Annotated in this window: 54 protein-coding genes and 2 tRNA genes (1 of these 56 running past the window's edge); 19 read left to right on the top strand and 37 right to left on the bottom strand. The window is 49.2% G+C overall.

The window, feature by feature from the left end; all coding sequences use genetic code 11:
• Positions 1–71 carry the 3' portion of a DUF4410 domain-containing protein gene (locus QZZ54_RS13425; protein ID WP_290703204.1) on the top strand. The gene continues 403 nt to the left of window position 1, outside the view, so 71 of the gene's 474 nt are visible here — the last part of the coding sequence; its start codon lies off the left edge, out of view; its stop codon occupies positions 69–71.
• A 107-nt stretch (positions 72–178) separates the two neighbouring features.
• Here the strand turns inward: QZZ54_RS13425 and QZZ54_RS13420 are convergent, their stop codons facing one another.
• The 8 genes from QZZ54_RS13420 to QZZ54_RS13385 form a co-directional block, all read right to left on the bottom strand.
• Positions 179–862 carry a Crp/Fnr family transcriptional regulator gene (locus QZZ54_RS13420; protein WP_290703203.1) on the bottom strand — a complete coding sequence of 228 codons (684 nt, stop codon included), beginning with the start codon at positions 860–862 and terminating at the stop codon, positions 179–181.
• 78 nt (positions 863–940) lie between these two features.
• On the bottom strand, positions 941–2,806 hold the full coding sequence (locus QZZ54_RS13415; RefSeq protein ID WP_290703202.1) for a VWA domain-containing protein: 1,866 nt from the start codon (positions 2,804–2,806) through the stop codon (positions 941–943).
• Positions 2,807–2,887: 81 nt separating this feature from the next.
• On the bottom strand, positions 2,888–3,706 hold the full coding sequence (locus QZZ54_RS13410; protein ID WP_290703201.1) for a CbbQ/NirQ/NorQ/GpvN family protein: 819 nt from the start codon (positions 3,704–3,706) through the stop codon (positions 2,888–2,890).
• 20 nt (positions 3,707–3,726) lie between these two features.
• Positions 3,727–4,005: a cytochrome C oxidase subunit IV family protein gene (locus tag QZZ54_RS13405; RefSeq protein WP_290703200.1), complete on the bottom strand. Its 279-nt coding sequence runs from the start codon at positions 4,003–4,005 to the stop codon at positions 3,727–3,729.
• Positions 4,006–4,011: 6 nt separating this feature from the next.
• Complete coding sequence (locus QZZ54_RS13400; RefSeq protein WP_290703199.1) at positions 4,012–4,608, bottom strand: cytochrome c oxidase subunit 3; 597 nt, start codon at positions 4,606–4,608, stop codon at positions 4,012–4,014.
• On the bottom strand, positions 4,592–5,530 hold the full coding sequence (locus QZZ54_RS13395) for a 4Fe-4S binding protein (RefSeq protein ID WP_290703198.1): 939 nt from the start codon (positions 5,528–5,530) through the stop codon (positions 4,592–4,594). Before QZZ54_RS13395 ends, QZZ54_RS13400 begins: the two co-directional genes overlap by 17 nt.
• Positions 5,531–5,581: 51 nt before the next feature.
• Entirely contained in the window at positions 5,582–6,985 is a 1,404-nt protein-coding gene (locus QZZ54_RS13390; protein ID WP_290703197.1) for a cbb3-type cytochrome c oxidase subunit I, read from the bottom strand.
• Between the two features lie 9 nt (positions 6,986–6,994).
• On the bottom strand, positions 6,995–7,429 hold the full coding sequence (locus tag QZZ54_RS13385; RefSeq protein ID WP_290703196.1) for a cytochrome c: 435 nt from the start codon (positions 7,427–7,429) through the stop codon (positions 6,995–6,997).
• 161 nt (positions 7,430–7,590) lie between these two features.
• Here QZZ54_RS13385 and QZZ54_RS13380 point away from each other — a divergent pair, with 161 nt between their 5' ends.
• A complete protein-coding gene (locus tag QZZ54_RS13380) occupies positions 7,591–7,980 on the top strand; it encodes a hypothetical protein (RefSeq protein WP_290703195.1) in 390 nt (129 codons plus the stop codon).
• 50 nt (positions 7,981–8,030) lie between these two features.
• Here QZZ54_RS13380 and QZZ54_RS13375 read toward each other — a convergent pair whose 3' ends face one another.
• Together QZZ54_RS13375 and mrcB are read right to left on the bottom strand one after the other, a co-directional pair.
• Positions 8,031–8,585 carry a tetratricopeptide repeat protein gene (locus QZZ54_RS13375; protein WP_290703194.1) on the bottom strand — a complete coding sequence of 185 codons (555 nt, stop codon included), beginning with the start codon at positions 8,583–8,585 and terminating at the stop codon, positions 8,031–8,033.
• Between the two features lie 5 nt (positions 8,586–8,590).
• Positions 8,591–10,936, bottom strand: a complete 2,346-nt coding sequence (gene mrcB, locus QZZ54_RS13370) for a penicillin-binding protein 1B (RefSeq protein WP_290703193.1) — start codon at positions 10,934–10,936, stop codon at positions 8,591–8,593.
• A 47-nt stretch (positions 10,937–10,983) separates the two neighbouring features.
• Here mrcB and QZZ54_RS13365 point away from each other — a divergent pair, with 47 nt between their 5' ends.
• Positions 10,984–12,585 carry an AAA family ATPase gene (locus QZZ54_RS13365; RefSeq protein WP_290703192.1) on the top strand — a complete coding sequence of 534 codons (1,602 nt, stop codon included), beginning with the start codon at positions 10,984–10,986 and terminating at the stop codon, positions 12,583–12,585.
• 30 nt (positions 12,586–12,615) lie between these two features.
• Here QZZ54_RS13365 and QZZ54_RS13360 read toward each other — a convergent pair whose 3' ends face one another.
• Genes QZZ54_RS13360 through QZZ54_RS13350 form a run of 3 tightly spaced genes read right to left on the bottom strand, consistent with a single transcriptional unit; the run spans position 12,616 to position 15,217 of the window.
• A complete protein-coding gene (locus QZZ54_RS13360; protein ID WP_290703191.1) occupies positions 12,616–13,380 on the bottom strand; it encodes a heme ABC transporter ATP-binding protein in 765 nt (254 codons plus the stop codon).
• Positions 13,374–14,363, bottom strand: a complete 990-nt coding sequence (locus QZZ54_RS13355) for an iron ABC transporter permease (protein WP_290703190.1) — start codon at positions 14,361–14,363, stop codon at positions 13,374–13,376. The genes QZZ54_RS13360 and QZZ54_RS13355 overlap by 7 nt, the downstream gene beginning before the upstream one ends.
• Positions 14,363–15,217, bottom strand: a complete 855-nt coding sequence (locus tag QZZ54_RS13350; protein ID WP_290703189.1) for an energy transducer TonB — start codon at positions 15,215–15,217, stop codon at positions 14,363–14,365. The genes QZZ54_RS13355 and QZZ54_RS13350 overlap by 1 nt, the downstream gene beginning before the upstream one ends.
• A 128-nt stretch (positions 15,218–15,345) precedes the next feature.
• Between QZZ54_RS13350 and QZZ54_RS13345 the strand changes: the two genes are divergently transcribed.
• A complete protein-coding gene (locus tag QZZ54_RS13345) occupies positions 15,346–15,672 on the top strand; it encodes a Rieske (2Fe-2S) protein (RefSeq protein WP_290703188.1) in 327 nt (108 codons plus the stop codon).
• Between the two features lie 23 nt (positions 15,673–15,695).
• Here the strand turns inward: QZZ54_RS13345 and sfsA are convergent, their stop codons facing one another.
• Entirely contained in the window at positions 15,696–16,400 is a 705-nt protein-coding gene (sfsA, locus tag QZZ54_RS13340) for a DNA/RNA nuclease SfsA (protein WP_290703187.1), read from the bottom strand.
• Positions 16,397–17,557, bottom strand: a complete 1,161-nt coding sequence (locus tag QZZ54_RS13335) for a pyridoxal phosphate-dependent aminotransferase (RefSeq protein WP_290703186.1) — start codon at positions 17,555–17,557, stop codon at positions 16,397–16,399. The genes sfsA and QZZ54_RS13335 overlap by 4 nt, the downstream gene beginning before the upstream one ends.
• 390 nt (positions 17,558–17,947) lie before the next feature.
• Between QZZ54_RS13335 and dksA the strand changes: the two genes are divergently transcribed.
• The 10 genes from dksA to QZZ54_RS13285 all read left to right on the top strand — a co-directional run bounded on the left by dksA (position 17,948) and on the right by QZZ54_RS13285 (position 29,569).
• A complete protein-coding gene (gene dksA, locus QZZ54_RS13330) occupies positions 17,948–18,376 on the top strand; it encodes an RNA polymerase-binding protein DksA (RefSeq protein ID WP_290703185.1) in 429 nt (142 codons plus the stop codon).
• A 37-nt stretch (positions 18,377–18,413) separates the two neighbouring features.
• Positions 18,414–19,289, top strand: a complete 876-nt coding sequence (gene gluQRS / locus QZZ54_RS13325) for a tRNA glutamyl-Q(34) synthetase GluQRS (RefSeq protein ID WP_290703184.1) — start codon at positions 18,414–18,416, stop codon at positions 19,287–19,289.
• A complete protein-coding gene (locus QZZ54_RS13320) occupies positions 19,289–19,465 on the top strand; it encodes a hypothetical protein (protein WP_290703183.1) in 177 nt (58 codons plus the stop codon). Before gluQRS ends, QZZ54_RS13320 begins: the two co-directional genes overlap by 1 nt.
• Positions 19,455–22,349 carry an ATP-binding protein gene (locus QZZ54_RS13315; protein ID WP_290703182.1) on the top strand — a complete coding sequence of 965 codons (2,895 nt, stop codon included), beginning with the start codon at positions 19,455–19,457 and terminating at the stop codon, positions 22,347–22,349. Before QZZ54_RS13320 ends, QZZ54_RS13315 begins: the two co-directional genes overlap by 11 nt.
• Positions 22,350–22,416: 67 nt before the next feature.
• The gene (locus QZZ54_RS13310) at positions 22,417–23,844 is read left to right on the top strand and encodes a sigma-54 dependent transcriptional regulator (RefSeq protein ID WP_290703181.1); all 1,428 of its coding nucleotides are present in this window, start codon (positions 22,417–22,419) and stop codon (positions 23,842–23,844) included.
• A gap of 543 nt (positions 23,845–24,387) precedes the next feature.
• A complete protein-coding gene (pcnB, locus tag QZZ54_RS13305; RefSeq protein ID WP_290703180.1) occupies positions 24,388–25,800 on the top strand; it encodes a polynucleotide adenylyltransferase PcnB in 1,413 nt (470 codons plus the stop codon).
• A complete protein-coding gene (gene folK, locus QZZ54_RS13300; protein WP_290703179.1) occupies positions 25,793–26,281 on the top strand; it encodes a 2-amino-4-hydroxy-6-hydroxymethyldihydropteridine diphosphokinase in 489 nt (162 codons plus the stop codon). The genes pcnB and folK overlap by 8 nt, the downstream gene beginning before the upstream one ends.
• 130 nt (positions 26,282–26,411) lie before the next feature.
• Positions 26,412–27,206, top strand: coding sequence for a 3-methyl-2-oxobutanoate hydroxymethyltransferase (panB, locus tag QZZ54_RS13295; RefSeq protein WP_290703178.1), 795 nt, complete (start codon positions 26,412–26,414; stop codon positions 27,204–27,206).
• A gap of 2 nt (positions 27,207–27,208) precedes the next feature.
• Positions 27,209–28,057, top strand: coding sequence for a pantoate--beta-alanine ligase (gene panC, locus QZZ54_RS13290; protein ID WP_290703177.1), 849 nt, complete (start codon positions 27,209–27,211; stop codon positions 28,055–28,057).
• 330 nt (positions 28,058–28,387) lie between these two features.
• Positions 28,388–29,569, top strand: coding sequence for an acetyl-CoA C-acetyltransferase (locus QZZ54_RS13285; protein WP_290703176.1), 1,182 nt, complete (start codon positions 28,388–28,390; stop codon positions 29,567–29,569).
• A gap of 69 nt (positions 29,570–29,638) precedes the next feature.
• Here the strand turns inward: QZZ54_RS13285 and QZZ54_RS13280 are convergent, their stop codons facing one another.
• On the bottom strand, positions 29,639–30,475 hold the full coding sequence (locus tag QZZ54_RS13280; protein ID WP_290703175.1) for a 6-carboxytetrahydropterin synthase: 837 nt from the start codon (positions 30,473–30,475) through the stop codon (positions 29,639–29,641).
• 129 nt (positions 30,476–30,604) lie between these two features.
• On the opposite strand from QZZ54_RS13280, the gene rsuA reads away from it, so the two are divergent.
• The 3 genes from rsuA (at position 30,605) to QZZ54_RS13265 (ending at position 33,037) form a co-directional block, all read left to right on the top strand.
• Positions 30,605–31,297, top strand: a complete 693-nt coding sequence (rsuA, locus tag QZZ54_RS13275) for a 16S rRNA pseudouridine(516) synthase RsuA (protein ID WP_290703174.1) — start codon at positions 30,605–30,607, stop codon at positions 31,295–31,297.
• A complete protein-coding gene (locus tag QZZ54_RS13270) occupies positions 31,294–32,337 on the top strand; it encodes a methyltransferase (protein WP_290703173.1) in 1,044 nt (347 codons plus the stop codon). The genes rsuA and QZZ54_RS13270 overlap by 4 nt, the downstream gene beginning before the upstream one ends.
• 82 nt (positions 32,338–32,419) lie before the next feature.
• Positions 32,420–33,037 carry a YciC family protein gene (locus QZZ54_RS13265; protein WP_290703172.1) on the top strand — a complete coding sequence of 206 codons (618 nt, stop codon included), beginning with the start codon at positions 32,420–32,422 and terminating at the stop codon, positions 33,035–33,037.
• Positions 33,038–33,151: 114 nt separating this feature from the next.
• Here the strand turns inward: QZZ54_RS13265 and QZZ54_RS13260 are convergent, their stop codons facing one another.
• Entirely contained in the window at positions 33,152–33,553 is a 402-nt protein-coding gene (locus QZZ54_RS13260; protein WP_290703171.1) for a hypothetical protein, read from the bottom strand.
• Between the two features lie 283 nt (positions 33,554–33,836).
• On the bottom strand, positions 33,837–34,379 hold the full coding sequence (locus QZZ54_RS13255) for a redoxin domain-containing protein (protein WP_290703170.1): 543 nt from the start codon (positions 34,377–34,379) through the stop codon (positions 33,837–33,839).
• A gap of 535 nt (positions 34,380–34,914) precedes the next feature.
• On the opposite strand from QZZ54_RS13255, the gene QZZ54_RS13250 reads away from it, so the two are divergent.
• Complete coding sequence (locus QZZ54_RS13250) at positions 34,915–35,265, top strand: hypothetical protein (protein ID WP_290703169.1); 351 nt, start codon at positions 34,915–34,917, stop codon at positions 35,263–35,265.
• Between the two features lie 325 nt (positions 35,266–35,590).
• On the opposite strand, the gene QZZ54_RS13245 is transcribed toward QZZ54_RS13250, so the two are convergent.
• From QZZ54_RS13245 to rlmE, 16 genes are all read right to left on the bottom strand, one after another.
• The gene (locus QZZ54_RS13245; protein WP_290703168.1) at positions 35,591–36,046 is read right to left on the bottom strand and encodes a CreA family protein; all 456 of its coding nucleotides are present in this window, start codon (positions 36,044–36,046) and stop codon (positions 35,591–35,593) included.
• Positions 36,047–36,143: 97 nt separating this feature from the next.
• Positions 36,144–38,246 (bottom strand): polyribonucleotide nucleotidyltransferase, encoded by a 2,103-nt coding sequence (gene pnp, locus QZZ54_RS13240; RefSeq protein ID WP_290703167.1) that lies wholly within the window; start codon positions 38,244–38,246, stop codon positions 36,144–36,146.
• A 216-nt stretch (positions 38,247–38,462) separates the two neighbouring features.
• The gene (gene rpsO / locus QZZ54_RS13235) at positions 38,463–38,732 is read right to left on the bottom strand and encodes a 30S ribosomal protein S15 (protein WP_290703166.1); all 270 of its coding nucleotides are present in this window, start codon (positions 38,730–38,732) and stop codon (positions 38,463–38,465) included.
• 125 nt (positions 38,733–38,857) lie between these two features.
• A complete protein-coding gene (gene truB / locus QZZ54_RS13230) occupies positions 38,858–39,814 on the bottom strand; it encodes a tRNA pseudouridine(55) synthase TruB (protein WP_290703165.1) in 957 nt (318 codons plus the stop codon).
• A gap of 3 nt (positions 39,815–39,817) precedes the next feature.
• Complete coding sequence (gene rbfA, locus QZZ54_RS13225) at positions 39,818–40,216, bottom strand: 30S ribosome-binding factor RbfA (protein ID WP_290703164.1); 399 nt, start codon at positions 40,214–40,216, stop codon at positions 39,818–39,820.
• A gap of 18 nt (positions 40,217–40,234) precedes the next feature.
• Positions 40,235–42,796, bottom strand: coding sequence for a translation initiation factor IF-2 (infB, locus tag QZZ54_RS13220; protein WP_290703163.1), 2,562 nt, complete (start codon positions 42,794–42,796; stop codon positions 40,235–40,237).
• Positions 42,797–42,819: 23 nt separating this feature from the next.
• Entirely contained in the window at positions 42,820–44,310 is a 1,491-nt protein-coding gene (nusA, locus tag QZZ54_RS13215) for a transcription termination factor NusA (protein ID WP_290703162.1), read from the bottom strand.
• Positions 44,311–44,351: 41 nt separating this feature from the next.
• Complete coding sequence (rimP, locus tag QZZ54_RS13210; RefSeq protein ID WP_290703161.1) at positions 44,352–44,807, bottom strand: ribosome maturation factor RimP; 456 nt, start codon at positions 44,805–44,807, stop codon at positions 44,352–44,354.
• Positions 44,808–45,106: 299 nt separating this feature from the next.
• Positions 45,107–45,183: transfer RNA gene (locus tag QZZ54_RS13205), tRNA-Met, on the bottom strand.
• A gap of 181 nt (positions 45,184–45,364) precedes the next feature.
• Positions 45,365–45,451: transfer RNA gene (locus QZZ54_RS13200), tRNA-Leu, on the bottom strand.
• A 14-nt stretch (positions 45,452–45,465) separates the two neighbouring features.
• The gene (gene secG / locus QZZ54_RS13195; RefSeq protein ID WP_290703160.1) at positions 45,466–45,831 is read right to left on the bottom strand and encodes a preprotein translocase subunit SecG; all 366 of its coding nucleotides are present in this window, start codon (positions 45,829–45,831) and stop codon (positions 45,466–45,468) included.
• Positions 45,832–45,843: 12 nt separating this feature from the next.
• Positions 45,844–46,608, bottom strand: coding sequence for a triose-phosphate isomerase (tpiA, locus tag QZZ54_RS13190; RefSeq protein WP_290703159.1), 765 nt, complete (start codon positions 46,606–46,608; stop codon positions 45,844–45,846).
• Between the two features lie 85 nt (positions 46,609–46,693).
• Positions 46,694–48,028, bottom strand: coding sequence for a phosphoglucosamine mutase (glmM, locus tag QZZ54_RS13185; protein ID WP_290703158.1), 1,335 nt, complete (start codon positions 48,026–48,028; stop codon positions 46,694–46,696).
• Complete coding sequence (gene folP / locus QZZ54_RS13180) at positions 48,025–48,903, bottom strand: dihydropteroate synthase (protein ID WP_290703157.1); 879 nt, start codon at positions 48,901–48,903, stop codon at positions 48,025–48,027. Before folP ends, glmM begins: the two co-directional genes overlap by 4 nt.
• A 73-nt stretch (positions 48,904–48,976) precedes the next feature.
• The gene (gene ftsH, locus QZZ54_RS13175) at positions 48,977–50,947 is read right to left on the bottom strand and encodes an ATP-dependent zinc metalloprotease FtsH (protein ID WP_290703156.1); all 1,971 of its coding nucleotides are present in this window, start codon (positions 50,945–50,947) and stop codon (positions 48,977–48,979) included.
• A gap of 89 nt (positions 50,948–51,036) precedes the next feature.
• Positions 51,037–51,669, bottom strand: coding sequence for a 23S rRNA (uridine(2552)-2'-O)-methyltransferase RlmE (gene rlmE / locus QZZ54_RS13170; RefSeq protein WP_290703155.1), 633 nt, complete (start codon positions 51,667–51,669; stop codon positions 51,037–51,039).
• Positions 51,670–51,780: 111 nt separating this feature from the next.
• Between rlmE and QZZ54_RS13165 the strand changes: the two genes are divergently transcribed.
• Positions 51,781–52,083 (top strand): YhbY family RNA-binding protein, encoded by a 303-nt coding sequence (locus QZZ54_RS13165; protein WP_290703237.1) that lies wholly within the window; start codon positions 51,781–51,783, stop codon positions 52,081–52,083.
• 73 nt (positions 52,084–52,156) lie between these two features.
• Here QZZ54_RS13165 and greA read toward each other — a convergent pair whose 3' ends face one another.
• From greA to carA, 3 genes are all read right to left on the bottom strand, one after another.
• Positions 52,157–52,633 (bottom strand): transcription elongation factor GreA, encoded by a 477-nt coding sequence (gene greA, locus QZZ54_RS13160; RefSeq protein WP_290703154.1) that lies wholly within the window; start codon positions 52,631–52,633, stop codon positions 52,157–52,159.
• A gap of 12 nt (positions 52,634–52,645) precedes the next feature.
• Positions 52,646–55,852 (bottom strand): carbamoyl-phosphate synthase large subunit, encoded by a 3,207-nt coding sequence (gene carB, locus QZZ54_RS13155; RefSeq protein ID WP_290703153.1) that lies wholly within the window; start codon positions 55,850–55,852, stop codon positions 52,646–52,648.
• Positions 55,853–55,941: 89 nt separating this feature from the next.
• Complete coding sequence (gene carA, locus QZZ54_RS13150) at positions 55,942–57,075, bottom strand: glutamine-hydrolyzing carbamoyl-phosphate synthase small subunit (protein ID WP_290703152.1); 1,134 nt, start codon at positions 57,073–57,075, stop codon at positions 55,942–55,944.
• Positions 57,076–57,671 lie beyond the last annotated feature (596 nt).

Below are 57,671 nucleotides of genomic sequence, written 5' to 3'. Positions count from 1 at the left end.
GGTCTGCCAGAGGTCTAATAGAACAGCATGCAGATAAAATTGCCACATATATTAAATCAGGGAAAACCTAGTCGCAGTTATAACAAGTAGCTCAAGCCGAACTGCCTTATCAGTAGCCGTTTAGTTGAATAAATAGGCTCAGAGTAACGTTTATAATTACTCTGAGCCTATTCTATCCTCAGTGCCCAAACTGCCTCAATCCCTGCAGATCATCCACTTTAATTTCAGCGCCATTCACTTCGATCAGCCCCTGATTTTTCATCTCTTTCATCATTCGGGAGAAGGTTTCTGGCTGCATGCCTAACTGGGAAGCAATCAACTGTTTTGCCATCGGCAACTGTACTACACACTGCTTTGCAGCGGGGTCTGGCGCCAGACCAAACAGGTAATTACCCAATCGGTGACGGGTATTCTGCAGCGTCAGAATCTCAATTTCGTTAATCCGGCGATGCAGTTTAACGGCCATATTCCCCATCACTTTCAGTGCAGACTGAGGGTCGCCTAACAAGGTGTCTTTATACAGTTGATTCGGGATCGAGAGTACTTCACAAACCCCCATTGCAGCCGAATTCAATGGATATTGAGTCAGATCCATAAACATCAGCGCTTCGGCAAAGACCCCGCCTTTTTTGATCACTTCGATCACCTTGGTCTGACCGCCGGGGGATATCCTGAATAACTTGATATTGCCTTCCAGCACAATATAAAAGCTATTTGCTTCGCCCCCCTGATGAAACAGGGTCTCATCATTTTTCAGTTTGATAATGCGGCAATGTTGACACAGGCTTTCCTTCGCCTTATCTGTCAGTGAAGAAAACAGAAAGTTATCACCTACAATTGTCTGCAGTCTGGTTTCTTGCATTACAAATTCACCCGTGCCGATTAAAAAAAGACCCATCATAACCTGAGTTTTCTAAACAGCCAGACTAATCGCGTTTTTTTACCCGCCTAGCAGTTTTCCCGTCAGCGTCATATACAATTGTGGCAAACGCTTAGGCAACTGCTCCGCCTGACGAATAAAAGTATAGCCTTGATGTCCGAAAAGATACGGCAGGTACTGATTTGCCTCTTCGTCGATAGTGATACAGAAAGGTATTAATCCTTGGTTACGGGCTTCGAGAATCGCTTTACGGGTATCTTCCACACCGTAGCGTCCTTCATAACGATCCAGGTCATTGGGTTTGCCATCGGTCAACAATAGCAATAACTTTTTCTGGGCTGGCTGCTTACCTAGCAAGTCAGTCGCATGGCGGATTGCAGCACCCATCCGGGTATAAAACCCGGGGCTGATATCCGCAATCCGGCCACGCACTCTGGCATCGTAATTTTCGTTAAAATCCTTAATACAATTAAACCGGACATGTTCACGCCGGCGGGAAGAAAAACCATGGATGGCGAACTGGTCACCACTGGCGTGCAGACTCTCGGCAAACAGGTGTACAGAGTCCCGTATTACATCAATTACCTGGCTGGTATCGTTTACCCAGGCATCCGTCGAAAGCGACAGATCAGCTAGTAACAGGCACGCCATATCCCGGATCAATGGACGCTTTTGATAGTACAGCCGGGGATCTCCCGCATGGGCTGAACCACTGCTGGCAATTGCTCCCCGATAGTCGAGGTATGCATCCAGATCGAGTTTATCTCCTTCATACTGTCCGCGAATCCATTGCGGGCGGGCCGATAAGCTTTCAAATTGCCGACGTAACCGGCGGGCGGGCTTTTGCAGATGATCAGGGAGTTCACAATCGACCGCATTACGACTCATCATCGGGATGATCCGGCACTGGTTGGGTAACAACTGATCCTTTTTGAAATCCCATTCGGGATACAACACCCCCTCACTCAGAGGGATATCGTCTTCCTGCTCTGAAGGCAGATCCAGATCAAATTTTATACGACTGGCAACCGTAGTGTTATCCTGGGCTACCGACATTTTATCGATATCATTGGCGATATTTTCAGCCTGATCCAGATTATCTTCCTCATCTGTTGCCCGATCCATCTTGCTAAACTCAGCAAACGAAAACAGATCGGCTTCATGGCGCACCCCCATCGTAAAACCTTGCTCTTCTGGCTTTTCAACTCGCTCAGCCTGGCGGCGGCGCTGCTGTGTTTGCCGAGTCTGACCTTTAGATGCATTGCGATCCTGAGCATCATCGGAATTGAGTAGTCCAGCACTGCGCGGCGGATCAGGGTGCAGCCATAAAGCTACAGGATCAGGTGCGAAGCGGGCTTCCGGCAATGCTGTTACTGAGCCTGGCTGAATCAGCGCTTGCTGTATCGCTTGCTCCATCGCTGCCGCTTCAGGTTTAAGTCTTTCAGGCTCGGGTCGCAGGGCAATATATGCCTGCACCAGTGATAGGTAGCGAGGGTGTAGCCCCTGAAATTGTCTCAGGGTGTGCAAGGTTCGCTGCTGATTATCGACAATCCAGTTTCGACTCTGATGGACCTCCGCCGGAACCCGGGCCCCGGCCATTGCTGCCAGCCAGAAATACAGATCGCGGTTAAGCTGCCGATCAGGAAACACGTCGAGCTGAGCCGGCAAGTAGAGGCAAGTTTCATCTTGCCAGGCCAGCTCCACCTTACGCCCACTACCCGCAACCCGCTGCAGCCAGTTTCTACGCGCTTTATGCAGGGTCGCTGTTGTCGCAGTGACACGCAGCGCACTATCGCCCCCCAGCGCTCGGAAAAACACACCCAGTGGGCCCTTAACCTGATCCAGGGTCACCGCTGCTTTCGCGTAGCCTTGCTTTGCGACACGGGTAATTAAGCGGTCCCATATCTGACCTACCTGCTCTTCCATCGGGGGCTACTCCAACAACTGATTCATTAACCTCTCCGGTGACAGGGCCTTTAATCTTAAAGGGCCCTATCGCTTAGAGACTTAGGCTTCCGCGCTGCCAAAGGCAGCTTGTACCAGCTCCATCAGCCCGGCAACGATATCCGGATCATCCGTCAGCGGCTCGATCATGCCTGCCCGACAAGCCTTAACCGGATCGAAGCCGGTATTAATCAAAGTAGCTGTGTATACCAGCAGACGAGTACTGGCGCCCTCTTCGAGATCCTGATCTTTCAGTTCTCTAAGGGTATTTGCCAACACTACCAGACGCTGGGCCATCGCTTTATCCACGTTGGTCTCGTTGATTAGCACTTCAACTTCGGCCGGGGCCGGCAGGTAATCAAAGCTCATCGACAGAAAACGCTGGCGGGTACTAGGCTTCATCCCTTTCAGCAAATTCTGATAGCCCGGGTTATATGAGACCACCAGCATGAAGTTGTCTGGGGCATGCAGGATTTCACCGGTCCGGTCGATCGGCAGGATTCGCCGGTCATCGGTAAGCGGGTGAATCACCACCGTCGTATCTTTGCGCGCTTCGACCACTTCATCCAGATAACAGATACCGCCTTCTCGCACGGCCCGGGTTAAGGGACCATCACTCCATACGGTCGCGCCATCACCAATCAAATGACGTCCGACCAGGTCAGAAGCACTCAGATCATCATGACAGGCCACGGTGTAGAGCGGCAGATTCAGTTTCTCCGCCATATGGCTAATAAAGCGGGTTTTACCGCAGCCGGTCGGCCCTTTGATCAATACCGGCAATTTATGCTCATAGGCATGCATAAAGAGTTCGATCTCATCACCCTGAGGTTCGTAGAACGGTAATTCCTCTTTCTTATCCAGCTGAGTAACAGCACTCATACTCTAACTCCTATCATTCTTCAAAAGGCGTAGGTCAGGGTGATGATCACCCCCAGCACAGGTGCGTACGCCAGTAACATGACTCGCCAAAAAAGTGGAGCATTTCTCAGCCCCATAAATGAATCCACTAGTATTTTTGCTTTAACCACCGTAACCAATAGCACAATCGCCACCAGCCCAATAGTCACAGTATAGGGCTCAGCCATCAGGGCGGTAGCCATGGTTAATATTAACAATAGCAACCACAACAGGATTAATTTCAGCCCGGCAAATTTTGATTTGAAAACCCTACTCATCATCTAACCTCAGCCGTGCAGCACATAAATCAATGGAAACAGGATCAACCATAGAAGATCCACCATATGCCAATAGCAAGCACCACTTTCAAACTCATTCATGCGCTCAGCATGATAACTACCCTTGGCAACTTTAACCGCCAGGACTATCAGCACCAGCATCCCCAGAATCACATGGAACATATGAAACGCAGTAAGACCGAAGTAAAAAAAGTAGAAATCATTACTGCTCAGGCCAAAGCCAAGCTCGGCAACATGCAGATACTCATAGCCTTTTATCGTCAAGTAAACACAACCACTCAGCAGCGCCAGAACAATATTCAATACCGTTCTTTTCGGTAGATTCCTGAGCAGGGCCTGCTGTGCCGCCACCACAAAATAACTACTGGTCAGCAACGCCAGAGTATTACCCAGCCCAGCATTGATATTGATATTCGCTTGGCCCTCGGAAAACATATCAGGGAAGCGCGCCCGGGTGATGGCATAGAGGATAAACAGCAGCGCAAACACACTGAGTTCCGCCATAATAAACAACCAGACTGCAAAATCGCCCGGCATCTCTTTTTCCAGCGTTACGGACGGCGGTATTTCAACGGCGTTCATCATCGTCCTCTTTTTTGTGGCTTTGAATATTGATTGCTGGAATCATCCGATCCTTGTCCGGGTCCCGATACTGATCTCCAGGAGTCCAGTGTAATAATCCACCGTCGGGGTTATCTTTCTGAACCTCATTGCAGGCATGAATACATTCGCTGCATTGTGTACAGGTAAACTTTCGACGCTTGATTCCACGCGCCGGCAAGCGCATTGGACAGGCTGCATCGCAGGCGCTGTTACAATCTTTACACAGATCTGCCCGCTTACTGTCAAAACTCACCATCAGCGCCTTAGGATTAGCCATCCAGAGCAGGCTCTGCATCACCCCCAGGGCACAACCAAACTTGCAGAACAGGTGACGAGCAAACAGGAAATCGCTCAAAAACACCAATGTCGCAACGCTGACAAACAAGGCTCTGCCACCGCCTAGCTGCCAATGAAGCAAGTCCTGATACAGTTCCAATGGTGGTACCAGATAACCGAGTAAACCCACCGACCAAACCAGCGCCATCAACGTACTGCTACAGATCAGCATCAGCCAGGCTGCCGCACTATGGGGTTTACTCCCCTTTTCCCAGATAGTTGGCCGACCAATAAGCTTCTGCATCTGCCCGTTGATCAATTCTACCACTGAGAAATGTGGGCATAACCAGCCACAATAAAGACGACCATACTTAGCAGCTATCCAGATTCCGGCAGCAACCAGTATGACGATCGGCAGCAACACCCGTATCAGGATCTGAAAAGCGGCATCCGTACCCGCAACTCCCGCGATAGCCTGATCAATACCTAATCCCAATGACTGTCCAAACAGAATAAAGTGCCCTTCAGTCAGGTCATAGCGAAACAGGTTAGTTACCGGAGCAATCAGAAACAGAAGGAAAAAAGCGGTACGGCTTAAATTACGATAGAACTGTTGAGGTTGAAGCATTACAAAGACCCGATATAGCCCCCACCTGACGGCGGGGGCTGCTGTGTCGGATTAGCTGGAAACTACGTTTTCAGCTGGAGTCAGACGTGCTTCATCACCTTTAACGAAGAAGCTTGCGATATAGGTGAACAGACCGGTCAGGAAGACCAAGCCAGCAGCTTCTCGCATCCAATAAAACATTGTAAGCTGATCCTGCACCACCATGAATGCCTGCGGCGTTTCACTATAACGTTGCAGATATACCTGCAGGATACCGGCACCTGTCAGGAACAGGGTGATGAATACCATCGAAATAGTCATCAACCAGAAACCCCACATCTCCACAACCTGAGACTTATTACTGTTCGCGGCATCACGACCATTCAGAATAGGCATAGCGTAAGAGATCATGGTCAGCACAATCATTACGTATGCACCGTAGAACGCCATATGCCCATGCGCTGCAGTGATCTGAGAACCGTGAGTGTAGTAGTTAACCGGAGCCAGAGTGTGCAGGAAGCCCCATACACCCGCACCCAGGAAGGCCATTACACCAGTACCTAGTACCCAGAGTGTAGCGGCACGGTTAGGATGCTGACGGCGACGTTTGTTTACCATATTGAAAGCAAACAGCGTCATCATGAAGAACGGTATGGGTTCCATTGCAGAGAACACAGAGCCAATCCACAACCAGTAATCCGGCGTACCAATGAAGAAGTAGTGGTGACCAGTACCCAACAGACCCGTAATCAACGCCATAGCGATAATGACATACAGCCATTTTTCGATTACTTCACGGTCTACCCCGGTAATCTTAATCAACGTAAAGGCTAGAATTGAGCCCAGAATCAGTTCCCAAACGCCCTCTACCCAAAGATGTACAACCCACCACCAGAACATCTTGTCCAGCACCAAATTAGTAGGATTGTAGAAAGAGAACAGGAAGAACACCGCCAGACCAACCAGACCCATCAGCAACACCATGGAAATAACTGTCTTGCGACCGCGCAGGATAGTCATACCGATATTGAAAATGAAGCCCAGCACCACAATCACTATACCTATCTTGGTAATAGTCGGCTGTTCAAGGAACTCTCGTCCCATGGTCGGTAACAGATCATTACCGGTGATTCTTGCCAGGGTCGCATAAGGTACGGCCAGATAACCAACAATCGTCAGCGCACCGGCAACCAGGAATACCCAGAACAATATTATCGCCAGCTTAGGCGAGAAAAGCTCGGTCTCTGACTCTTCGGGCACCATAAAATATGCGGCACCCATAAAGCCAAACAACAGCCATACGATCAGTAGATTCGTATGCACCATACGAGCAACGTTAAACGGGACCTCAGGGAATAAAAAGTCCCCTACTACGTACTGTAATCCCATAATGATACCGAACAGAATCTGTCCGACAAATAGGCCAATTGCCGCAATAAAATACGGTTTGGCAACCGACTGTGATGAATACTTCATGATTGCCCCTTAGCCCTGAATATTTGGCGGCCAGTTGTTAGTATCAATTTCTGAAGAGTACTTCAGGAATTCTGCAATAGCGTCCAGCTCTTCCTCACTCAAGTTGAACTGAGGCATGCTACGACGTCCAGGAATGCCATCAACAGGTCGACTCTTAATGAACCCTTTAATCGCCTCTTTACTGCGACCAAAACGCTCGTATACATTACCCAGCTCAGGAGCAAAGTATGCACCCTCGCCCAGCAGCGTATGGCAACCGATACAGTTGTTGTCTTCCCAGACTTTCTTACCCAGAGCGACCTCTGGTGTAATATTCTGACGGTTATCCCGATCTGGGAGCACCGTCACGGTATGCGTGGTCAAACCAATCAACATCAGCAGGAAAAAAAGACTCCCGCCGTAGAAGATATTTCTGGCCATCGACTTGGTAAATGTTTGATTCATTAGGTATCTCCGAACCTTTTTCAAAGAGCTAAAACTCTTTGACCATGCGACAATAGTACTAGGTTGCCGGTATTGTCTCAGGTCACCCGTTCCCAGCCTTGACCATAATCAATAATCGAAAAATACTTGATTAAAACTGTTGGTTTTGTTCCGGTATAAGGATGAAAAACATCAAGAACCTCAAAAAGAAGCAATCTAATCTGGCCATCGCTGCCCAGGGTCTTTATCTATTGAACCTGCTGTTCCTGCCTGGGCTCGCGTTTTTAATTCTGATCGGGCTTTTTTTAAGACGACAAAAAACACCCGATCTGCTGGGGAATTGCCATCTGTATCAGGCGGTTTTACTGAGTGGGTGGGGATTGGCACTACTGGTCGGGGGTGGGCTGCCGCTTTGGCTGTTACTCCATGATAGTCCCGCAGGTATCACTATGGCTCTGCTCTATATAATAGTAATCCATACCGGCTTTGTACTGCTGGGAATAATCGGGTTAGCCAAAGCCATCAGCGGCCAACATTTTCATCCCTGTAGTAAGCGGTGCCCTTACCCGTAGCTAGCTGCGCACCCGACAGGCATACGCAGCCGATCTAAACCCCTTAAGGTTTAGATTAAGTTGGCTTTGGACCGAGCATCCGCCGCGCCTTGGTGATCACCACCATCGCTACGAATATCGGCGATCAGGAACCACAGTTTACGTTCCATTGCAGAACGTCCTCTGGCTAACGTCAGACCTTTAAGTGCCAGTTGTTCGGCCTGTAAATACTGGCCCTGCTGACGACGCAGATCCGCCAATTGCAGATAAACCTGTGGGTCACGGGGGGCAATTCGCTGGGCGCGTTCAAGACTGCTTTGCGCAGAGCGGTACTCGCCCTGTTTCTGCTGCTGACGAGCACCGTCTAACAACGCAATCACCGCAGGATTTCGTTGAGTTACCGGCTTTGGCGCAGCCACTTCAGTGGTTACCACGGTAAATCCCTGACCGGTCTCTACCGGGGTAGCAATTGCGGTTCCAGAATTGGCATTGCGATCAATCACCACCTCGCCCCCGGAAACAGAACGATCTTCCACCGTTGGGCTCAGGTTGGCATTACCGCCGATACAACCACTCAGCAATGAGGTAAACACTAACCCCAGGCCTGTACTGATAACTTTATTCATCTGTATTATTCCGATCTGAACCAGCGCTTGAACAAATCAAGCGGATTGCTAACGATAGTATCACCACAACCGGATGACTCCTGGGGCTCTGAACCCTTGATAAAGGGTAATTGTCGGGCACCTTCACAGCCCTCTCCAGACAAAAGTCCGGTGGCATCTTCAACCCAATGATACTCGATATCTGCAGGTCTTTCCGCCATAAATGGCTGTGGGCGTGATTGCTTCATAAACTCAGTCCACACCCGTAAAGCACCACTACTTCCAGTCAGAGGTAGAGGCTTGTTATTATCCAGCCCCAGCCAGACCACCGCCAGCCGGTCACCGGCAAAGCCTGCAAACCAGCTATCGCGCTGATCATTTGTGGTGCCGGTCTTACCCGCCACTGTCAGATCCCGTGGTAAACGACTATATACGGAACGGGCTGTCCCTTCAGTCACAACCTCCTGCAGGGCATATTGAATCAGATGCACCGGGCCATCTGCTACTGTCTGCATAATACTAAACGGATAACGGGACAGCTCCTCATTGTGACTATCGGTGACCATGCGTATCGCCCGCATCGGTACCTGAAAGCCATTTCCGGCGATGGTCTGATACAACTGTGCAACTTCCAGTGGTGACAGAGCAGTTGACCCAAGCAGCATCGACGGATACTCCTTAACATCGCGCTGCAGCCCCAATCGCTTAAGCATATCGACCACTTTATCCGTACCAATCTCAAGCCCCAAACGGGCAGTTGACTGATTGTATGAGTGCGCTAGCGCACTATGCAACGGCACCAGACCATGACTGCTGCGACCATAGTTTTTAGGTTGCCAGACATCACCATTAGCCAGTTTCACCTTGATAGGCTCATCTTCGATAATCGAGGAGAGCGTATACCCCTCCTCTAACGCGGCCAGGTAAACGGCGGGTTTAATCAACGAGCCCACCGGGCGCCTGGCATCCAGAGCACGGTTAAAGCCCTGATAACGGGTATTCCGCCCACCGACAATAGCCAGCACCTCACCACTCAGCGGGTTACTTACCACGATACTGCCTTCTAACTCTTTGACCGGTTGGCCATGGCGCTTCTGCAGTTTGCCAACCACCTCTACCAGACTACGCTCAGCGCGAATCTGCGCGATAGGGTCCAGTGTGGTAAACACCCGCAACCCTTCACTGTTAAGAGCTTCTTCCGGATATTCTTCCCGCAACTGACGCTTTACCAGGTCCATATAGGCAGGATACGCGCCTTTCAGCAGACTTTGTTGCTTCACCACACTCAGAGACTGCTTCTCAGCTTTCAGCCGCTCTGCCATGGTGATGTTGCCTTGTTCCTCCAGCACCTTAAGCACCAGATTACGACGTTTGGTCGCGCGCTGCGGATGCCGCCGCGGATCATAATAAGAGGGCCCTTTGACCATCGCGGCCAATAAGGCGACCTGATGTAGCTTTAGTTCCCGGATCGGCTGGGCAAAGAAATACTGACTGGCCAGACCAAAACCATGGATCGCCCGGGCACCCTCCTGCCCCAGATAAACCTCATTCAGGTAGGCCTCAAGAATTTCGTCTTTGCTGTAGTGCAGGTCTAGCAGCATCGCCATCGGAATCTCTGCCAGCTTTCGGCTCAGCGAGCGCTCAGAACTAAGATAGAAATTCTTAATCAGCTGCTGGGTCAGGGTACTCCCCCCCTGAACAAATCGTTTCGCCTTAACATTGGCAACCATCGCCCGGGCGATTCCCCGGGGAGAGACGCCGTAGTGGCTGTAATAGCTGCGGTCTTCAATCGCTATAAGCGCATCAACCAGATACGGTGGCGCCTCAGATAACTGAATCAGATCCCGGTCTTCATTGTCTCTAGGATATATTCCTCCAATCAGTGCCGGCTCTAGCCGTGCCAGCGACAGTGATCTGCCAGATCCATCACGAATAGCACTCAGATGCTCACCGCTGAACTCTATCAACAGTTTACGCGCATCTTCAGGGCCATCGGGAAAATCAAAGCCGCGGGTGTAGACCCGCGCTCGGGTGCTGGCCCATTCAGCACTACCGGGTTGCGTGGCCCGGGCGGTGAATTGATAACCCAGCCCTTTCAGCTCAATTTTCAGATCTTCACGACTGAGGTTCTGCCCCGGAAAGAGTTCAAGCGGACGGGCATAGACTTTGGCGGGTAACGCCCAGCGCTTACCCTCAAATTTTGCTTTCACCTGAGCATCAAGATAGACCAATCCAGCCCCGGCAACTACCAGGACAACGAGTGTTAACTTAAGCAGTAATTTAAATAAACGCAGCTTCCATGACGGCTTTTTCGGCTGCGTTTTTCGACTCTTTTGGGAACGGGATGAAGCTGCCCCTCTCTTTTTTGCCATTGGCTACGTATAATCCTCTGTGAAATAGGCAACTACTTACAAAATTCATGACTCAAGAACTGATCACAGCCCTGTCAAACCCAAACAATTATCCTCATCCGGTCACTGATATCCGGGTGATAGAGACGCATATCTCCTGGGTGATTCTGACTGGCAAGATCGCTTACAAAATCAAAAAGCCCGTAAACTTTGGATTTCTAGATTTTACCAGTCTGGAGAGTCGCAAACACTACTGTAATGAAGAACTACGTCTTAATCAGCGATTAGCACCCGATATTTATCAGCAGGTTGTATCTATATCTGGCTCAGCGGCAAATCCCACCTTAACCGGTGGTGAATTAACCAAATCTGAACTAGCTGAGAGCGACAATACTAATACCGACTTAAACAACCCCGAAGACCCCTTCGAATATGCCGTACAGATGCGGCAGTTTGATGATTCCCTGCGGTTAGACCGCCTGTTACAGAAAAGTGCCCTAACACCGGAACATATTGACGAACTCAGTCAACAGATCGCTAATTTCCACCTTCAGGTGCCCCATGCCAGCACCGATGGGCCCTGGGGAGAGCCTGAAACTATTTGGGGAGTAGTGAGTGACAACTTCCTCCACACAGGCGAGCATCTGGACACATTGGATGACTGGATGGAGCTTCAGCAGTTGGCATACCAGATCAGCCAGCAGTTTCGCAGCCTGACACCAAAAATTGAACAGCGTAAGCGGGAAGGTAAAATTCGTGAGTGCCATGGCGATCTACATCTGGCTAATACGACCCTGCTGGAGAATCAGGTAAGGCTGTTTGACTGTATCGAATTTAATCTTGAGTTCCGCTGGATTGATACCATCTGCGACCTGGCATTCCTATTGATGGACCTGGAAGCCAATCAGCAACAACTGTTATCTCATCGCGCCCTGAATCGTTACCTGGAACTGACCGGAGACTATGACGGCACCCAGCTACTGAATTTTTATAAAGGCTACCGGGCGATGGTACGAGCCAAAGTAGCGATGATCGGTGCCGAACGGGACTTACTGGAGTATCACCGCTATATCAAGCTAGCCCTGAGTTACGCCAACAAGCCCTCTCCGGTACTATTCCTAATGCATGGTGTCTCCGGCAGCGGCAAAAGCTATATCAGCCAGAAATTGTTGGAACGCAGTGGTGCCATCCGCATCCGCTCAGACATTGAACGTAAACGCCTCCATCGGGAATCCAGCCTGAAAGGGGAAAACCTGGAGCTCTATGGTCATGAGATGAATGTGCATACCTATAATCATCTCAAAGCCCTGACGCTAAAGCTGCTCAAAGTGGGCGAATCCGTTATCGTCGATGCCACTTTTATCCGGGAACGCACCCGCACCAGCTATATCCAGATGGCGGAAAAGCTCGGCATCGGCATTCGCATTATCTCCTGCAGCTGTAATCAGACGTTAATGGAGCGCCGCCTTGTACGGCGTCAGCAGGAAGGCACAGACCCTTCAGATGCGAATGTTGAGATTATGCGACAGCAACAGGGCAGCAAACAGCCTTTAACCAAAGCAGAACAACCTTTCTGCTACAAAGTGGATACCAACGCAGCAGAACCGATAGAACATCTCTGTGAGCTAATCAGACAGGATCCGCTGATTACCCTACCCCTAAGCGACTAAGACCAAGACTTAACCCCCTACTTAGTCCCTTTACTTATAACCTTCACTTATAAAAAAAGGGCCTGACTCAGCTTCCACTTTTCGTACCGATACCTGATACAGGTCGCTGAGAGTTTTTTCAATCATCACCTCATCTACCGGCCCTGAAGCCAACATCTGTCCGTTCTGCAGCAAAACAATTTGGTCCGCCAGCTGCGCCGCCAGATTCAGATCGTGCAGCACACAACAAACCGCTACTCCATTAATCGCAACTTCCCGGATACGCTGTAACAACAGCTGTTGGTATCTCAGGTCCATCTCACTGACCGGCTCATCCAGCAGTAATATCTGACACTGATCACCCACCTGCGCCATCACCCGGGCAACCTGAACCCGCTGCTGTTCGCCACCAGACAACGAGGTGTACTGACGCTGAGCCAGTGAACCCAGCTCATACTGCGCTAGATAGTTACTCACCCGTTCAGCCGTAGCGATAGAATCCAGCTGTAACGGATAGCACCCCAGGGCGACGACTTCATCAACCCGAAACGGGAAATTCAACGGCTGCTGTTGGGTATACATCGCCAGATAAAGCGCTCGTAAATGTGGGTCTAGCCCTGAAACAGACTGTTTTTCTAAGAATACAGAGCCACTATCTGGCGGGTGTAATCCAGACAGCAAGCCTAATAAACTGGACTTACCCGCCCCATTAGGGCCCAGCAGCACGGTCACCTCCCCCGGATTTAGCTGAAGGTTAATATCCTGCAGTAACGACTTACCGTTTCGGCTCAGGCTCAGATGGTTAGCAATTAGCATATGCCTGACTCCTGTTTACGCCGGGTCAGCAGTAATAGAAAAAATGGACCGCCCACCAGCGCTGTGACTATCCCCACCGGCAGTTCAGCCGGCGAGACTAGCAGACGCGAAAGAATATCGGCTACCGTCAGCAACACCGCCCCCAATAAGCCGGATAATGGCAACAGTCGCCGATTATCTGGGCCGGTCATCAGGCGTACCAGATGCGGCACCACCAGTCCGACAAAACCGATAATGCCCGTCAGCGCTACTACGGCACCAACACCCAGCGCGATCAACAGAATCATTACCCGTTTACAACGCACCACATCTAGCCCTAACAGGCTCGCCTGCTGCTCTCCCAGCAGTAACAGATTCAACTTTTGACCGTAGCGAGGCAATAGCCATAAAACCGGCAGCGCAGCCACCAGCAACACCAGCAAGTCCTGCCAGCGACTGTGATTCAAACTACCTAACAACCAGAAACTCAGCTGGCGCAACTCATTATCTGCGGCAAAGTACTTCAATCCACCAAGCCCGGCGAGCGCTATCGCATTGATCGCAATACCACAGAGCAACATATTAGTAACTGAAACACCCTGTAACGTGACGGCCAGCCGGGCCACCAGCAAAGTCGTTGCCACCCCGCCTGCAAAAGCGGCTAGTGGTAATAACAGGCCACCCAACAAAGCCACTGAACTACCCAACAACACCATAACAATGCCCGCACTCAGGGCCGCACCTGCAGAGATACCGATCAGGCCGGGGTCTGCCAGTGGGTTTCTAAAGAGCGATTGCGCTGCCGCGCCGGTCATTGCCAGCACGGCTCCGGCTAACAACGTTAGCAGTAAACGAGGCATCCGTAGCTGCCAGAACACCTGACTGGCAACCGAATCACCAAAAATCGACATCAGATCAAGAGACACCGGGCCAGTGATGAGCGATAAGATCATCACCACCGGCAGCGAAAGCCATAATAATAACGATGTTTTTGTTTTATTCATCAGTGCGGTTCCAGAACAAAAACAACCGGGATACGAACATAGGAAGCGACCGCGACGCCATTAGTCTGAGCAGGTACAAACTGCCACTGCTGCACGGCCTTGTGAGCCGCCTGATCCAGCAATTTCGAGCCCGAACTCTGTTCTATAAGCAAATCAAGGACATCACCGGCCGGGCCAATATCTGCCCGCAACACCACCTGCCCCTCAATGCCTCGTTTACGGGCTAAGCGGGGATATTTAGGCGGCTGTGGTGGAATACTAAAAGCTGGATTCGACTGATACAAAGGGGCTGCCCGAATAGCCTCAGGCGCGGGAGTTGCCTGTTGCGCTGTAACGATAAGCTCTTCTCTAAGCTCCTCTGCAGGTTCTTCTGTCAGCACTTCTGTTAGCTCCCTTTGACCCAAACGAACCTCTGACTCCGGCGAAGGGGAAACCTCTGCGCTCTCCTTGTTAATCTTAGTCTCATTAATGCTTTGAGTTTGTTTGAGCGCTTGCGAGGCCCCTACCGTTTTCGAAAGAATCGGAGCAACAGGCTGGTATTCGGAAGGCTCTGATGCAGCAGCACTCGACTGAGGGCGCTGTGATTGTAAAGGCTTTATTACTGATGATTCTGAGTTTTCGGGCTCTTGCATCGTAGGGGCTGATTCCACATTGTCCGACATTTGTTCAATGACTGTACCGACATCAGAACGACTCGCCGTTACTCTGATCGCCAGGCTTTGCCCGCTTAATTTTGGCGATGCTTCTTCATCCAGCCAGCCACCACCGATCAGCGTCAGATGCACTGCCCCTGACAGAAAGATGGCTATTATAAATATGCGCAGCTCCAAAAGAGTCGCTAGCAGGCTGTTCACAAGTTCAAATCACTATTATCTGTAAAAGTATGTGTAAGGTATAAGTAGTATCAAAAGATGGCGATTATAATAGCAGCATCAGCCAGACTGTCTGATATTTTCTCATGGAACTATTAAGCGGATTCACTATGACCACTACCACTCTGTTATGTCAGCTAAGCGAATTGCCAGAGCACGGAGCCAAAGGATTTGACCTTGAGCAGCGTAAGCTTTTTGCCGTAAAGCGTCAGGGAGAGGTTTTTCTTTACGAGAACCGCTGTCCTCATCAAGGAATTCCGCTGGAGTGGATGCCGGATGTCTTTCTTGATGCTGAAAAGCACTTTATCCAGTGCTCAACCCACGGGGCACTGTTCACTATCGATCAGGGGCAATGTATTGCCGGCCCCTGCATTGGCGCTAAGTTGCAAACGATAGCCTTCGAGATCATTGATGGGGCCCTCTGCATTCAGACCTAATGAAGCCCCAGAACCAGCCAAACTTAGAGAAGAACCGGCAATGGGTGACTAATAGTCACCTCCTTTGGGGTAATTTTTGCACCGTACGCATAAACCTCCACCCCAGCCGAGACCGCTTCCCGCAACAGCTGGCCATATTTAGGATCAATATGGTCTGCTGGACGCACCTGTTCAATACCGGTATGGGGAACACAGAATATCAATACCGACCGATACCCCTGCTCTACCATCAGCATCAATTCTCGCAGATGCTTGGCTCCCCGAGTTGTGACTGCATCGGGAAAAGCACCAAGACCTTGCTGCTCTAACAATGTGACATTCTTGATTTCTACATAACAAGATGGCCGCTGAGCATCCTCCAGAAACAGGTCGATACGGCTATTTTCATCACCATACTTCACCTCCTGACGAATCGATTCATAGCCCTGAAGCTCTTCAATCACACCGGTTTCTATCGCCTCTTTGATCAGCGCATTCGCCCGACCGGTATTAATACAGGCCCAAAACTGACCTTCAACTCGAACCAGCTCCCAACCAAACAGGTATTTCCGCTTTAGATTTCCTGAGTCCTTTATCCAGACTTCGCTACCCGGATCAGCACAGTTTTTCATCGAACCCGTATTTGGGCAGTGAACTGTCAGTTGACTTCCATCATCCAACTCAATGTCCGCCAGAAATCGCTTATAGCGCTTAATCAGTCGCCCCTGCTGCATATTCTCCAGCTTCATCGATTCAACCTGTGACGCAGACGTGACAGCGCTTTCTCGATCTGACCGATACCGGTGGTATAGGAGAAGCGGATAAACTGATTGGCCCGATGATCACCAAAATCGATACCGGGGGTCACCGCCACCTTATCCTGCTCTAGCAACTCCCAGCAAAAATCAAAGGTGTTATCAGTCAGGTGGGATGCGTCAGCATAAACATAAAATGCACCTTCCGGCATCAAAGGGATATCAAAACCCAGTTCCCGCAATCCATTAACTAAAAGATCGCGACGCTCCCTGAACGCCTCTCGACGCTGCTCAAGAATAGCTGTTGTTTCCGGATTAAACGCTTCTAACGCGGCGTACTGAGAGATTGTTGGTGGTGATATAAACAGATTCTGCGCCAGGCGTTCAATCTCGCCGACCGCTGATTCAGGCACGATTGCCCAACCCAATCGCCAACCAGTCATACCGAAGTACTTAGAAAAACTATTCAACACAAAAGCATCCTGATCCACTTCCAACACTGAAGTAGCATCAAAACCATAGGTCAGACCATGATAAAGTTCATCGACAACCAGATGTCCGCCTTTTGCCCGGACTGTCTGGGAGATAAGCTCTAACTGCTCTCGATGAACCACGCTACCCGTTGGATTCGCAGGTGACGCAAGTAGTACCCCAGCAGTCTGCGCATCCCAATTCTGCTCAATCAGTTCAGGCGTCAGTTGATAGTTATCGCCGGCATCTACCGGTATAAGCTGACCTCTAGCCTCCAATAAACGCAAGAAACGGGGATTACAAGGGTAACCAGGATCCGCCATCATAAAACGCTGCCCCGGATTAGCCAGAGTAGCAAACACCATCAATAGAGCCCCTGAAGCACCCGCAGTAACAATCACCCGTTCAGCGGGAATATCCAGCCCATAACGCTCTTTATAGAAACCTGCAATCGCCTCACGCAGCGGTGGAATTCCTGCCGCTGGAGTGTATTGGGTATGCCCGGCCCGAATGGCGGCAATACCAGCTTCAGAAACCGGTTCAGGCGTAGCAAAATCAGGTTCGCCGGCGCACATATGCACAACATCATGTCCAAGCGCATCCAGCTCTTTTGCCCGCTTTAACAGATCCATAACTTTAAAGGAGTCGATCTCAGCGACCCGGTCCGACCAGTTACTCATTAAAGGAGGTTTCCTTGGTGGTTAACATAAAGGGTAGATAACAGATGCGCAGATTATACATTAGTACCAACCCCAGCAAAGAGCCTCTCCATTGACAGTAATCAGCTAATACTGACTGAATTCTTACTAGAAACCGGATAATCACTGCTATATTTAGACGTTATGCTACTGTCATTTCTGATGACCATACAAAAGATTGATTAACTTAAGGAAAAGGTGAGCTTATCTTTTGAACTAGTTTTTTGATCTGGGGGCTGGTGAAACCTGAACGGTTCTGGTACCTTCAGCTCCCTTCTGATTGTTGGTTTAATATTGCCAGCATCAAGGCCGTTGGTAGAAGCGTTCGGGCACGGTTGCCCGACTTTGTAGAAAGAGAAGCGAGGCAGAACTATGCCGCATCAAGAAACACAGTTCACACACTTTGAACCTTACCCTATCAAGGAAGGCGATGAGTACATGGACGAACCTCAGAAAGATCATTTCCGCAATATACTGAATGCCTGGAAACAGGAGCTGATGGAAGAGGTCGATCGTACCGTAAACCATCTGCAGGAAGAAGCGACCAACTTTGCAGATCCTAGTGATCGTGCAAGCCAGGAAGAAGAGTTCAGCCTGGAGCTTCGTACCCGTGACCGTGAGCGCAAACTTATCAATAAGATTTCCAAAGCGATGGAAAGCATTGATGAGGACGATTACGGCTACTGTAACGCTTGCGGTGTAGAAATTGGCGTTCGTCGCCTGGAAGCCCGTCCGACTGCAACCTTATGTATCGATTGCAAGACGCTGGCTGAGATCAAAGAGAAACAGCTCGGTATCTGATCTGTCTGCGGCTGACCCCTGGTCAGCCGCTGTTACAATGGTCTATACAGGACGTTTCGCCCCCTCACCCACAGGGCCGCTTCATTTCGGCTCCCTTCTGGCGGCTCTTGCCAGCTATCTTGACGCCCGTTCCCATCAGGGATATTGGCTGGTTCGCATCGAAGATCTGGATCCACCCCGGGAAATCAAAGGTGCTACTGACAGTATTCTTCGCACCCTTGAGCAACTTGGCCTTCACTGGGATCACAAGATTGTTCGACAAAGCCACCGCCTCAGCCTCTATAACGACATCCTCACAGATCTGACGAATAACGGTCTGGCCTACCCCTGCAAATGCTCCCGACAACAGGTTCAGCTTCGTAGTGGCAACTCTCTCTATGATGGCTTTTGCCGTGACCACAGGCCTGAAGCCGATCAACTCTGTGCCATACGTAGCCGTTGCGACACAAACTACGGCTTTGATGACCGAATTCTCGGACACCAGGACTTCTCTTTTCAGAAGGAAGACTTTGTCATCTTTCGCCGAGATGGATTCTTTGCCTATCAATTAGCCGTAACGATTGATGATGCCGAACAACAGATCACTCATGTTGTACGCGGATCAGATCTGTTAGATTCAACGCCCAAACAGATTCATCTGCAGCGTCAGTTGGGCTATCATCAGCCTGTCTACGCACATATTCCGGTGGCAACAAATGCGCAGAGGCAAAAACTCAGTAAACAAACCTTTGCCCCTGCTCTGAATCAGAATGAAAGAGTACAGCTTGTGATAAAGGCATTAAATTTCCTCGGGCAGCAACCTATAGCAGAATTGGCAGACAGTACTATCGACGAGTGCCTCAGCTGGGCCGTAGAGCACTGGGATCTAAACGCTGTTCCTTCCTGTCTGAGTATTTCACTGGAGGAAAGCTAATGCATTTCTACCGCCTTTTAATCGTTCTGGTAATCGGTGGGTACCTGCTATCCCCGATTCTGGATCAATGGTGGCCCGACGCAGCAACCCCCTGGTATCGGCCTTTCATTATCTGGGCTGCACTCATCCTGATGGTAGCAATTCTAGAACGGAGACGGCGTCAAGATGAGTTTTAATCTGACCGAACTACTGTTCATCGCGATTACTTACCTGACTTTTCTGTTTGGAACCGCATACATTACTGAACGGGGCTGGATTCCCGCCCGCGTTATCTACCACCCGATCACCTATATTCTGTCACTGGGAGTGTTCACCAGTGTCTGGACTTTTTATGGCACTTTTGAACTGGCCAAAGCGTCTGGTTATAGTTTTCTAGCTTCCTATTTGGGCGGATCAGCGGCTTTTTTCCTGGCGCCTGTGATATTAGTACCGATTCTCAGAATAACCCGAACCTATCAGCTCAGCTCCCTTGCAGATCTGTTTGCGTTCCGTTTTCGCTCCGCGACCGCAGGAACCCTGACAGCAATCTTCTCATTACTGGCAATACTGCCCCTGATCTCCATACAGATTCACGCTGTAACTGATTCACTACATATTCTTAACCAGGACTTCTCTTCCGATCAGGTCGCCATCGGCTTTTGTACGCTGATCGCTCTCTTTTCGATCCTGTTCGGCGCCCGCAACCCCTCACTGCGCTATAACCGCACCGGCTTAATTGTTGCGATGGCGACCGGATCACTGATCAAACTGATCGCTATTGGCACAATAGCTCTCTATGCGTTATACGGTGTTATGGGCGGACCCGGCGGGCTCGACCTTTGGCTGCAGCAACACCCAGAGGAGGTCGAAGTCTTCAACACCCCGCTGGACAGCGACATGTGGCGAACCATGTTACTGGGATTTTTCTCTGCAATTATCGTGATGCCCCATACTTTTCACATGATGTTTACTGAAAACACCTCATCCAACAGTTTGCATAAAGCCAGCTGGGGTATCCCACTCTACTTGCTACTGTTGGCGCTGGCCGTCCCCCCCATCCTCTGGGCAGGCATAAAACTCGGCGTTGGCGATCATCCCGCCTTTCTTATTCTCAATATGGGCATAGCGCTGGACTCTAATTTTCTGACGATTCTGGCCTTTATCGGAGGCCTGGCCGCGGCTAGCGGTATCATTATCGTTGCGACTATTTCAATCACTTCAATGCTGCAGAACCATATCGTTTTACCCTTGATCCCACCAATTGCGACCCATGAATTATATTCGCGACTACTATGGCTAAGGCGATCACTGATCATCGTGATGATGCTATTCAGCTATCTGTTCTATAGCAAAATTGGCCTGAATTTTAATCTGCAATGGCTGGGCACACTGGCATTCATCGCCTTTATGCAATTCCTACCCGGTATACTGGCAACTCTCTTCTGGCCCGGAGCCAACCGCACAGGCTTCTGCCTGGGACTAATTGCTGGCATGGGCACCTGGATTATTACCATGTTACTGGGCTTACTCACCGGTACAGACACAGCACTGCTGATTCAACAGGACTGGCACCAGATTGCGATCTACGCGTTGGCCGCAAACATCACTATTTTCCTGTTAGCCTCACTCATCACCAAGAGTTCCAAGGAAGAAACAGCCAGCGCCAGTGCCTGCTTGCATAACAGTATTCAGCGTCCGATTAGCCCTCAGTTAGATATCAGCAATAGCGATGAATTAGTTGAACTGCTCAGCAATCAATTAGGCAAAGAGACCGCTCAACGGGAAATAGATAACGCCCTAAAAGAGCTTAAGCTCACTAACAAGGAGCTGGACGCAATCGATCTAATGCGCCTCAACACACTGATCGAAAGTCGTCTCAGCGCCCTGTTCGGGCCGGTTGGCGCCAGCAGCCTGCTTTACCAGAAAACAGAAAAAAATACGCTCGACCAATACCGCACTCAGGATATCCACCTGCTGGAAGGTCAACTGGAAAACTATCAGACTCAGCTCAGCGGATTAGCAGCTGAACTGGATAATTTGCGCCGCCACCACCGCATGACTCTGCAACGACTCCCCATCGGCGCCTGCTCACTAGACGAAAAAGGGCAGATTATCTTCTGGAACGCAGAAATGGAGCATTTCACTGGATTAAGTACCTCATCAGTACTAACCAAGAAACTGGTTAACATTGCCGATCCCTGGGGAGAGCTTCTGTTCAATTTTTCCGCCCTGAATCAGAACCACCTGCTCTCTCACCACATGCTGATTAATGGCGAAAATTGCTGGCTTAGCTTGCATAAAGCCAGCCTGGCTGATGATACAGACGCGATGGTGATACTGCTTGAGAACGAAACCGAGAACCAGATTTTGGTAAACCGGCTTTCTCACAATGAACGGCTAGCATCCATCGGCCGTTTTGCGGCGGGTGTTGCCCACGAAATAGGCAACCCTGTCACCGGTATCGCTTGTCTAGCTCAGAACCTAAAGTACGAAACGGAAGACCCAATTATTCTCGAAAGCGGCGAACAGATCGTGGCTCAGACCGCCCGAATTACCCGAATCGTGCAATCACTGATCCGCTTTGCCCATACCGGACAAAGTGATGGCCAACGGTTTGAGGAAAATGTCAGCCTGAAAGAGCTAACAGATGAGGCGATCCATCTGGTTTCCATGGATAGCAGAGGCCGACAGATACAGTTAATAAACAATATGGATAACACAGTGAACGTTGGCGGCGACCCGCAACGACTCCTGCAGGTATTTGTAAACCTGATCAATAATGCTTGTGACGCGTCACCGGATAGCAGTTCAGTCTGGCTGGATGCGCACGAGAGGAATAGTTCGATAGAGGTGACCGTCACCGATGAGGGTAGCGGTATTGTAAAAGAACATCAGGATAAACTGTTTGAACCTTTTTTCACCACTAAAGACCCCGGGAAAGGTACCGGATTAGGACTGCCTTTGGTATATAACATCATTGAAGAGCATTATGGTAGTATAAGCATAGTGAGTCCCGCCAATAAAAATCAGAATAATGGCACTCAAGTGGTTATCACCCTCCCCAAAAGCTTACAAGAATAAGCTTGCAGGATAAGTTTTTAAAAACTAAAACCTGTGGGCGAAGGCTAAGAAAGCAAAGGTATACCGAATGAGCCGCATTCTGATCGTAGAAGATGAATCTATTATACGTACTGCCCTCCGGCGTTTGCTGGAGCGTAATAGCTATTCCGTTGACGACGCTGGGTCTGTCGACGAAGCAACCAGCCAATTCAACCTCAATGATTACAACCTGATCATCAGCGACCTACGCTTGCCTGGTGCACCAGGCACGGACCTGATCAACCTGGCAAAAGCTGTTCCTGTTGTCATAATGACCAGCTATGCCAGCATGCGCTCTGCTGTCGACGCTATGAAAATGGGCGCGGTAGACTACATAGCCAAGCCCTTTGATCATGACGAAGTGCTGGAAACCATCGCCAATATTATCAAGCTTCGTGGCGCTGAAGATAAAAGCAAACAGACAAAAGCAAGTCCTGACAAATCAAAGGCGGCCTCAGCGAATCAGATGGTTGGCACCTGTAAGCCGATGCAAGACCTGTTTAGCCGCATCCACAAAGTCGCTCGCACCGATGCCACTGTTTTGATTCAGGGAGAATCTGGCACCGGTAAAGAGTTAGCGGCCCGGGCAATTCACCAACAAAGCTCGCGAGCCGATGCACCCATGGTATCGGTTAACTGTGCTTCGATTCCGGAATCACTGATTGAATCGGAGCTCTTTGGTCATGAGAAAGGCGCTTTCACCGGTGCGGACAGTGCACGTAACGGACTAATCGAAGCAGCTCACGGCGGCACCCTGTTTCTGGATGAGATAGGCGAACTCCCACTGGAGGCTCAGGCCCGCCTGTTACGCTTTCTGCAAGAGAGCGAAATACGTCGCGTCGGCGCCGTTAAATCGATCAATGTAGATGTCCGTCTCATCGCCGCAACCCACCGCAACCTTAAAGCGCTAGCCAAGACCGGTGAGTTCCGTGAAGATCTCTATTATCGACTCTATGTAATGGAGCTGCAGATGCCTCCGCTACGCGAACGTGGCGATGATATCATCACAATTGCCCAGCAGTTCCTGCAGAAAAGTTGCGATAAACTCGGGTCTAAATTACTGAAATTCAGCAACGATGCCTGCCAAACTATGACCCGCTACAACTGGCCTGGTAACGTTAGAGAGCTACAAAACGCTATAGAGCGTGCTGTTATTCTGTCCGAAGACCACATAATCACCACCGACCTGCTAGGCCTTGATATTGAACCTGGCTCATTGGCTGAACTGGAAAGCAGTTTTGCCAATGGTAACTCACTCGTTGCGGAAACAACCGGAGACAGAACTGAGCGCCGCCCTGAACAAAACCTATCACTGGATGATTACTTCCAGCGGTTCGTACTGGAAAATCAGGACAGTATGAGCGAGACAGCTCTGGCAAAAAAACTGGGCGTCAGCCGAAAGTGCTTATGGGAAAGACGCCAGAAGCTAGGCATCCCAAGAAAGCCGAAGCAAGACTCAACACTGGCTAGCGAATAAGTTACGACTTTAGGATGATAAGCCCCTACCAAAAGTGTTACTTATCCACCTTTACGCAGATGCAGCATGAGTTGAAAGGTAACACTTTTTGTTACCCTCAATTGTAAGCCCAGGTAACAAATCAGATAAATACAAAAATAATCAATTTAAATCAAACAGTTACAAAAGTTGGCACAAGCTATGCTTTATTGTAAGTAAGAAGAAAAACAATGCTTAAAGCATGTAATCATAATAAAAATAAAACCCAGATTACTCGCTTATAAGCAACCTGCCTCGAATAAAAATAATAATGAGGCTTTAAGCTGGTCGCCGTAATTGACACCTAAATACGACGGTCCCGAGATAGTGCTCTTAGAAATAAAAACAACAAGCTAAGGCTAGCGTTGTTGTCTAAGGCGATCAGCTTATCCATTCCCTTTTACCTGTTATCTAATTCCCTCATTTACCTCATTGATCACTGCTTTTACGGCGTTTACTTCGTTATTCCGTAAAATTTCATGCTATTATTCGCGCTCTTAATCTGCGCAAGATTCTTACTGAGATATGGACAATAACTCGTCACCTATAGGTTCGTTTATCCGCCGGCTATTTGGTAGTAGTAGCAAAAGTTCTGAGAGTGCTGAAAATCAGCAGGCACAAGGACGCCAGCTCATTCCCGAAGAGACACACCAAATCCCCCGTCGACGCCTAAACGACGCAGCGATGAAAACGGCATATCATCTACAGGATGAAGGCTTCGAAGGCTATCTAGTCGGCGGCTGTATCCGTGATCTGCTGATGAATAAGCATCCAAAAGATTTTGATGTTGCCACTAGCGCAACCCCCGAACAAGCCCATGCTCTGTTCCGTCGCTCACGCCTGATTGGTCGTCGCTTCAAGCTGCTGCATGTTCGCTTTGGCCGTGATCTGATCGAAGTAGCAACCTTCCGCGCCAGCCACGATAGTCAACCGAAGAACAACGACGGTGAACACGGTCGCCAGAATGACAGCGGCATGATCGTCCGGGACAACGTATACGGCACCATAGAAGAAGACGCACTACGTCGCGACTTCACTGTTAACGCTCTCTATTATTGCCCTAATGATCATTGCATCTACGACTTCACGAACGGCTTCAGTGATCTGAAACATGGCATTCTGCGGATGATAGGCGACCCGGACGCCCGTTACCGTGAAGATCCTGTACGCATGCTCCGGGCAGCACGGTTTGCAGCAAAGTTAGGCTTTACTATTGAACCGGCATCGGAAGCCCCCTTAAAAGAGCTGGGCTATCTATTAAAAGATATCGCCCCTGCCCGGCTCTTTGATGAAGCGCTAAAAATCTTCCAGTCAGGCCATGGCGTTGAATCCTTTCACCAGCTACGCAAACATGATCTTTTGGCACCACTGCTCGCGCAGACCGCAGACAGCCTCAAAAACCCTGAGGGCTATCCGGTAGAAAAACTAGTATTGAATGCTCTACAAAATACTGACCGCCGGATACAGCAAGATAAAAGCGTTACTCCGGCATTCCTATTTGCAGCTTTGCTCTGGTATCCGATGCAGCGCCGCATGAAGCAGTTGATGGAAGAAGATGGTATGCATACCGTTCCGGCGATGCATGAGGCTGCCAACCATGTAATTGGCAACCAGATTCGTCAAACCGCCATTCCTCGTCGCTTCTCTACTCCGATCAGAGAGATCTGGGAATTACAGTTCCGCCTACCTCGCCGACAAGGCAAGCGCGCCGATCGACTGATAGAACACCCCCGTTTCCGCGCCGCATACGATCTTCTGATTCTCCGGGAGAGCAGCGGTGAAGAGCTGGACGGGCTAGGCAAGTGGTGGACCGACTATCAGGTACAGAATCCTCAGATTCGTAGCCACATGTCCCGTGAAGCCAACAGAGACGAGCCAACTAAGCGCCGCCGCAGACGCCGTGGCCCACCTAAAAAGCAAGAATCAAACAATGGCTGATCATTGGATCAAATGCTTTATCGGCCTGGGCAGCAATCTGGAAAACCCGGTGACTCAGGTCGCGACAGCATTACTGGAGCTGGAGCGCTTAGACCAGTGTCGTAACCTGATCCACTCCAGCCTCTATCGCAGCGATCCGGTTGGCCCTCCTGGCCAGCCTGATTACATCAATGCAGTTGCCAGTCTGGAAACCTCCCTACAACCCCTGGAACTACTTGACGCCATGCAGGCGATCGAGCAGCAACATCAACGGATCAGAATCCAGCATTGGGGACCCCGAACTCTAGACCTGGACCTGCTACTCTTTGGTGACCAACTGATCAATAATGATCGACTGACCGTTCCCCACCCCTATCTACAAGAACGCAATTTCGTACTCTTCCCTCTGGCTGAAATCGCTCCTAATTTGAGTATTCCTGCCGGAAAGACACTCCCTGAATACCTTAAAAGCTGTAATACTGGCACTCTTGAGCAAATTTAATTCTTAAATTCATTCTATTTAACAAACACTTAAATGCTTTTTACCCAGTATATACAATAGATAATAGTTAAACCTAAAAGGCATAGGTATAATCCCCACCCGTGTGAGTAATAAATAGACAGGTTCTCTTATGGGCAACATTACCCTTCATACCCTAACGGCCCTTAAACAGGCCGGAAAAAAGTTTGCAGTACTGACTGCCTACGACGCCTGTTTTTCCCACCTTATCAGCACCGCTGGTGTTGAGGTGATGCTAGTAGGCGATTCCCTGGGCATGGTCCTACAGGGCAATGACAGCACTCTGCCAGTAACCGTCGAAGAGATGGCCTACCACACTGCAGGAGTGAAAGCGGGAAATCAGGGCTCAATGATCATGGCTGACTTGCCATTCATGAGCTACGGTACGCCAGAACAGGCGATGGACAGCGCTGCAACACTTATGTCTGCAGGCGCACATATCGTCAAATTGGAAGGCGCCGCTTGGCTGGACGAAACCATCACTCTGCTGGCAGAACGGGGCGTCCCGGTTTGCGCCCATCTGGGTCTTACGCCGCAGGCTGTAAACGTACTAGGTGGTTACAAAGTACAGGGGCGTGATAACAACGTCGCCAAAAAGATGATCGAAGATTCCGTTCGACTGGAACAGGCTGGTGCAGCAATGCTGCTTCTGGAATGTGTACCCTCGATACTGGCAGGAGAGATCACCAAAGCGGTCGATATTCCGGTTATCGGAATTGGCGCTGGCGCTGAAACGGATGCTCAGGTACTCGTGATGCACGATATGCTGGGAATTACTCCGGGCCGCAGTCCAAAGTTTGTTAAAAACTTTATGGCTGACAGCGATGATATCCCCGGTGCCTTTAAAGCTTATGCTGATGAAGTAAAAGCTGGCACCTTCCCCGGAACGGAACACGGATTCGAATAACCATGCAAACTATCTTTTCTATCGCCGAGCTACGTGAAGTACTCGGCGCAGAGCGGCGTGCGGGCAAAAGAATTGGTTTCGTACCAACGATGGGTAACCTTCATACCGGCCACATTCAACTGATCCACCAGTCTAACAACAATGCTGACATCACCGTTGCCAGCATCTTTGTTAACCCTCTGCAGTTTGGTGAAAACGAGGATCTGGATGCCTACCCCCGCACACTAAGTGCCGACCAGGAAAAACTGGCAGCCGCTGGCTGCGATTACCTGTTTGCGCCTAACAGCAAAGAGGTCTACCCCAACGGTCAGGTTATACAGACACTGATTGAAGTACCGGGCATCTCTGAGATCCACTGTGGCGCCTCTCGTCCGGGACACTTCCGTGGTGTCGCCACTGTAGTGTGTAAGCTATTTGGCATGGTCCAGCCGGATGTCGCAATTTTCGGCGAGAAAGACTTTCAGCAGCTAATGGTTATACGGCGCATGGCAGAAGACCTGTTTCTACCCGTTGAAATTCAGGGCTCGCCTATCGCCCGGGCTCAAAACGGCTTGGCACTCAGCTCTCGCAACGGTTATCTAACCCCGGAAGAGCTGGCAACCGCCCCTGCCCTGAATCAGGTGATACGCATGACTATCGCTGCAATCAGCGCGGGTCGACGGGATTATCTAAACCTGCAGGAAGAAGCCCTGATCGCTTTAGAAGAAGCGGGATTCAAACGCGACTACTACAACATCTGCAATCGCTTCGATCTTCAACCAGCCCAACCGCAACACTCTGAATTGGTCTTGGTGGCCGCAGCCTATCTTGGTAAAGCCCGCCTGATCGATAACATGGTTGTCGATCTCTGATTCAAGTCGCGATACCCCTATGGGGTATCGCAGCCTTTCAAACACCGCCCCTGAACAGACCCGCGCATTCGCCCTTGGTCGGCTTGGTTTTCTGCAACTCAGCTGCTAAATTCCCATCTCAGGTGCAATTTTCTCACACAATGTAACCTGACAGTGCTATATCCCATTGCAGTTGCCTTTTGACTATGCTGTACTGCATTGCACAAAAAAATATATTATTAAAAAAACAGCTGCAGAGTGTGCTATGTAGGCTACTGACAGGCCTGCCATCAATCCGTCACAGGTCGTGACTACACTACTGCGGAATTCTCACAAGCAAGAGGAAATATCATGCGTGATGTTGTTATTGTAGCTGCCGGACGTACGGCTGTAGGTAATTTTAATGGTTCACTGGCATCTGTTGCGGCCAGCGATCTTGGCGCTACGGTTATCAAAGGTCTGCTGGAAAAATCCGGGATTCAGGGCGATCAGGTTGACGAAGTCATTCTTGGCCAGGTACTAACTGCAGGCTGTGGTCAAAATCCAGCTCGCCAGGCAACGATTAATGCTGGTCTTCCAGTTGAAGTATCCGCTATGACTATCAACAAGGTCTGCGGTTCAGGTCTGAAAGCGATCCAACTGGCAACTCAGGCAATCCGCTGCGGCGATGCTGACATAATTATTGCTGGTGGTCAGGAAAACATGAGCATGTCCGCTCACGTTCTACCAAATTCTCGTAACGGCGCTCGCATGGGCGACTGGAAGATGGTCGACACCATGATCAAAGATGGTCTATGGGATGCATTCAACGACTATCACATGGGCATCACCACCGAGAACATCGCTGCTAAATACGGCTTCACCCGTGAAGAGCAGGATGCTTTCGCAGCAGCTTCTCAAAACAAAGCTGAAGCGGCTGTTACTGCTGGCAAGTTCAAAGATGAGATTATCCCGGTTGTTATCCCTAAGCGTCGCGGCGACGATATCGTATTCGATACCGATGAGCAGCCTCGTTTTGGCGCTACCGCTGAAGCACTGGGCAAACTGCGCCCAGCATTCAAGAAAGACGGTACTGTTACTGCAGGTAACTCTTCTACCATCAATGATGGCGCGGCTGCTGTGATCGTCTGCTCTGCTGAAAAAGCGGCTGAACTGGGTCTGCCTGTACTAGCGACTATCAAAGCTTACGCATCTGCAGGTGTTGAACCATCTATCATGGGTACTGGCCCGATCTGTGCCACTCAGAAAGCACTGGAAAAAGCTGGCTGGGCTGTTGATGACCTGGATCTGGTTGAAGCCAACGAAGCATTTGCTGCTCAGGCGATGTCTGTAAACAAAGATCTAGGCTGGGATACTAACATCGTTAACGTTAACGGTGGCGCTATCGCTATGGGCCACCCAATCGGTGCTTCAGGCTGCCGTATCTTCGTTTCCCTACTGCACGAGATGGCTCGCCGCGACGCTAAGAAAGGTCTGGCAACGCTGTGTATCGGTGGCGGTATGGGTACTGCGCTGGCAATCGAACGCAGCTAAGCTACATACCTGAAACAAAAAAACCGCGGTATTTACCGCGGTTTTTTTATGTTTTAAAAAGCAGTGAACTCAGGCGGTAGCAATGGCGCCTTTACCCACCCCTTCAAAAGCCCTCACCGTCACTTCACGATCGGGATATTCCGCTTTAACCTGCGCCGCCAGATGACAAGCTATCTGCTCTACCGTGGTTTCAGTTTCAATTAGATAGCAATGTTCTGCCGGCAGTCTGATTTCAAATTGCCCCTGTGGCGCATCATACTGATAATGATGCTCTGCGGATGGCTCGGCTAGCAAGTGGTTGCGAGTGCCAATATAGATATCATGGAAGGTTTCTGCCCACTGCTGCTCTACCCCGGTATCACGCGCTCCGTCGAGAAAGATCTCAACCCGTGAACGGTGACCATGAGCGATCCGCTGACAGTTACCGTCATGCTGATGCAAGCCGTGGCTATAGTGATAAAAAGCACCACTAATGGCCTCAGGCACGAAGCTAATCTCTAACCCTTTCACTTCATCGGGAAACAGCTCCAACAAACGGTCTTTACACCATGCCGCCAAACTAGTTTCGGTAACCTGCTCCAGATCCACCAGCACAATCGCCTGCTCAGGTGAACGACAGAAAAACTCACCACCCTCCGGGTATTGCCAGTTAACAGTGGTCTCACCACTCTTATGACTCGTCTGCAGATTAGCCATGCCTGTTGGTACCACCAGCGCATGATCAATACAGTCATCAAACCACTGCTTCACGGCTTTTTTTACAATTCCGAAATCACAGATCATCCCTTGATCATTCAAGCTACCATCCAGCACCAGCTGAACCAGCCAGGACTCACCCAGCAGGCCACGATGGGGATGCAAGTAAGAGAAATCAACATTAGTCAGGTTATCTACAAAAAGCTTCACAGGCGGTCACACAGTTAATTACAGGGAGTGGATATCTAATCGGCGCTATATTAGCTGATTACCGACTCTATTGCATTCCAGCCGGTACCGGTATACTAGCTCTTTTTCATAACAGGCAGATGAATTTCAATGCGACTGGATAAATATCTGAGTCAGGCCACCGGCTTACCACGCAGTATTGTTAAACGACAGATTAAAAGCAGAAATGTCGAGGTAAACGGGCAGTTCATTCAAGATCATGGCCACAAAGTACTTGCCGATGACCAGGTGCTACTAGAAGGGCGTGAAATTCTAGCTCCCGGCCCTAAATATCTGATGCTGAATAAGCCACAAGGCACTGTCTGCGCCACGGAAGACAGCGAGCACCCGACAGTTATCGATCTACTTGAACTTGAAACCATTCGGGACCTGCACCCAGCTGGCCGGTTGGATATCGACACCACAGGACTGGTACTGATCACCAATGATGGTCAGTGGTCACATCGGGTTACTTCACCGAAACATCGTTGTGACAAAGTCTATCTGGTTACCACCGCAGAGCCTATCACAGAGAATTACCCTGAGCAGTTTGCCAATGGCATCGAACTGCACAACGAAGATAAGCCAACACTGCCTGCTGTATTGGAAATTTTGTCAGAAACCAGTGCCCGGGTAACCCTGCAAGAAGGCCGCTATCATCAGGTTAAACGGATGTTTGCTGCACTGGGTAATAAAGTTATCGGACTGCACAGAGATCAGGTGGGTGAAATAGCCCTTGATGAAGCACTGGCACCTGGCGAGTTTCGTTTTCTAACCGAGCAGGAGGTCGCTTCAGTCAAATGAATGATGCTGCATTTACACTATTGAAACCTGAGCTGGAAAACGCCTCAGGAACCGCTCTCTGGATTGCTGATGAAAATCTGCTTAATCAGATAAGCCTGGCGAATCCCGAGGTTACCGTGATCACTAACCGTTTTGATCTGTGCCAACAGCTCAATGACGCCGACTGGCAAGCGACCTTCTCTGATTTTGATTTTAGTGGCTATAGCGAGCACAGTGTCGATAAGATGCTCTACCGGATATCGAAAGAGAAACCGGTGGTTCATCACGTTATCAATCAGGCTATCCGTATTCTCAAACCCGGTGGCCACCTCTGTATATCAGGCCTGAAGAACGAGGGTATAAAAACCTATCTGGATAAGGCGAAGAAACTGTTTGCCGGAAACATTGAGATGGTAAAAGCCGATAAGAATACCTGGATGGGTATTCTCAGTTCTCCAGGGCAAGCGGATACCGATCTACTCGAAGATCAGAGCTACACCGAACTGCGCGAGATCGAAACCGATGGCAACTTCAGCTACATTAGTAAGCCCGGCATCTATGGCTGGAACAAAATTGATAAGGGCAGCGCTTACCTTATTGAAGAATTAAAACGCTTCCTTGATCGCTTACCCACGCCCCCTGAATCAATACTGGATCTTGGTTGCGGTTACGGTTATCTATCACTGAACTGTTCGACCCTCGGCGCTAAAATCACTGCGACTGATAACAACGCAGCGGCATTGCGACTGTGCAAGGAAAATCTAGAGCAACAGGGAGTAGAAGCAGACGTCATCGCGGCGGACTGCGCAGAAGGGATCCATAAACAGTTCCCACTGATTGTCTGCAACCCCCCGTTTCACCAAGGTTTCAGTGTCGATGGAGATATGACTGATAGATTCCTGAATGCAGCCCGGCGTAGATTACAAGCCAATGGAATCGCCTGCTTTGTGGTTAACCTGCACATTCCTCTGGAACGCAAAGCCCTGAACCTATTCGGTAGCATTGAAACTATCGCCGCCAACGGTAGTTTTAAATTAGTACTGCTAGCCCAGCCGCATTAACATTATTTGATACGGAGCCTTTATGGTCCCTTTATACTTGAAACAAACATGGTTCTTTTTCCGCGCCAATCTAGTTCCGATTATGCGGATTCAACTGCCTTTCATCATCCTGATAACCCTCATCAGCATGAGTGCGATCCAGTCGGTTGATCCGGAAAATCCGCAGATGAACAACTCATTGATGATGTTCTATCTGACCAGCCTGATCTTTCTGCCAATCTATGTCGGTGCAACCATCGCCTATCTTGAATCGGTGGTCAACGAACAACCCATCAGCACCACTGAGGCCCTGAAAATTGGCCTCACCCGTTGGTGGCCACTACTGATTACCAAAATGCTCGGCGCGTTTGGCATTGTAATCGGCCTGTTTCTGTTTTTTATCCCCGGCATCTATGTATTGGTTCGTTTAGCCTTTTCCGAATATCACAGTGTGATCGAAAAAGCAGGCCCAACAGAGGCACTGAAAAATAGCTGGGACGACACCTCTGAATTCTTCTGGCCACTGGTCAACGGTCTGGCGGTACTCTTTGTCATACTGCTGGGTGGTAATCTGCTACTTGAAGCGCTATTGCAGGTCATGGGCATAGATTCGGTATTACTCCGCAGCCTGCTAGATATCGTATTCGGCTTTTTGAACTGCCTCTACACCGTTTACGGCTTCCGGCTTTATTGTGTAATGCGAGAGAAACAAAGTGGCTAGCTAGACGGCGCTTCGCGCCTTGCGAGTGGCTAGAACGGAAAACTGCGTTTTCCTGCTAGAAAGAGCAAAAGATAAAAGCCGTAGAGTTATTACCTACGGCTTTTTTATGACCACTCAATCTATTGTATGAAGAACTTTTAAGAACTGGGTCCGGCTATTCGCCTCAAAGCGAAGATGCTCATCGTGATTTAAAGCTCGTTTTTTTTCTGTGAATGCTGGAGCAATAAAGCCCCATGTGGAGTTTCTAGCAAAATAAATCACATAATTTACATTACTATCTTCCCACTTATTATCGACAATATGATCTTCGCCTGAGGCTTCAACTGTTTTTATTTGGATTCTATAGTAATTAGGACCATCAGAAATAAGGATGTCGGTTTGATGGCCATTATCCAAGATAGGGGTGAATACCTGCCAGCCATCGTACATAAGCCAGCTAATTACCATACTTTCATAACTCATATTTTTAAGAGTTTGATGTGTGTGGGGCTTTGTTTGGGTTAATCTTCTTGGCATAACATCCTCTCCATGATCAAACGACGAAAGCCACATATCGGCTAATTTTAAAAACTTTTCACTTCTAATTCCCAGAATCTGAAACAGGGCATATAAGTATTGCCTATATTCATCAAAAGGATAGCTGGAGCATAGAGCAGTGTTAAAAATAATAGTGAACTACAGAGGCCGTGTCCTTGCCTGAATTACACGCTGGGCATAATCCCCACATCCTATAAAATCAACGCCGTTATTACTTGCACCTCTAATTGTTAAGTAGGCTTTCCTAGCCACTTATCCTCAACTATTGCTCCGCCAAAAGCTCCCGAATATCCTTTTCGATAGTCTCCGCCTGCTCCGTCCCCGCATGAGTTTCACCTATATAAATAGACCGGACCTGACCCTGCTTATCGATTAAATAAAAGGTTGGCCAGTATTTATTGCCCATCACCTGCCAGTAGGTAAAGTTATTATCCATCATAACCGGGTGATGCAGCTCAAATTCATCAATTTTGGCTTTTACATTAGCCCTGATGCGCTCATGAGAGAATTCCGGAGTATGTATACCAATCACCGTAAACGCTTCGTCAGCAAGCTCTCGCTCAAGCTCAAGCATCCATGGAAAAGAGCGATAACAGTTCCAGCAATCAAAGGTCCAGAAGTCCAGCATCACCACTTTCCCCTTTAGCTCCTTTAAGGATAACGGTGGACTATTCAACCAGCTGCCAGCATCGGACTGAGTGAATTCAGGAGCGGACAGCGGGGCTCCCAGCTTCCCGGCGTTTACACTAAAGCTCAGGCCAAGACTCAGAAGCAACATTACAAAGGTTCGGATAATCCAGTTCATATACGTCTCCTCTGTTTAGTAAGACACTCGCCATCACCTCGGGTTCATATTGTCCCTATAAGCGCAGCTCCTAACCATTGTTGGGATTCGTGTCTCATCCCAACCTACCTCCCAAAGCAGTTTTTAAGTATACCTAACCAAACTTACCACGCACGTTTTCTCATATTAGTTAAAAAGGATTGTTCTAGCCACGAGCAAGGTGCGAAGCACCGTCAAGCTACTAATATTTATCCCCAGATCAGCCCGCACAAACTTGTGCATAACAGTGGGACAACTAGCGTAAGCCTTATCAGTGCTAGGATTCGGGATAGCGAGCAATAAATGTGCAGCTAATATGCGGGATTGAAAACCCATCTCAGAGAACCACTTTCCTATGTGCTTATAAATACTTTTTCTAACCACTAGCAGGTGCGAAGCGCCGCTCTAGCAAGTGACGGAAACACGTCTAGCTACTGCTCTTCATAAAATAGTTGCATTCGCGCCTAAAACAATCATAATGAGAATCATTATCATTTAGAGCAGTGGAGATCAAACGATGAATGCACTCAGAATTGATGCCTGGCTGGAACGCAAGGAGCCGGTTATTAAGTTGCACAGCGGTTTGTCTGACAGCCTGATAGCAGAGTGGCGCGGAAGCGCCGTATCAGAGTTACTTGAACAGGGAATTATTACTTGTGAAGAGCTTTTTTCAGACAACTGGCGAATACAGCAACAGGCCGCCCATGAACTACTGCTCAACGCCTGTGCGAACTCACTCTGTAGTCGAAACGGCCCGCAGTGCTTTAACTGTATAACCGGGCGTATGTTACGGGCGTTGGCACAGAGTGACGGCACTGCAAATCAACCTTCCATTGCGGGCCTAGAGCTATATCGATCTGCAAGCTAATCTGAAGAGGCGGAGTAAAACGTCACCTATCTCTGCTGTACCCAGCTGACGTTAACACCGAAAGCTCTTTGAACTTTGTTTTTCTAGTAAGGCAAGGGAAACTTTCCATCTAGCGAGTTGCGGAGCAACGTTGTAGCTAACGCCATTAGTTATCCCCACTTTTCATCGCACAAGGCTGTGCATAACACTGGGACAACTCGCGTAAGCCTCATCAGTGCTACGTTTCAAGGCAACGAACAATAAATGCACCGCGCGTGAGAAAAGCTTACTACCGCTCTTAAAAATGCCTTTTCTAGCAAGGTGCGAAGCACCGTTCTAGCAACGTCTAACGACTGCTGTTATATGCCTGCGTGCCCCATAAAGGCACAGTGGAGAGACTATGTTTATAACTACCATTGATCTCTTTGGTCGAGTAAGAAAGGTACATCAGCGTCTGAGATTCAGCGTCAAAAATACGTCTGACTTTCATCGTTTTAAAGAGCACACTTTTAGACTTCCTGAACACAATCTCGCCATTTTTGGAGCGATCGATTGCGGCGATCATATCCGGCGAAATAATGCCGGTCTGGCGACAGGCGATTGATGAATCACTGGGATCAGAAAAATCCAGATCAGCTTCGACACTGGCTACATGACAGGTCACACCCGATATTGTCGGGTCTATCAGTACATTCAACTTAATATCCTTTGTCGTCAATATACCGAGCGATACATCACCAACTTCATCCCCACCGCAGCCCGCCAGTAGCAATACCAAACCACTTACCAGTAATTTTTTCATAATCAATCACCGCCTCTCTTCTTTTCCAACTCTACACAATCTGCAGTCACAAAAAAGCCCCGCATCAGCGGGGCTTTTTCAGTAAGCTAAAACGAATTTACTCTACAGACTCGTCAGCTTCCAGGTCGCGCATAGTCAGCTTGATACGGCCGCGTGGATCCACGTCCAGTACCTTAACCTTAATCACGTCATCCATCTTGATATAATCGGTTACTTTCTCGATACGCTTGTTAGCGATTTGAGAGATGTGAACCAGACCATCTTTACCTGGCAGGATGTTAACAAAGGCGCCGAACTCTTCCAGACGTACAACCTTACCTTCGTATACCTGACCAACTTCAGCTTCAGCAGTGATCTCTTTAACTTTATCAACAGCTGCCTGAGCCGCAGCTTTATCAGCTGCATAGATACGAACAGTACCGTTATCTTCGATATCGATAGTCGCGCCGGTCTGTTCAGTCAAAGCACGGATAGTTGCTCCGCCCTTACCAATAACGTCACGAATCTTCTCAGGATTGATCTCAAGCAGAGTCATCGCTGGCGCATTATCTGGTAGTTCCGGACGAGCGTAACCGATAACCTTAGCCATCTCTTTCAGGATGTGAGCACGAGCTTCATAAGCCTGCTCCAGAGCGATATCCATGATCTCTTCGGTAATACCGGTGATCTTGATATCCATCTGCAGTGCGGTAACACCAGCATCGGTACCCGCTACTTTAAAGTCCATATCGCCCAGGTGATCTTCATCACCCAGAATATCGGTCAGTACAGCAAAACGCTCGCCATCTTTAACCAGACCCATCGCAATACCAGCAACAGGCGCTTTCAGAGGTACACCCGCATCCATCATAGACAGAGACGCACCACAAACAGATGCCATAGAACTTGAACCGTTAGATTCAGTGATCTCAGATACTATACGGATAGTGTATGGAAACTCTTCCTGAGATGGCAGAACCGCAGCAACACCACGACGCGCCAGACGACCATGACCTACTTCACGACGGCTAGTGAAACCAACACGTCCTGCTTCACCTACAGAGTATGGAGGGAAGTTGTAGTGCAGCATAAACGGATCGCGGCGTTCGCCTTCGATCGCATCAATGATCTGCTGATCACGTGCTGTACCTAGTGTACAAGTCACTACTGACTGAGTTTCGCCACGGGTAAACAGAGAAGAACCGTGAGTACCGCGAAGCACATCGATCTCAACTTCGATGCCACGAACAGTCTTACTGTCGCGACCATCGATACGTGGATGCCCATCAATGATACGGCCACGAACAATCTCTTTCTCCAGAGACTTAAAGATATCGCCTACTTCACCGGCAGAAGGCTGACCTTCTTCACCGCACAGCGCTGCAACAACTTTAGCGCGGGCATCAGACAGTGAGCCCTGACGCTGCATCTTGTCAGCAGTCTGGTAAGCAGCATTAATGTCTTCACCAACAGAAGCACGAACCTGCTCGATCAGTGCTTCGTTCTTAGCTTCAGGCGTATATTCCCAACGCGGCTTACCCGCTTCAGCAACCAGTTCGTTGATCGCATTGATAGCAACCTGCATCTGCTGATGGCCATAAACTACAGCACCCAGCATTTCATCTTCAGACAATTCCTGAGCTTGAGACTCAACCATCAGAACCGCTTCAGAAGTACCGGCAACAACCATGTCTAGCATGGAAGTTTGCAGCTCTTCATACGTTGGGTTAAGCGAGTAACCCGCTTCTTCAGTGTAACCGACCCGAGCGCCACCGATAGGGCCCTGGAATGGAATACCGGAGACAGCTAGTGCAGCAGAAGTACCGATCAGTGCAGCGATATCAGGATCGTTAATCTTATCCGCAGAAACAACAGTACAGATAACCTGTACTTCATTCATGTAACCTTTCGGAAACAGTGGACGGATTGGACGGTCGATCAGACGAGAAGTCAGTGTCTCTTTCTCAGATGGACGCGCTTCACGCTTGAAGAAACCACCAGGGATACGGCCTACAGCGTAGTACTTTTCCTGATAGTGAACAGCCAATGGGAAGAAGTCCTGACCTTCGCGAGCAGATTTAGCTCCAACGACTGTACACAGAACCTGTACTCCGCCCATAGTAACCAATACAGCACCGCTTGCCTGACGGGCAATACGACCTGTTTCCAGGGTAACTTCATGCTTACCGTACTGGAACGTTTTAGTAATTGCTTGTGGCACGATTATATTCCTTACCTTTATGCAAAATAAAAAAATGTCTGTGCGACGTAACACCGGCCTCTTTTAGCCAGTACTCTGCTGGACTCTTATCGTTTCAAGAGTTCACCAGAGTACAGGCTGGTTGGTGTATACGCTGTACAGACTCATGATAAAAATCCGAATTTTACGGATCTTAAAAAGCACCGGGGTCATCAAAGATGACCCCGGAACATTATCTTAGCGACGCAGACCCAGACGCTTGATCAGATCAGCGTAACGAGTAACATCTTTCTTCTTCAGGTAGTCCAGCAGCTTACGACGCTGGTTTACCATGCGGATAAGACCGCGACGAGAATGGTGGTCATGGATGTGACCTTTAAAGTGAGACTGCAAACCAACAATGTTGTTAGTCAGCAAAGCAACTTGTACTTCAGGAGAACCAGTGTCGCCTTCACCACGAGCATACTCAGCTACGATCTCAGCTTTCTTTTCTACAGATAATGCCATTTTTAAAACTCCAAAAATAATATGCACACCACATATGTGGTGGATTAATAGTCGCGTTGTACCGAGCATATTGTCAGTTCAACGTCAGATTGCCGGTGTCGCCTAAGCCACACCAGCAAATTCAATTACAGATTCTGAGTACTCATTAACCGACGCGGCAATAACTGCCCGGCGGTGTCAACTTCACCAATACCCAGAAACTTATCACTGGCAGCATCACGAATACGTACCAGAGGCAGCACTGCAACATCATCCAGCATCACCCACTGCCCTTTACAAAGAGCATCGGTTTGGATATCCGACAACAATACCTCAGGGGCATCTTCCACCGGACTCCAGGACGGCAATAATAACCCATCCAGATGCGTTTGTATCTGTTCTACCGAAGCATCAGCACCCATATCCGCGACCAGCTGTTCTAAATCAGCTAATGGCATCATACTCTCAGCCTTATAGGGGCCAGAATCGAGCCTGCGCAGCATCTTCACATGAGCACCACAGCCGAGTATTTCACCCATATCCTGCACTATTGAACGGATATAGGTGCCTTTACTGCAGCGGATATCCAGATCGACTTCATCGCCCCGAAAATCCAGCACTTCGATGCTATGCACCGTGATCTGCCGACTCTTCACTTCAACTTCAATACCCTGACGAGCCAGTTTATAAAGCGGCTGCCCATTATGCTTCAGGGCTGAAAACATCGAAGGTACCTGAGTAATCAGACCGGTAAAATCCCGTTGCAATAACTCATCAATCTGTTCGCTGTTGAGATCATCCGGCAGCGGCCGTTCCTCAACAACGACACCATCGGCATCACTGGTATCAGTTCGCTGACCCAGTTTAGCGGTGGTGATATAACGCTTATCTGCATTCAGTAGAAACTGGGAAAACTTAGTCGCTTCACCAAAGCAAAGCGGCAACATCCCCGTCGCCAATGGATCCAGCGCACCGGTATGGCCTGCCTTAGCAGCACCGTAGATACGTTTTACAATTTGTAGCGCCCGGTTTGATGAGATCCCACCCGGTTTATCGAGCAGAAAAATACCATTGACCGACCGGCCTTTTGCCCGTCTAGCCAAAGGTTACTCTCCGTCTTCAGAGTTGTTATTACGACCGTCAGCATGAGACGCCTTAATAATCAGATCATTCAGACGTCGACCACGGTCAACACTCTCATCAAAATGGAAACGCAGTTGCGGCATCACCCGCAGTTTGATCTTGCTGGACAACTGTCCACGCAGGAAGCCTGATGCACCGTTCAGAATTTTTAAAGATTCTGTCACTGCAGTAGCTTCATCTTTACCACCCAGCGCCATAACGGTGATGTAGATATCAGCATAGCCAAGATCTTTAGCGATCTTTACATAGCTGATGGTCACCATCCCCAGACGTGGGTCTTTAATTTCTCGCTGAATCAACTGAGCCAGGTCCTTTTGGACCTGGTCAGATATCCGCTGTGTACGACTAAATTCTCTTGCCATGGTAGTGTCAATACACCTTTACAAAGTACGCTGAACTTCAACTGTGTCGAAGACTTCGATCTGATCGCCGACTTTAACATCATTGTAGTTCTTAACGCCGATTCCGCACTCCATGCCCTGACGAACATCAGCTACGTTATCTTTAAAGCGACGCAGAGACTCTAGCTCACCTTCATAGATAACCACGTTTTCACGCAGTACCCGGATACGCTTGTTACGGAAGACAGAACCTTCGGTCACCATACAGCCGGCAACAGCGCCAATCTTAGGTGCACGGAAGACATCACGTACTTCGGCAATACCCACGATCTCTTCTTTGAACTCAGGTGACAACAGACCAGTCATAGCCAGCTTAACGTCATCGATGATGTCATAGATAACGCTGTAGTAGCGCAGCTCGATCTCTTCACGTTCAACGATTGCACGAGCCTGAGCATCTGCACGTACGTTAAAGCCGATCATGATCGCGCTGGAAGCCAGCGCAAGGTTAGCATCGGTTTCAGCAATACCACCGACACCGCCGGAAACGATATTTACCTTAACTTCATCGGTACTCAGATCTACCAGAGAGGTTGTCAGCGCTTCAAGTGAACCACGTACGTCCGCTTTCAGAATGATGTTCAGAGTCTTAACATCACCAGCCTTCATATTCTCAAACAGATTCTCAAGCTTAGCCTGCTGCTGACGCTGCAGTTTAATCTCGCGGTACTTACCCTGACGGAACAAAGCAACTTCACGTGCCTTCTTCTCATTGGAAACAACAGTGAACTCTTCACCGGCTCCAGGCGTACCATCCAGTCCCAAAATCTCGACAGGAATCGAAGGTCCAGCCGACTTAACCGGCTTACCTCTCTCATCCAACATCGCACGTACACGTCCATACTGCAGACCTGCCAGGACAATGTCACCCTGATTCAGCGTACCGTTCTGTACCAACAGAGTCGCAACAGGACCCCGGCCTTTATCCAGACGGGATTCAACTACAACACCACGACCCGAGGCTTCAGGAATCGCTGTCAGTTCAAGTAGTTCAGATTGCAGCAGAACAGCGTCCAGCAGTTTATCAATACCTTCACCGGTCTTGGCTGAAACATTGACAAACTGGACCTCACCGCCCCACTCCTCAGGGATAACATCACGCTGAGCCAGCTCGTTCTTAACACGTTCAGGGTCAGCGTCTTCTTTATCGATTTTGTTGACTGCGATAACCAGAGGAACACCCGCCGCCTTGGCGTGATCTACCGCTTCAATGGTTTGAGGCATAACACCATCATCTGCAGCAACAACCAGAATTACGATATCGGTCAGCTGTGCACCACGGGCACGCATGGCGGTAAACGCCGCGTGTCCCGGTGTATCCAGGAAGCTCACCATGCCATGACCCGTTTCTACGTGGTAGGCACCAATATGCTGGGTAATACCACCGGATTCGCCTGCCGCAACGCGGGTTTCACGAATATAATCCAGTAAAGATGTTTTACCATGGTCAACATGACCCATTACGGTAACAACCGGAGCTCGCTCTACCTGAACACCAGCGATTTCTTCAGCTGCGCCAGATGTCTGGATAAGCTGATCTTCAACGGTATTTCCTGCCATCGGAACAGCCGTATGACCCATCTCTTCAACCACAAGAGTTGCAGTATCCTGATCGATCACGGAGTTGATAGTCGCCATAGCGCCCATCTTAAACATCACTTTGATCAGGTCAGCAGCTTTAACCGACATTTTCTTAGCTAGTTCTGCAACAGTAATCGACTCAGGGATACCTACTTCATGAATCACTGGAGCTGTAGGTTTCTCAAACGCCTGAACGTTAGAGCTGGTCATACCACGCTGAACCGGCTTACCTCGGCGGCCATCACCACGGCCACCCGGCTTACGGGACAAACGCTTGTTGTCTTTACGACCGGCAGCAGGCTTATCCTGACTACGGAAGTTTTTCTTACGATCTTGCTTTGGCGCAGCCGGGGTTGCAGCAGGTGCCGCAGCCGGTGCTCCAGCAGCCTTAGGTGCAGCTGCTGATCTAGGTGCAGTAGCTGACCTAGGTGCACCTGCGGCCTTCTTGTGCGTAGACGAAGGCTTTCTTGGTGCAGCGCCTGGCTTTGACGCTGGCGCTGAGGCCTGTTCAGGCTTCGCCTTAGCTTCAGCCTTCAAGCGTGCATCTTCACGCTGCTTTTCCTGTGCTGCCTGCAGATCTGTATCGCGACGTGCCTGATCTTGCAACTCAGTTTGAAGGCTAGAACCTTTAGCTTCCTGAGCCGGCGTCTCTTCAACATCCGAACGTTTCACATAGGTGCGTTTCTTCCGCACTTCTACATTGATAGTTTTCTTACCAGCTGCGCCCGATACTTTAAGCTGACTCGTCGTCTTGCGCTTTAACGTGATCTTCTTAGGCTCGCCATCGGATTTTTCACCGTGACTACGCTTCAGGTGGTTAAGCAGTTTCTGACGCTCATCTTCCGTTACGGAAGCGACTTCATTTTTGCCTGCAATACCTGCTTGTTTCATCTGCGTAAGCAAACGATCAACGGGAACGCCAACTACTTCGGCAAGCTGTTTTACTGTGACTTCTGCCATCTGGGTTTATCTCCTCCGTTGACTTATTCTTCGTCCGCAAACCATGGGGCGCGCGCAGTCATAATCAGCGCTGCAGCCTTATCTTTATCCAGCTCTTGAATCTCAAGCAGGTCTTCAACCGCTTGCTCAGCCAGATCTTCCATAGTTACGATACCTTTACTGGCCAAAACAAAAGCCAGGTGACGCTCCATACCTTCCATCTCTAGCAGATCCTGAGCAGGTTCAGCATTTTCAAGAACCTCCTCACTTGCGATCGCCAGGTTCAGTAGAGCATCCTTAGCGCGGGTGCGCAGCTCATCAACAATATCTTCATCGAAACCATCAATTTCGAGCATCTCTTCAGCAGGAACGTAAGCCACCTCTTCCAGAGAGGTAAAGCCTTCATCTACCAGCACTTCTGCGATATCGTCATCCACATCAAGGTGTTTAACGAAAATCTCCAGAATGGAACCTGCCTCAGATTGCTGCTTCTCAGCAGCTTCATCTTCGGTCATTACATTGAGCTTCCAACCGGTCAATTCAGATGCCAGGCGCACGTTCTGACCGCCACGACCAATGGCCATAGCCAGATTTTCCTGGGCAACAGCAACATCCATAGAGCGGGAATCTTCATCCACTACGATAGAAGCCACTTCAGCCGGAGACATCGCATTCAGCACCAGCTGAGCCGGGTTATCATCCCAAAGAATGATATCGACACGCTCGCCACTTAACTCATTGGAAACCGCTTGAACCCGAGCACCACGCATACCAACACAAGCACCAACCGGATCGATCCGGCCATCATTGGTTTTCACTGCAATCTTGGCACGAGAGCCCGGATCACGAGCTGCAGCACGGATATCAATAACTTCTTCAGAGATTTCTGGCACTTCAATGCGGAACAACTCAATCAGCATCTCAGGGCAGCTGCGGCTCATTGCCAGCTGCGGTCCACGACCTTCCGTACGAATTTCATTCAGTACCGCACGGACCCGATCGCCCATCCGGTAAGTTTCACGCGGTAACAGTTGATCACGTGGCAACACAGCTTCTGCGTTAGCACCCAGATCCATAATGACGTTATCCCGGGTCACCTTCTTAACGGTACCGGAGAGTAACTCACCCAAGCGCCCGCTATACAGCGCAACAACTTTAGCGCGCTCAGCTTCACGAACCTTCTGAACGATAACCTGCTTTGCCGTCTGAGCCGCGATACGGCCAAACTTTACAGACTCCACTTCTTCCTCGTGGATATCGCCAGGCTGAAGGTTTTTATCAATCTCTTCAGCCTCCTGCATAGTCAACTCAGTGCCCAACAGCGGCACACCTTCGTTGCTGACAACTGCCCAGTGACGGAAAGTAGTGTAACCACCCGTAGTACGGTCAATGACTACGCGGATATCCGCATCTTCGTCATAACGTTTTTTGGTCGCAGTTGCCAACGCCAATTCAATCGCCTCAAAGATAACCTCTTGGGGAACGTCTTTTTCGTTAGATACTGCTTCTGCAACCAGTAGAATTTCTTTATTCATACAACTGCCCCAACCTCAAAATTCAATTCTTTTGTAATATCTCAGAACTGAGGAACTATATTTGCTTTCTCTATGTGATCTATCGGCAACAGGAACTCTTCCTGGTCGACAATCAGCACGATATCTTCATCTTCGATACCACTGAGGAGCCCCTTAAAATTGCGGCGTCCATCAAATGGCATACGCAGCTTCAACTGCAGGACGTGTCCGACATAAGCTTTGTACTGTTCCAGCGTAAACAGTGGACGATCCATGCCAGGAGAGGAGACTTCCAACGTATATTCTCCGCTAATCGGATCTTCTACATCCAGAATACCGCTCACCTGACGGCTTACCTTGGCACAATCTTCTACATCGATACCCGCTTCGGCATCAACATAGATTCGCAACATGCTATGACGCCCCTGGGATATCATTTCGAAACCCCATAACTGATAACCGAGAGCCACCACGGATGGCTCAATCAGTTCCTGTAACATACTCAACTTTGCAGACACGCAAAAAACCTCTAAATGCACTTTCAATGCAAACAAAAAATGGGTCTAAGACCCATTCAACACACGACCCAGTAGGTCGCAAGTACGAAAAAGCCCCTAAAAAGGGGCCAATCAACGTACTGCTTGATCGACAATTCCGGATGCTTATCTAACACAACAGCATTCTGAAATTGCTAATGGGAATCAACTTCTACCCAACCGTCTCCCTAAAAAGGAATGAACAGTTAGACAAAAATTCATCTGATTAACCCTCAAGAGTCCGTTCAAGAAACTCTTCTTTCTGATTACATCTTAAAAAATGGTAGCGGGGGCCAGATTTGAACTGACGACCTTCGGGTTATGAGCCCGACGAGCTACCAGGCTGCTCCACCCCGCATCAGAAATCGGCGAGAATTATACTCCCACAGACAAGGTAGTTCAAGGACAGCTTTAAGGTTTAACCAATCATTCACTCTGGATCTTAATTCACATCGACAAAACAAGATTTCATATAGATGACTGTGATTCAAAAACCCAAAAACAAAAAAAAGCGCCAATAGGCGCTTTTTTATAAAATATGGTGCCGAAGGCGGGACTTGAACCCGCACGACCATAAGGCCACCACCCCCTCAAGATGGCGTGTCTACCAATTCCACCACTTCGGCTTTGTTACTAGGTATTACTCAGCAGGCGGTATATCTGTATCACCGACTGGAGCCTTCTGCTCTTCGAGCACAGGCAATGTTTCAGCCTGTTGCGCAGCACTTTCAATAAGCTCTGCCGCTGGTACTCCAGCCTCAGTTACTGTTGACGCCTGATCTTTAGCATATACAGCCAGGACAAAACTGGTAACAAACAGACCAGTTGCCATAACCGCAGTCATTCGACTCAGAAAAGAACCTGAACCCTTACTACCAAAAACGGTCTGTGAAGCACCCGCACCAAAAGACGCGCCTGCCTCAGCACCTTTACCCTGCTGCAATAGCACCAGAGCAATAATGGCTGCAGCCAGCAGAACATGTACAGCAAGAACCAGAGTTTCCATCTATTTTTCCACTTACTTACGACTCTCTGCAGCCGCAGCGCAGATCGTCAGGAATTCATCAGCTTTCAGTGATGCGCCGCCAATCAGACCGCCATCAATATCCTGTTGAGCTAAAAGCTCTGCTGCGTTTGCAGCATTCATACTACCGCCATATAGAATCGACAGGTTTTCAGCAATATTTGCATTGTGCTTTGCAAGCTGTGAACGAATCGCAGCATGTATTGCCTGCGCGTCCTCCGGCGTTGCCGTCAATCCGGTACCTATAGCCCAAACAGGCTCATATGCAATAACCGTTGAAGCGAAGCCTTCAATACCAACCTGCTGCAGCACCACATCAATCTGTGAACTCACTACCGCCAAGGCCTTCCCGGCTTCACGCTGTTCAAGCGTTTCACCGACACAAAGCACCGGAACCAGTTCAGCTTCAAGTGTCGCAGCGACTTTTTCAGCCACTATCGCATCGCTTTCACCAAAGATACTACGTCGCTCAGAATGCCCTAAAATCACATACTCACAACCCAGATCTTGCAGCATTTCCAGTGACCACTCACCAGTATACGCACCCTTTGGCTGTGCTGACACATTCTGCGCACCTACCGAAACAGGGGCATCAGCTGTCTGAGCCACAACCTGAGACAGGTAGACTGCAGGCGGACAAACCAGCGTCACCAGGCCGTCGATATTTATCGCACCGCCGGTGATATTTTCCAGCAAAGTCTTAATAGACTCACTGGTACCGTTCATTTTCCAGTTTCCTGCAACAATCGTCTTACGCATGAGCTTCCCTCTGTGCAAAGCGGCGCACATAGTACCCAGTTTCCTGATTATTTACAAGCTGATACAACTCAGCAGGCAAAAATTATCACAGCGCTTGCTTAACCACTTCCGCAAGCTCTTTACACAAACTTTCAACCCATACCGCATCATCACCTTCAATCATCACACGAACCAATGGCTCGGTGCCTGAAGGCCTTAGTAAAACCCGGCCACGATCGCCTAGACGAGATTCAATATCCGCCACCGCTGCTTGTACTGCAGGCAATGAGATCACATCAACTTTCTCGCTAAGACGAACATTAATCATCGTTTGCGGCATCTTTCCCATAGCAGACTTCAGTACATGCAACGAGGCTCCGGTATCGGCCATCGCTCGCAGAACCTGCAACGCTGCAACAATACCATCACCAGTAGAGATCAGATGGCGACAGATAAGGTGCCCGGAAGACTCCCCACCCAAAAACCACTCCCTCTCTGCCAACTCAGTCATTACATAGCGGTCACCCACTTGAGCCCGCACAAAAGGAATCTCAGCCTGCTTAAGCCCTTGTTCCAGACCAAAGTTACTCATCAGCGTGCCAACGACGCCTCCTTTAAGCTGATTCTTACGCTGCATTTCCATCGCAATAATAAACAGCAGCTCATCGCCATCAACCGGCGCTCCCTTATGGTCGACCATAATCAGCCGGTCACCATCGCCATCAAGCGCAATACCCAGATCAGCTTTCTCTGCAACTACAACCTTTTCAAGTAAGCGGGTAGAGGTCGCACCACAATTTTCATTAATGTTAATTCCATCAGGTGAGGATGCAATTTCAATCACCTCAGCACCTAATTCCCGAAACACTTTCGGGGCAATATGATAGGTAGCTCCATTCGCGCAATCGACAGCAATTTTCAACCCCTTAAGCTGAAGATCACCGGACACAGTCCCCTTACAAAATTCAATATAACGCCCAGCGGCATCTTCTACACGTCGAGCCTTACCCAACTCGGCAGCTTCCACCGTCGTCATTGCCATATCCATCTGGGCTTCAATGGCATGCTCAATATCATCTGGCAGCTTAGTCCCTTGTTCAGAGAAAAACTTAATTCCATTGTCGTAGTATGGGTTATGGGAAGCACTAATAACTATTCCAGCGTTACAGCGAAACGTCCTGGTTAGATAAGCAATAGCCGGCGTCGGCATAGGCCCCAGCAGCAACACATCAACACCCGCAGCAGAGAGCCCCGCTTCCAGCGCCGACTCAAACATATAGCCCGATATCCGGGTATCTTTGCCGATAATGATCTTACTTCTACCTTCCCGAGCAAATACCTTACCTGCAGCCCAACCTAGCTTGAGCATAAAATCCGGAGTAATAGGCGCTGTACCTACCTTTCCACGAATACCATCAGTACCAAAATATCGCTTAGTCATTTTTTATCCTCATCCTGTACAGACTCGTTCAGCACTGCCTCTGTCATCCGAACCACATCCACTGTATCTCTTACATCATGCACTCTGAAAATCTGTGCCCCTTGCTGAACACCCAGAGCAACGGTTGCCAATCCCCCGGCAAGTCTTTGATCCACTGGACGGCCCAGCACATGATCGATCATCGTTTTTCGGGAAGTCCCCACCAAGAGAGGCAACCCCATACTGCGCAATCGGCCAAGATTATTCAGCAACCTCAGGTTATGTTCTACTGTTTTACCAAAACCAAATCCAGGGTCCAGGATAATACGATCATTCCCAATGCCCGCATTGTTACAAGCACTTACCCGCTGATTCAGAAAGAAACTAACGTCATCCAATACGTCATCATAATCGGGGGCATCTTGCATAGTTGCCGGACTCCCCTGCATATGCATAACACAAACAGGTAACCCAGTTGCTGCAGCAGCCTCTAAAGCACCTTCACGCCCCAGTGCACGGACATCGTTAATCAGCCCTACCCCAAGCCTACCAGCCTCAGCAATAAGCTCTGGCGCACTAGTATCAACCGAAATAACCACATCAATCTCAGCGCTGATCCGCTCTATTACCGGCAGCACACGATCCATCTCTTCCTGAAGCGAAACAGGCGTCGCGCCCGGTCGGGTTGATTCACCACCTACATCGATAAAGACGGCACCATCCTTGACCATTTGCCGCGCCCTTGAGACCGCCTGATCAACACAAAGCTTCCGCGAGTCATATAGAGAACCACCATCAGAGAAGGAGTCTGGCGTGACATTAACAATCCCCATCACTTGAGGGCGACTCAGATCAAGGCGACGGGAACCAAATTTATAGGCAGAAAAATCAGTCACTTCGATTCCTGTAAAGAGCTAATATTAAAAAAGGCCGGTCAGGGACCGGCCTTATGGCATTGAGCTTACCAGATTAGTGCAAATTCTGATCTGGAGAATCGGAATCGGAGTCAGATGCCGATCCCTCAGCATCATCGTCGCTTAGATCACTTTCATCCAACTCAAAGTCTTCCTGATCCTTCGCTTTGGCAGCTTCATCCCGGGCCGCTCTGGAATCAGATTCCTGCCAGCCTTCCGGCGCAGTAACAGGCTTACGATCCATCAACTCATCGATCTGACCGCTATCGATCGTTTCATATTTCATCAATGCCTGAGTCATAGTCTCAAGAACATCTCGGTTATCTTCAAGCATCTTAGCCGCATTGGCGTAGCACTCATCGATAATCTTGCGGGTCTCTGTATCAATCTTACGCTGAATCTCTTCAGACATAGGCTTTACACCCTGACCGTAACCACGGTTAAACGGATCCTGCTCTTCATCATCATATAACAGCGGCCCCATCTCTTCAGACAGACCCCACCGCGCTACCATATTACGCGCCAGACTAGTGGCCCGCTGAATATCATTAGACGCACCAGTGGTAACGCCATCTTTACCCAACGTCATCTCCTCAGCTATTCGACCGCCGTATAGACTACAAATATTAGAGATAAGCATCTTACGACTGTGGCTATATCTATCCTCTTCAGGCAAGAACATAGTCACACCCAATGCCCGTCCACGTGGAATGATAGAGACTTTATAGACTGGATCATGCTCTGGCATCAGACGACCAACAATGGCATGACCTGATTCATGGTAAGCCGTATTCAGGCGCTCCTCATAAGACATAACCATCGATTTGCGCTCTGCACCCATCATGATTTTATCTTTAGCTCGCTCGAACTGCTCCATACCAACAGTACGCTTGCTGGATCGCGCAGCGAAGAGCGCGGCTTCGTTTACCAGATTTGCCAAATCGGCACCTGAGAAGCCAGGGGTACCACGCGCAATAAGATCAGGTTTGACATCGTCACCCAATGGCACTTTACGCATATGCACTTTAAGAATTTTTTCACGACCACGAATATCAGGCAGACCTACATGTACCTGCCGGTCAAAACGTCCCGGACGCAACAATGCCGGATCCAGCACATCAGGACGGTTAGTCGCAGCAATAACGATAACCCCTTCAGTACCTTCAAAACCATCCATCTCAACCAGTAACTGGTTCAGAGTTTGTTCACGCTCATCATTACCACCGCCCATACCAACACCACGGTGACGACCAACCGCATCGATTTCATCGATAAAGATAATACAAGGTGAATTTTTCTTTGCCTGTTCAAACATATCCCGGACACGGGATGCGCCGACACCAACAAACATCTCAACAAAGTCAGAACCGGAAATAGTAAAGAACGGTACTTTCGCTTCACCGGCAATCGCTTTGGCCAGCAAGGTTTTACCGGTACCCGGATTACCTGACATCAGCACTCCGCGAGGGATATGACCACCCAGCCGCTGAAACTTCCCGGGGTCCCGTAGGTAATCAACCAGCTCTTTAACCTCCTCTTTCGCCTCTTCAACACCGGCAACATCATCAAAGGTCGTCTTAATCTGATCCTCGCCCATCATTCGGGCTTTAGACTTACCAAAGGACATCGGACCGCCCTTACCACCGCCGCCGCCCTGCATCTGACGCATGAAGAACATAAAGATGGCAAGAATGATCAGAATTGGGAAACTGGCAACCAGCAACTGAGTCCAAACACTCTGTTTCTCAGGCTGCTTACCCTCTATCTGCACTTTATGGTTATACAGATCATCAACCAGCTTAGGATCCTGCAACGCCGGACGCACAGTTTCAAAGCGCTCGCCGTTAATCCGCTCACCCTCAATGGTGTAACCTTCAATAACAACTCGGCGAACCTGGTCCTCTTTTACTGCGCTGATAAACTCAGAGTAAGTAAGGGTTTGCGAGGAGCTTTCGCTATTAAAATTGTTAAAAACGGTCAACAGCACTGCTGCGATGACCAGCCACAGTACTAGATTCTTAGCCATATCGTTCAAAGGAAAACCCTCTGTTCTCTCAAAATTAATGTCCGTCGGAAAACAAACAAAAGTACATTACTTAACCCGTAATAACTATATCAAGGACGAAAATTTCGTCCAATAAGATAAACCTCTCGCGAACGAGCCCGAGATGAATCGGGTTTACGGCTATACACCTTAGTAAAGCTACTGCGCATATCGTTCATATATTCGTCAAAACCTTCGCCCTGGAAAACCTTAGCAACAAAGTCACCACCGGGACGCAACACCTGACGAGCCATATCTAACGCCAGTTCAACCAGATACATAGCAACCGGTTGATCTACAGCATTCATACCACTCATATTGGGGGCCATATCAGAAATTACAAGGTCTGCCAGATCATTACCTAAGGTTTCCAGTATCTGATTCAGTACAGATTCCTCTGTAAAGTCCCCCTGAATAAACTGAACGCCGGGCAAAGGATCCATGGACAGTATATCCGATGCGACCACCCTGCCATCATCACCGACCAGTTCAGCCGCTACCTGAGACCAGCCACCCGGGGCTGCACCAAGATCCACTAACGTCATTCCAGGACGAATCAGCTTATCTTTCTCGTTCAGCTCCAGCAGTTTAAAACTGGCCCGGGAGCGGTATCCCAGTTCTTTAGCTTTTTTTACATACTGATCGTCGAAGTGTTCCTGCAGCCAACGACCGCTGCTTTTTGATCTTGCCACCCATGACCCCATTCGGAATTTGAGTTAATGCCTACTTTCTGCACCACAACTCAGGTAAAATCTATCTATTATGAAACTGAGCGGATCTGCCGCTCCAATATTATCAAAGGCAAGTATTTTAGTATGAGCTTAACCTCTACGCAAAAGAAGCAGTTCCGGACCATCGGCCACAAGCTGAATCCTATCATCACCGTAGCCGGAAACGGCCTCAGCGAAAACATTCTACTGGAAGCTGACCGGGCACTGGAAGACCACGAGCTGATCAAAGTTAAATTCGCCGTAGGTGACCGGGATGCCAAGAAGCAACTGATCACAGAAATGGCCAAGATCGTTGAAGCCCTGATCGTTCAGGAGATTGGTAACGTAGCACTGTTCTATCGCGCCGCGAAAAGCCCTGACCCTAAACTATCTAACCTGCTTCGCTAATCCGTCTCAATGCACTAACAAAATGCACCAACAAAAAAACCGCCCAATGGCGGTTTTTTTTATTCCGGCACAATCAGATATGAAATACCTGATCAACCTCGTATTCAACTCCGCCATTAGGCGTCTGCACTACTGCAACATCACCCTCTTCCTTGCCAATCAAAGCCCTGGCAATCGGAGAGCTGATAGAAATCTTACCACTCTTGATATCCGCCTCATCATCACCCACGATCTGATATCGAACCGTCGCATCAGTGTCTAGGTTGATAATTTCAACAGTGGTACCAAAAATAACCTTTCCGGTATGCGGGATCTGCGTGACATCGATCACCTGAACAGAGCCTAGTTTACCTTCAAGCTCTTGAATACGACCCTCAATAAAGCCCTGCTGCTCACGAGCCGCATGATACTCAGCATTTTCTTTCAAGTCGCCATGTTCACGAGCTTCAGCAATGGATGCGATTACGACGGGACGCTGAACGGTTTTAAGGTCGTCCAATTCCGCACGTAATGTTTTCTCACCCAGAACGGTCATTGGGAATTTTTGCATTTTCTATGCTCCTCAGTGCAGGTCTTGCAGACGGCGAACAACTTTCTCTTCACCGTACTGCATCGCCATAATCATGGCTTCAGCGCCAGCCAGCGTAGTACTATATGGCACTTTATGCTGCAAAGCTGAGCGACGAATCTCTGCAGAGTCAGCGATCGCCTTACGACCTTCAGTGGTATTGATAACATAGACAATTTCATCGTTTTTAAGCATATCGACGATATTAGGACGACCTTCCGTTACCTTGTTAACCACCTGAACGTCGAGACCTTCAGCGGCAAGCAATGCTGCGGTGCCGCGAGTCGCAACCAGCGTAAAGCCCAGGCCTACGAGATCACGAGCAACGGGCAGTACGTTCTGCTTATCCACTTCGCGTACAGAGATAAAGGCTTGACCGGTAGCAGGCATCTTCTCGCCAGCACCCATTTGCGCCTTCATAAAGGCTTCACCAAAAGTTACACCTACACCCATAACTTCACCGGTAGACTTCATCTCAGGTGATAGGATAGGGTCAACGCCCTGGAATTTATTGAATGGGAAGACCGCTTCTTTAACGTTAAACAGCGTTGGTACAATCTCTTCGGTAAAACCGATCTCTTGTAGCGTTTTACCGGTCATTACCTGAGCACCAATCTTAGCCAGGGAAACACCGATACACTTAGAAACAAAAGGTACTGTTCGGGAAGCGCGCGGATTTACTTCAATAACGTAAACCTCACCATCCTGGTAAGCCAACTGAGTATTCATCAGCCCCACTACACCCAGTTCCAGTGCCATCTTACGCACCATATCACGCATTTCATTCTGCAGGTCTTCCGCAAGACTGTAAGGTGGCAGAGAACATGCAGAATCACCGGAGTGAACACCTGCCTGCTCGATATGCTGCATGATCGCACCGATAACGACAGTTTTACCATCGGAAACCGCATCGATATCAACCTCGATAGCAGCATTCAGGAAGTGATCCAAAAGCACAGGCGCATCATGTGAAACCTGCACCGCAGTAGTCATATACTTACGTAACTCGGACTCTTTGTAGACAATTTCCATTGCCCGGCCACCCAATACATAGGATGGACGTACAACTAGCGGATATCCTAGCTTTTCAGCTTCAATAATCGCTTCTTCCAATGAACGAACGGTAGCGTTCTCAGGCTGCTTCAGACCAAGACGCTTAAGCATCTGCTGAAACTGCTCTCGGTCTTCCGCACGGTCAATTGCTTCAGGCGAAGTACCTATAATTGGCACGCCAGCCTGCTCCAGCGCGAGCGCCAATTTCAGAGGAGTCTGACCACCGTACTGTACGATAACACCCTTAGGCTTCTCGACATGTACGATCTCTAGAACATCTTCCAATGTAATCGATTCGAAGTAGAGACGATCAGAAGTGTCGTAATCGGTTGATACTGTTTCAGGGTTACAGTTAACCATAATGGTTTCAAAGCCATCTTCACGAGCGGCCAATGCTGCATGTACGCAGCAATAGTCAAACTCGATACCCTGTCCAATACGGTTAGGACCACCACCGATAACCATGATTTTGTCACGGTCAGATGGGTTCGACTCACACTCTTCTTCATAGGTGGAGTACATATAAGCAGTATCAGTAGAAAACTCAGCAGCACAAGTATCAACACGCTTGTATACCGGACGAATATCCATTGAATGACGGCGCTTACGAACCTGCTTTTCAGACACACCCAGCAACGTAGCCAAACGAGCATCTGCAAAGCCTTTTCGCTTCAGACGATAGAGCTTATCTTTATCCAGTTCAGACAAAGACATTTCAGAAATCAGCTGTTCGTCCTTTATAAGATCTTCAATCTGAACCAGGTACCAGCGATCGATACCTGACAGTTCATAAAGCTCTTCAACAGACATACCCAGACGGAAAGCGTCACCAACATACCAGATCCGCTCAGCACCTGGCTGCTTCATCTCACGGACGATCTCGGCACGAGCATCTTCACTCTTAAGGTCAACAATCGGGTCAAAGCCGGTCGCACCCACTTCAAGGCCACGCAACGCTTTCTGCAGCGACTCCTGCTGAGTACGACCAATAGCCATCACCTCACCAACAGACTTCATCTGAGTTGTTAGACGGTCATTGGCCTGTGGAAATTTTTCAAACGTAAAACGAGGAATCTTAGTTACGACATAATCGATAGCCGGCTCGAAAGATGCTGGAGTCGCACCACCAGTAATATCATTTTGCAGTTCATCAAGGGTATAGCCGATCGCTAATTTTGCCGCTACTTTAGCAATTGGAAAACCGGTCGCCTTAGAGGCTAACGCCGATGAACGAGATACCCGAGGGTTCATCTCAATGATGACAAAACGCCCAGTTTCAGGACACTGCCCAAACTGCACATTCGAACCGCCGGTTTCAACGCCGATCTCACGCAGCACTGCCAAAGATGCATCACGCATCCACTGATATTCTTTATCAGTCAGAGTCTGCGCAGGCGCAACGGTAATTGAATCGCCGGTATGCACGCCCATAGCGTCAAAGTTTTCAATAGAACAGATGATGATGCAGTTGTCGTTTTTGTCACGAACCACTTCCATCTCGTACTCTTTCCAGCCGATCAGAGACTCATCGATCAATAGCTCACTGGTTGGCGACAAGTCCAGTCCACGTTCACAGATCTCGATAAATTCTTCTTTGTTATACGCGATACCGCCACCGGTACCACCCATAGTGAATGATGGACGGATAATTGACGGGAAGCCCAACTGCGACTGAACCTGCAAAGCTTCTTCAAGACTGTGAGCAATTGCCGCACGTGGACACTCCAGACCGATAGATTTCATCGCTTTATCAAAACGATCACGATCTTCTGCTTTATCAATAGTGTCAGCATTGGCGCCGATCATCTCGACACCGAATTGCTCAAGAACACCTTCACGCTCAAGATCCAGCGCGCAGTTTAGTGCAGTCTGACCACCCATGGTTGGCAGCAGAGCATCCGGACGCTCTTGCTCAATGATCTTAGCAACAGTTTTCCATAGGATAGGCTCTATGTAAGTGGCGTCAGCCATCGACGGATCGGTCATTATGGTCGCTGGATTAGAGTTAACCAGAATAACGCGATAGCCCTCTTCTCGCAGAGCTTTACAGGCCTGGGCACCGGAGTAGTCAAACTCACAGGCCTGACCGATAACGATAGGACCCGCACCGAGGATTAGAATACTTTGTATGTCCGTACGTTTTGGCATGTGTAAATAACCGATCGAAAATATAATTCTTTAAACACTGCCCGGGAGCATCTCACCGGGCAACACGTATGAGTCTTAACTCAGGTCTATCAGGCCTTGCGCGCTTCGATATCGCGGATAAAGCGATCAAACAGTGGCGCAACATCGCGTGGACCAGGGCTAGCTTCAGGGTGCCCCTGAAAGCTGAATGCAGCTCGGTCGGTACGCTCAATCCCTTGCAGGGAACCATCAAACAATGACTTGTGGGTTGCCTTAAGAGTCTCAGGCATCGACGTTTCATCGACCGCAAAACCATGATTCTGGCTGGTAATCATAACCTGCTTAGTGCTTAGATCCTGAACTGGGTGGTTAGCACCATGATGACCAAACTTCATCTTCATGCTCTGTGCACCAGAAGCCAGCGCTAACAGCTGATGTCCCAGACAGATACCAAAGATCGGCAGATCTGATTCACAGATTTCCTGAATAGCTTCAATAGCGTAATCACATGGTTCCGGATCTCCCGGACCATTAGACAGGAAAACGCCATCAGGTTTTAACGCCAACACTTCAGCAGCCGAAGTTTTAGCAGGTACCACTGTCAGGCGGCAACCGCGTTCAACCAGCATCCGCAGAATATTGCGTTTAACGCCAAAGTCATAAGCTACGACATGATGGGGAAGCTCATCTTCGCTGCGCTCCACATGACCCTCCACACGATCCCAGGTGGTTGAGGTCCACTGATACGGTTCGTCAGTAGTTACCTCTTTCGCCAGATCCATACCTTTCAGACCTGGGAATGCTTTTGCTGCAGCCAGTGCGCTATCTTCATCGATATCGCCCGCCATGATACAACCACTTAACGAACCCTTTTCACGGAGAATGCGGGTCAGTCGGCGGGTATCTATGTCCGCGATACCAACAATATTCTTTTCTTTCAGGTAATCATCCAGGCTCTGCTCGCAACGCCAGCTACTGGCGACTAACGGAAGATCCCGGATTACAAGACCGGCAACCCATGTATCGGAGGACTCTTCATCCTCCTTATTCGTTCCCACGTTACCGATATGAGGATAGGTCAGGGTCACAATCTGACGACAATACGATGGATCCGTCAGAATCTCCTGATAGCCTGTCATGGAAGTATTAAATACTACTTCTCCGTTGGACTGGCCATCAGCGCCAATCGCTACTCCCCGGAAGATACTACCGTCCTCGAGGGCCAGAATGGCTGGTCTTGTCAAAATTAACCTCCCCGCTTAGTGCGAAAATCTAAACAGAATTAATAAACTGTAAGTTGCAAAAAAGCGAGGTAGAACAAAATGTCCACCTCGCTTTTTTGTATAGAATTCTTTGTGTGCATTCAGAGCATGCAAATCGGCGACATTTTAGTTCATCTAGCGCCCTTTGTCTATGTCACCACCTCCTCCATTTTGAGTATCTGTAAAGATCCAGAACTCAAAACTAAAGCATAGTAGCTAGATCGCTACGGCGTCGCTGGCGACTTGGATAGAAAACTATAGGCCGAGTGCCGCCATTCTCTGCGATGTACTTTTTATGTAGGAGCCGCGCTGGCGTGCCCTCTGGGTACCTCACGGCGAAGCGCTATCTTACGAAGCACCTACTCTACAACTATCACACCCAACTCCATTATGAACGACTTGGCTCTTACGCTTGTTCTCGCCACGGTAGGTGCGCAGCACCGTCAGAGCCAGCCGCGCAGCGGCGGTCTAGCCCCTTTTTTTTGTTTCTAAATCCCAGACACGAAAAAGCCCCGACCAAACTAATGATCGGGGCTGTCTCTTATTTGAAGCTTGGCGATGACCTACTCTCGCATAAG

The sequence above is a fragment of the Amphritea sp. genome, from assembly GCF_016744155.1.
GTDB lineage: Bacteria > Pseudomonadota > Gammaproteobacteria > Pseudomonadales > Balneatricaceae > Amphritea.
This window is presented reverse-complemented; position numbering and strand designations above follow the sequence as displayed.

What these genes read in the sequence shown, in the direction of transcription:
- ftsH (WP_290703156.1), bottom strand. Translation starts at nt 50,947, where the DNA reads ATGGCTAAGAATCTAGTACTGTGGCTGGTCATCGCAGCAGTGCTGTTG.
- rpsO (WP_290703166.1), bottom strand. Translation starts at nt 38,732, where the DNA reads ATGGCATTATCTGTAGAAAAGAAAGCTGAGATCGTAGCTGAGTATGCT.
- QZZ54_RS13355 (WP_290703190.1), bottom strand. Translation starts at nt 14,363, where the DNA reads ATGAATAAAACAAAAACATCGTTATTATTATGGCTTTCGCTGCCGGTG.
- sfsA (WP_290703187.1), bottom strand. Translation starts at nt 16,400, where the DNA reads ATGAAGCTGGAGAATATGCAGCAGGGGCGACTGATTAAGCGCTATAAG.
- pcnB (WP_290703180.1), top strand. Translation starts at nt 24,388, where the DNA reads ATGGACAATAACTCGTCACCTATAGGTTCGTTTATCCGCCGGCTATTT.
- infB (WP_290703163.1), bottom strand. Translation starts at nt 42,796, where the DNA reads ATGGCAGAAGTCACAGTAAAACAGCTTGCCGAAGTAGTTGGCGTTCCC.
- dksA (WP_290703185.1), top strand. Translation starts at nt 17,948, where the DNA reads ATGCCGCATCAAGAAACACAGTTCACACACTTTGAACCTTACCCTATC.
- QZZ54_RS13390 (WP_290703197.1), bottom strand. Translation starts at nt 6,985, where the DNA reads ATGAAGTATTCATCACAGTCGGTTGCCAAACCGTATTTTATTGCGGCA.
- QZZ54_RS13165 (WP_290703237.1), top strand. Translation starts at nt 51,781, where the DNA reads ATGAGCTTAACCTCTACGCAAAAGAAGCAGTTCCGGACCATCGGCCAC.
- QZZ54_RS13245 (WP_290703168.1), bottom strand. Translation starts at nt 36,046, where the DNA reads ATGAAAAAATTACTGGTAAGTGGTTTGGTATTGCTACTGGCGGGCTGC.
- folK (WP_290703179.1), top strand. Translation starts at nt 25,793, where the DNA reads ATGGCTGATCATTGGATCAAATGCTTTATCGGCCTGGGCAGCAATCTG.
- QZZ54_RS13315 (WP_290703182.1), top strand. Translation starts at nt 19,455, where the DNA reads ATGAGTTTTAATCTGACCGAACTACTGTTCATCGCGATTACTTACCTG.
- QZZ54_RS13375 (WP_290703194.1), bottom strand. Translation starts at nt 8,585, where the DNA reads ATGAATAAAGTTATCAGTACAGGCCTGGGGTTAGTGTTTACCTCATTG.
- carB (WP_290703153.1), bottom strand. Translation starts at nt 55,852, where the DNA reads ATGCCAAAACGTACGGACATACAAAGTATTCTAATCCTCGGTGCGGGT.
- QZZ54_RS13270 (WP_290703173.1), top strand. Translation starts at nt 31,294, where the DNA reads ATGAATGATGCTGCATTTACACTATTGAAACCTGAGCTGGAAAACGCC.
- panC (WP_290703177.1), top strand. Translation starts at nt 27,209, where the DNA reads ATGCAAACTATCTTTTCTATCGCCGAGCTACGTGAAGTACTCGGCGCA.
- QZZ54_RS13415 (WP_290703202.1), bottom strand. Translation starts at nt 2,806, where the DNA reads ATGGAAGAGCAGGTAGGTCAGATATGGGACCGCTTAATTACCCGTGTC.
- QZZ54_RS13395 (WP_290703198.1), bottom strand. Translation starts at nt 5,530, where the DNA reads ATGCTTCAACCTCAACAGTTCTATCGTAATTTAAGCCGTACCGCTTTT.
- QZZ54_RS13260 (WP_290703171.1), bottom strand. Translation starts at nt 33,553, where the DNA reads ATGCCAAGAAGATTAACCCAAACAAAGCCCCACACACATCAAACTCTT.
- QZZ54_RS13310 (WP_290703181.1), top strand. Translation starts at nt 22,417, where the DNA reads ATGAGCCGCATTCTGATCGTAGAAGATGAATCTATTATACGTACTGCC.
- rsuA (WP_290703174.1), top strand. Translation starts at nt 30,605, where the DNA reads ATGCGACTGGATAAATATCTGAGTCAGGCCACCGGCTTACCACGCAGT.
- QZZ54_RS13345 (WP_290703188.1), top strand. Translation starts at nt 15,346, where the DNA reads ATGACCACTACCACTCTGTTATGTCAGCTAAGCGAATTGCCAGAGCAC.
- rbfA (WP_290703164.1), bottom strand. Translation starts at nt 40,216, where the DNA reads ATGGCAAGAGAATTTAGTCGTACACAGCGGATATCTGACCAGGTCCAA.
- QZZ54_RS13405 (WP_290703200.1), bottom strand. Translation starts at nt 4,005, where the DNA reads ATGATGAGTAGGGTTTTCAAATCAAAATTTGCCGGGCTGAAATTAATC.
- QZZ54_RS13410 (WP_290703201.1), bottom strand. Translation starts at nt 3,706, where the DNA reads ATGAGTGCTGTTACTCAGCTGGATAAGAAAGAGGAATTACCGTTCTAC.
- tpiA (WP_290703159.1), bottom strand. Translation starts at nt 46,608, where the DNA reads ATGCGTAAGACGATTGTTGCAGGAAACTGGAAAATGAACGGTACCAGT.
- QZZ54_RS13335 (WP_290703186.1), bottom strand. Translation starts at nt 17,557, where the DNA reads ATGAGTAACTGGTCGGACCGGGTCGCTGAGATCGACTCCTTTAAAGTT.
- gluQRS (WP_290703184.1), top strand. Translation starts at nt 18,414, where the DNA reads ATGGTCTATACAGGACGTTTCGCCCCCTCACCCACAGGGCCGCTTCAT.
- glmM (WP_290703158.1), bottom strand. Translation starts at nt 48,028, where the DNA reads ATGACTAAGCGATATTTTGGTACTGATGGTATTCGTGGAAAGGTAGGT.
- panB (WP_290703178.1), top strand. Translation starts at nt 26,412, where the DNA reads ATGGGCAACATTACCCTTCATACCCTAACGGCCCTTAAACAGGCCGGA.
- QZZ54_RS13255 (WP_290703170.1), bottom strand. Translation starts at nt 34,379, where the DNA reads ATGAACTGGATTATCCGAACCTTTGTAATGTTGCTTCTGAGTCTTGGC.
- QZZ54_RS13265 (WP_290703172.1), top strand. Translation starts at nt 32,420, where the DNA reads ATGCGGATTCAACTGCCTTTCATCATCCTGATAACCCTCATCAGCATG.
- QZZ54_RS13365 (WP_290703192.1), top strand. Translation starts at nt 10,984, where the DNA reads ATGACTCAAGAACTGATCACAGCCCTGTCAAACCCAAACAATTATCCT.
- nusA (WP_290703162.1), bottom strand. Translation starts at nt 44,310, where the DNA reads ATGAATAAAGAAATTCTACTGGTTGCAGAAGCAGTATCTAACGAAAAA.
- QZZ54_RS13400 (WP_290703199.1), bottom strand. Translation starts at nt 4,608, where the DNA reads ATGATGAACGCCGTTGAAATACCGCCGTCCGTAACGCTGGAAAAAGAG.
- greA (WP_290703154.1), bottom strand. Translation starts at nt 52,633, where the DNA reads ATGCAAAAATTCCCAATGACCGTTCTGGGTGAGAAAACATTACGTGCG.
- rlmE (WP_290703155.1), bottom strand. Translation starts at nt 51,669, where the DNA reads ATGGGGTCATGGGTGGCAAGATCAAAAAGCAGCGGTCGTTGGCTGCAG.
- QZZ54_RS13320 (WP_290703183.1), top strand. Translation starts at nt 19,289, where the DNA reads ATGCATTTCTACCGCCTTTTAATCGTTCTGGTAATCGGTGGGTACCTG.
- QZZ54_RS13285 (WP_290703176.1), top strand. Translation starts at nt 28,388, where the DNA reads ATGCGTGATGTTGTTATTGTAGCTGCCGGACGTACGGCTGTAGGTAAT.
- QZZ54_RS13380 (WP_290703195.1), top strand. Translation starts at nt 7,591, where the DNA reads ATGAAAAACATCAAGAACCTCAAAAAGAAGCAATCTAATCTGGCCATC.
- QZZ54_RS13250 (WP_290703169.1), top strand. Translation starts at nt 34,915, where the DNA reads ATGAATGCACTCAGAATTGATGCCTGGCTGGAACGCAAGGAGCCGGTT.
- QZZ54_RS13385 (WP_290703196.1), bottom strand. Translation starts at nt 7,429, where the DNA reads ATGAATCAAACATTTACCAAGTCGATGGCCAGAAATATCTTCTACGGC.
- secG (WP_290703160.1), bottom strand. Translation starts at nt 45,831, where the DNA reads ATGGAAACTCTGGTTCTTGCTGTACATGTTCTGCTGGCTGCAGCCATT.
- mrcB (WP_290703193.1), bottom strand. Translation starts at nt 10,936, where the DNA reads ATGGCAAAAAAGAGAGGGGCAGCTTCATCCCGTTCCCAAAAGAGTCGA.
- QZZ54_RS13420 (WP_290703203.1), bottom strand. Translation starts at nt 862, where the DNA reads ATGCAAGAAACCAGACTGCAGACAATTGTAGGTGATAACTTTCTGTTT.
- QZZ54_RS13360 (WP_290703191.1), bottom strand. Translation starts at nt 13,380, where the DNA reads ATGCTAATTGCTAACCATCTGAGCCTGAGCCGAAACGGTAAGTCGTTA.